At 42.5% G+C, this 57,671-nt stretch carries 56 protein-coding genes and 3 tRNA genes (2 of these 59 only partly in view); 38 read left to right on the top strand and 21 right to left on the bottom strand.

Annotated elements, in window-relative coordinates:
- The 18 genes from rplF to ACYZZR_RS01605 form a co-directional block, all read left to right on the top strand.
- Positions 1–414, top strand: the 3' portion of a protein-coding gene (gene rplF, locus ACYZZR_RS01690; protein WP_461532252.1) for a 50S ribosomal protein L6. Its footprint begins 129 nt before the window's first position; only the last 414 of its 543 coding nucleotides appear in the window; its start codon lies beyond the left edge, outside the window; the stop codon is at positions 412–414.
- Positions 415–425: 11 nt separating this feature from the next.
- Positions 426–782: a 50S ribosomal protein L18 gene (gene rplR, locus ACYZZR_RS01685; RefSeq protein ID WP_461532251.1), complete on the top strand. Its 357-nt coding sequence runs from the start codon at positions 426–428 to the stop codon at positions 780–782.
- Between the two features lie 6 nt (positions 783–788).
- Complete coding sequence (rpsE, locus tag ACYZZR_RS01680; RefSeq protein WP_461532250.1) at positions 789–1,313, top strand: 30S ribosomal protein S5; 525 nt, start codon at positions 789–791, stop codon at positions 1,311–1,313.
- Between the two features lie 14 nt (positions 1,314–1,327).
- A complete protein-coding gene (rpmD, locus tag ACYZZR_RS01675; RefSeq protein ID WP_461532249.1) occupies positions 1,328–1,507 on the top strand; it encodes a 50S ribosomal protein L30 in 180 nt (59 codons plus the stop codon).
- A 14-nt stretch (positions 1,508–1,521) separates the two neighbouring features.
- Complete coding sequence (gene rplO, locus ACYZZR_RS01670) at positions 1,522–1,974, top strand: 50S ribosomal protein L15 (RefSeq protein ID WP_461532248.1); 453 nt, start codon at positions 1,522–1,524, stop codon at positions 1,972–1,974.
- Between the two features lie 13 nt (positions 1,975–1,987).
- On the top strand, positions 1,988–3,331 hold the full coding sequence (gene secY / locus ACYZZR_RS01665; protein ID WP_461532247.1) for a preprotein translocase subunit SecY: 1,344 nt from the start codon (positions 1,988–1,990) through the stop codon (positions 3,329–3,331).
- 99 nt (positions 3,332–3,430) lie between these two features.
- Positions 3,431–3,646, top strand: coding sequence for a translation initiation factor IF-1 (gene infA, locus ACYZZR_RS01660; protein ID WP_461532246.1), 216 nt, complete (start codon positions 3,431–3,433; stop codon positions 3,644–3,646).
- 49 nt (positions 3,647–3,695) lie between these two features.
- Entirely contained in the window at positions 3,696–3,812 is a 117-nt protein-coding gene (ykgO, locus tag ACYZZR_RS01655) for a type B 50S ribosomal protein L36 (RefSeq protein ID WP_074978891.1), read from the top strand.
- Positions 3,813–3,814: 2 nt separating this feature from the next.
- Positions 3,815–4,189 carry a 30S ribosomal protein S13 gene (rpsM, locus tag ACYZZR_RS01650; RefSeq protein ID WP_461532245.1) on the top strand — a complete coding sequence of 125 codons (375 nt, stop codon included), beginning with the start codon at positions 3,815–3,817 and terminating at the stop codon, positions 4,187–4,189.
- A gap of 14 nt (positions 4,190–4,203) precedes the next feature.
- Complete coding sequence (gene rpsK / locus ACYZZR_RS01645) at positions 4,204–4,599, top strand: 30S ribosomal protein S11 (protein ID WP_461532244.1); 396 nt, start codon at positions 4,204–4,206, stop codon at positions 4,597–4,599.
- A 156-nt stretch (positions 4,600–4,755) separates the two neighbouring features.
- Positions 4,756–5,361, top strand: a complete 606-nt coding sequence (rpsD, locus tag ACYZZR_RS01640; protein ID WP_461532243.1) for a 30S ribosomal protein S4 — start codon at positions 4,756–4,758, stop codon at positions 5,359–5,361.
- 21 nt (positions 5,362–5,382) lie between these two features.
- Positions 5,383–6,375: a DNA-directed RNA polymerase subunit alpha gene (locus ACYZZR_RS01635; protein ID WP_461532242.1), complete on the top strand. Its 993-nt coding sequence runs from the start codon at positions 5,383–5,385 to the stop codon at positions 6,373–6,375.
- A 58-nt stretch (positions 6,376–6,433) separates the two neighbouring features.
- Positions 6,434–6,976, top strand: coding sequence for a 50S ribosomal protein L17 (gene rplQ, locus ACYZZR_RS01630; protein ID WP_461532241.1), 543 nt, complete (start codon positions 6,434–6,436; stop codon positions 6,974–6,976).
- A 181-nt stretch (positions 6,977–7,157) separates the two neighbouring features.
- Positions 7,158–8,276: a glutamine-hydrolyzing carbamoyl-phosphate synthase small subunit gene (gene carA, locus ACYZZR_RS01625; protein WP_461532240.1), complete on the top strand. Its 1,119-nt coding sequence runs from the start codon at positions 7,158–7,160 to the stop codon at positions 8,274–8,276.
- 47 nt (positions 8,277–8,323) lie between these two features.
- Entirely contained in the window at positions 8,324–9,616 is a 1,293-nt protein-coding gene (eno, locus tag ACYZZR_RS01620; RefSeq protein WP_461532239.1) for a phosphopyruvate hydratase, read from the top strand.
- 472 nt (positions 9,617–10,088) lie between these two features.
- Positions 10,089–11,144 carry an efflux RND transporter periplasmic adaptor subunit gene (locus ACYZZR_RS01615; RefSeq protein WP_461532238.1) on the top strand — a complete coding sequence of 352 codons (1,056 nt, stop codon included), beginning with the start codon at positions 10,089–10,091 and terminating at the stop codon, positions 11,142–11,144.
- A 25-nt stretch (positions 11,145–11,169) separates the two neighbouring features.
- Positions 11,170–14,241 (top strand): efflux RND transporter permease subunit, encoded by a 3,072-nt coding sequence (locus ACYZZR_RS01610; protein WP_461532237.1) that lies wholly within the window; start codon positions 11,170–11,172, stop codon positions 14,239–14,241.
- A gap of 11 nt (positions 14,242–14,252) precedes the next feature.
- A complete protein-coding gene (locus ACYZZR_RS01605; RefSeq protein ID WP_461532236.1) occupies positions 14,253–15,560 on the top strand; it encodes a TolC family protein in 1,308 nt (435 codons plus the stop codon).
- A 14-nt stretch (positions 15,561–15,574) separates the two neighbouring features.
- Here ACYZZR_RS01605 and ACYZZR_RS01600 read toward each other — a convergent pair whose 3' ends face one another.
- On the bottom strand, positions 15,575–16,399 hold the full coding sequence (locus tag ACYZZR_RS01600) for a thymidylate synthase (RefSeq protein ID WP_461532235.1): 825 nt from the start codon (positions 16,397–16,399) through the stop codon (positions 15,575–15,577).
- Between the two features lie 194 nt (positions 16,400–16,593).
- Between ACYZZR_RS01600 and rseP the strand changes: the two genes are divergently transcribed.
- From rseP to ACYZZR_RS01575, 5 genes are all read left to right on the top strand, one after another.
- Complete coding sequence (rseP, locus tag ACYZZR_RS01595; protein ID WP_461532234.1) at positions 16,594–17,949, top strand: RIP metalloprotease RseP; 1,356 nt, start codon at positions 16,594–16,596, stop codon at positions 17,947–17,949.
- Positions 17,950–18,068: 119 nt separating this feature from the next.
- Positions 18,069–18,142 (top strand) — tRNA-Asn (locus tag ACYZZR_RS01590).
- A gap of 47 nt (positions 18,143–18,189) precedes the next feature.
- A tRNA-Asn gene (locus tag ACYZZR_RS01585) sits at positions 18,190–18,263 on the top strand.
- Between the two features lie 652 nt (positions 18,264–18,915).
- Entirely contained in the window at positions 18,916–19,419 is a 504-nt protein-coding gene (locus ACYZZR_RS01580; RefSeq protein WP_461532233.1) for an outer membrane beta-barrel protein, read from the top strand.
- Between the two features lie 303 nt (positions 19,420–19,722).
- Positions 19,723–19,794, top strand: a tRNA-Arg gene (locus ACYZZR_RS01575).
- Between the two features lie 152 nt (positions 19,795–19,946).
- Here the strand turns inward: ACYZZR_RS01575 and ACYZZR_RS01570 are convergent.
- From ACYZZR_RS01570 to ACYZZR_RS01515, 12 genes are all read right to left on the bottom strand, one after another.
- On the bottom strand, positions 19,947–20,636 hold the full coding sequence (locus ACYZZR_RS01570; protein ID WP_461532232.1) for a nucleotidyl transferase AbiEii/AbiGii toxin family protein: 690 nt from the start codon (positions 20,634–20,636) through the stop codon (positions 19,947–19,949).
- Positions 20,629–21,150, bottom strand: coding sequence for a hypothetical protein (locus ACYZZR_RS01565; protein ID WP_461532231.1), 522 nt, complete (start codon positions 21,148–21,150; stop codon positions 20,629–20,631). Before ACYZZR_RS01565 ends, ACYZZR_RS01570 begins: the two co-directional genes overlap by 8 nt.
- 496 nt (positions 21,151–21,646) lie before the next feature.
- Complete coding sequence (locus ACYZZR_RS01560; RefSeq protein WP_461532230.1) at positions 21,647–22,180, bottom strand: outer membrane beta-barrel protein; 534 nt, start codon at positions 22,178–22,180, stop codon at positions 21,647–21,649.
- Between the two features lie 250 nt (positions 22,181–22,430).
- Positions 22,431–23,084, bottom strand: a complete 654-nt coding sequence (locus ACYZZR_RS01555; protein ID WP_461532229.1) for a hypothetical protein — start codon at positions 23,082–23,084, stop codon at positions 22,431–22,433.
- Positions 23,085–23,177: 93 nt separating this feature from the next.
- Positions 23,178–24,263: a hypothetical protein gene (locus ACYZZR_RS01550; RefSeq protein WP_461532228.1), complete on the bottom strand. Its 1,086-nt coding sequence runs from the start codon at positions 24,261–24,263 to the stop codon at positions 23,178–23,180.
- Between the two features lie 31 nt (positions 24,264–24,294).
- Positions 24,295–25,413 carry a hypothetical protein gene (locus ACYZZR_RS01545; protein ID WP_461532227.1) on the bottom strand — a complete coding sequence of 373 codons (1,119 nt, stop codon included), beginning with the start codon at positions 25,411–25,413 and terminating at the stop codon, positions 24,295–24,297.
- 42 nt (positions 25,414–25,455) lie between these two features.
- Positions 25,456–25,983 carry a hypothetical protein gene (locus tag ACYZZR_RS01540; RefSeq protein WP_461532226.1) on the bottom strand — a complete coding sequence of 176 codons (528 nt, stop codon included), beginning with the start codon at positions 25,981–25,983 and terminating at the stop codon, positions 25,456–25,458.
- A gap of 34 nt (positions 25,984–26,017) precedes the next feature.
- Entirely contained in the window at positions 26,018–26,440 is a 423-nt protein-coding gene (locus ACYZZR_RS01535; protein WP_461532225.1) for an OmpA family protein, read from the bottom strand.
- A gap of 74 nt (positions 26,441–26,514) precedes the next feature.
- On the bottom strand, positions 26,515–27,291 hold the full coding sequence (locus tag ACYZZR_RS01530) for a hypothetical protein (protein WP_461532224.1): 777 nt from the start codon (positions 27,289–27,291) through the stop codon (positions 26,515–26,517).
- An 82-nt stretch (positions 27,292–27,373) separates the two neighbouring features.
- Positions 27,374–28,354, bottom strand: coding sequence for a leucine-rich repeat domain-containing protein (locus ACYZZR_RS01525; RefSeq protein ID WP_461532223.1), 981 nt, complete (start codon positions 28,352–28,354; stop codon positions 27,374–27,376).
- 340 nt (positions 28,355–28,694) lie between these two features.
- A complete protein-coding gene (locus ACYZZR_RS01520) occupies positions 28,695–29,186 on the bottom strand; it encodes a hypothetical protein (protein ID WP_461532222.1) in 492 nt (163 codons plus the stop codon).
- A 117-nt stretch (positions 29,187–29,303) separates the two neighbouring features.
- Complete coding sequence (locus tag ACYZZR_RS01515) at positions 29,304–30,242, bottom strand: Kelch repeat-containing protein (protein WP_461532221.1); 939 nt, start codon at positions 30,240–30,242, stop codon at positions 29,304–29,306.
- A gap of 449 nt (positions 30,243–30,691) precedes the next feature.
- Here ACYZZR_RS01515 and ACYZZR_RS01510 point away from each other — a divergent pair, with 449 nt between their 5' ends.
- The 3 genes from ACYZZR_RS01510 to ACYZZR_RS01500 all read left to right on the top strand — a co-directional run bounded on the left by ACYZZR_RS01510 (position 30,692) and on the right by ACYZZR_RS01500 (position 36,706).
- Complete coding sequence (locus ACYZZR_RS01510; protein WP_461532220.1) at positions 30,692–31,840, top strand: efflux RND transporter periplasmic adaptor subunit; 1,149 nt, start codon at positions 30,692–30,694, stop codon at positions 31,838–31,840.
- Between the two features lie 117 nt (positions 31,841–31,957).
- Positions 31,958–35,134, top strand: a complete 3,177-nt coding sequence (locus ACYZZR_RS01505; protein ID WP_461532219.1) for an efflux RND transporter permease subunit — start codon at positions 31,958–31,960, stop codon at positions 35,132–35,134.
- Positions 35,135–35,239: 105 nt separating this feature from the next.
- Entirely contained in the window at positions 35,240–36,706 is a 1,467-nt protein-coding gene (locus tag ACYZZR_RS01500; RefSeq protein ID WP_461532218.1) for an efflux transporter outer membrane subunit, read from the top strand.
- A 396-nt stretch (positions 36,707–37,102) separates the two neighbouring features.
- Here ACYZZR_RS01500 and ACYZZR_RS01495 read toward each other — a convergent pair whose 3' ends face one another.
- The 6 genes from ACYZZR_RS01495 to gldJ form a co-directional block, all read right to left on the bottom strand.
- Positions 37,103–37,729 (bottom strand): carbonic anhydrase, encoded by a 627-nt coding sequence (locus ACYZZR_RS01495; protein ID WP_461532217.1) that lies wholly within the window; start codon positions 37,727–37,729, stop codon positions 37,103–37,105.
- A 202-nt stretch (positions 37,730–37,931) separates the two neighbouring features.
- A complete protein-coding gene (locus tag ACYZZR_RS01490) occupies positions 37,932–38,252 on the bottom strand; it encodes a hypothetical protein (protein ID WP_461532216.1) in 321 nt (106 codons plus the stop codon).
- 137 nt (positions 38,253–38,389) lie between these two features.
- Entirely contained in the window at positions 38,390–39,145 is a 756-nt protein-coding gene (locus ACYZZR_RS01485; RefSeq protein WP_461532215.1) for an SDR family oxidoreductase, read from the bottom strand.
- A 94-nt stretch (positions 39,146–39,239) separates the two neighbouring features.
- Positions 39,240–39,800 (bottom strand): TetR/AcrR family transcriptional regulator, encoded by a 561-nt coding sequence (locus tag ACYZZR_RS01480; protein ID WP_461532214.1) that lies wholly within the window; start codon positions 39,798–39,800, stop codon positions 39,240–39,242.
- A 120-nt stretch (positions 39,801–39,920) separates the two neighbouring features.
- A complete protein-coding gene (locus tag ACYZZR_RS01475; protein ID WP_461532213.1) occupies positions 39,921–41,195 on the bottom strand; it encodes a UDP-N-acetylmuramoyl-tripeptide--D-alanyl-D-alanine ligase in 1,275 nt (424 codons plus the stop codon).
- A 73-nt stretch (positions 41,196–41,268) separates the two neighbouring features.
- The gene (gene gldJ, locus ACYZZR_RS01470) at positions 41,269–42,936 is read right to left on the bottom strand and encodes a gliding motility lipoprotein GldJ (RefSeq protein WP_461532212.1); all 1,668 of its coding nucleotides are present in this window, start codon (positions 42,934–42,936) and stop codon (positions 41,269–41,271) included.
- 281 nt (positions 42,937–43,217) lie between these two features.
- On the opposite strand from gldJ, the gene porV reads away from it, so the two are divergent.
- The 9 genes from porV to ACYZZR_RS01425 all read left to right on the top strand — a co-directional run bounded on the left by porV (position 43,218) and on the right by ACYZZR_RS01425 (position 53,002).
- Entirely contained in the window at positions 43,218–44,378 is a 1,161-nt protein-coding gene (gene porV / locus ACYZZR_RS01465; RefSeq protein ID WP_461532211.1) for a type IX secretion system outer membrane channel protein PorV, read from the top strand.
- 109 nt (positions 44,379–44,487) lie between these two features.
- Positions 44,488–44,970, top strand: a complete 483-nt coding sequence (gene cdd, locus ACYZZR_RS01460) for a cytidine deaminase (protein ID WP_461532210.1) — start codon at positions 44,488–44,490, stop codon at positions 44,968–44,970.
- A gap of 301 nt (positions 44,971–45,271) precedes the next feature.
- Entirely contained in the window at positions 45,272–46,270 is a 999-nt protein-coding gene (gene pdhA, locus ACYZZR_RS01455; RefSeq protein WP_461532209.1) for a pyruvate dehydrogenase (acetyl-transferring) E1 component subunit alpha, read from the top strand.
- Positions 46,271–46,275: 5 nt separating this feature from the next.
- On the top strand, positions 46,276–47,940 hold the full coding sequence (locus ACYZZR_RS01450) for a pyruvate dehydrogenase complex dihydrolipoamide acetyltransferase (RefSeq protein ID WP_461532208.1): 1,665 nt from the start codon (positions 46,276–46,278) through the stop codon (positions 47,938–47,940).
- Between the two features lie 125 nt (positions 47,941–48,065).
- On the top strand, positions 48,066–49,022 hold the full coding sequence (locus tag ACYZZR_RS01445; RefSeq protein WP_461532207.1) for a M28 family metallopeptidase: 957 nt from the start codon (positions 48,066–48,068) through the stop codon (positions 49,020–49,022).
- Positions 49,023–49,054: 32 nt separating this feature from the next.
- Complete coding sequence (locus ACYZZR_RS01440; protein ID WP_461532206.1) at positions 49,055–49,738, top strand: SDR family NAD(P)-dependent oxidoreductase; 684 nt, start codon at positions 49,055–49,057, stop codon at positions 49,736–49,738.
- 58 nt (positions 49,739–49,796) lie between these two features.
- Positions 49,797–50,396, top strand: coding sequence for a SprT-like domain-containing protein (locus ACYZZR_RS01435; protein ID WP_461532205.1), 600 nt, complete (start codon positions 49,797–49,799; stop codon positions 50,394–50,396).
- 44 nt (positions 50,397–50,440) lie between these two features.
- Entirely contained in the window at positions 50,441–51,526 is a 1,086-nt protein-coding gene (locus ACYZZR_RS01430) for a mannose-1-phosphate guanylyltransferase (protein WP_461532204.1), read from the top strand.
- A gap of 6 nt (positions 51,527–51,532) precedes the next feature.
- Positions 51,533–53,002 (top strand): TIGR00341 family protein, encoded by a 1,470-nt coding sequence (locus ACYZZR_RS01425; protein WP_461532203.1) that lies wholly within the window; start codon positions 51,533–51,535, stop codon positions 53,000–53,002.
- Between the two features lie 15 nt (positions 53,003–53,017).
- Here ACYZZR_RS01425 and ACYZZR_RS01420 read toward each other — a convergent pair whose 3' ends face one another.
- Positions 53,018–53,785, bottom strand: coding sequence for an ABC transporter ATP-binding protein (locus tag ACYZZR_RS01420; protein WP_461532202.1), 768 nt, complete (start codon positions 53,783–53,785; stop codon positions 53,018–53,020).
- Complete coding sequence (locus ACYZZR_RS01415) at positions 53,782–54,522, bottom strand: MlaE family ABC transporter permease (protein ID WP_461532201.1); 741 nt, start codon at positions 54,520–54,522, stop codon at positions 53,782–53,784. The genes ACYZZR_RS01420 and ACYZZR_RS01415 overlap by 4 nt, the downstream gene beginning before the upstream one ends.
- A 250-nt stretch (positions 54,523–54,772) precedes the next feature.
- Here ACYZZR_RS01415 and pafA point away from each other — a divergent pair, with 250 nt between their 5' ends.
- The 3 genes from pafA to era form a co-directional block, all read left to right on the top strand.
- Complete coding sequence (gene pafA / locus ACYZZR_RS01410) at positions 54,773–56,422, top strand: alkaline phosphatase PafA (RefSeq protein ID WP_461532200.1); 1,650 nt, start codon at positions 54,773–54,775, stop codon at positions 56,420–56,422.
- A 21-nt stretch (positions 56,423–56,443) separates the two neighbouring features.
- The gene (locus tag ACYZZR_RS01405) at positions 56,444–57,235 is read left to right on the top strand and encodes a membrane metalloprotease (RefSeq protein ID WP_461532199.1); all 792 of its coding nucleotides are present in this window, start codon (positions 56,444–56,446) and stop codon (positions 57,233–57,235) included.
- Between the two features lie 87 nt (positions 57,236–57,322).
- Positions 57,323–57,671: the 5' end (the start) of a GTPase Era gene (era, locus tag ACYZZR_RS01400; RefSeq protein WP_461532198.1), read on the top strand. Its footprint extends 539 nt past the window's final position; the window shows 349 of its 888 coding nt (coding positions 1–349); its start codon is at positions 57,323–57,325; its stop codon lies beyond the right edge, outside the window.

Here is a 57,671-nt window from a genome sequence, read left to right as displayed (position 1 = left end):
CAGGAAGACGGACAGATTGTACTGGAGGTTACCGATGATAGCAAAGATCAGAAAGCAAAGCACGGGCTTTACCGTACTTTGGTCAACAATATGGTAATAGGAGTTTCTGAAGGATATACCAAAGAACTCGAGCTGGTAGGTGTAGGATACAGAGCGAGCAATCAAGGTCAAAAACTCGATTTGGCTTTAGGTTTTTCTCATAATATAGTAATTGAACTTGCCCCTGAGGTAAAAGTTGAAACTATATCAGAGAAAGGGAAGAACCCTATTATAAAGCTCACATCCTTCGATAAACAACTTGTAGGACAGGTAGCGGCTAAGATACGTTCTTTCCGTAAGCCTGAGCCATACAAAGGTAAAGGGATTAAGTTTGTCGGTGAGGTATTGAGAAGAAAAGCAGGTAAATCAGCTTAATAATTAGCATTATGGCATTATCAAAGACGGAAAGAAGACAACGTATAAAAAACAGGATCAGAAAGGTGGTCAGCGGTACGGCCGAAAGACCTAGACTGGCCGTTTATAGAAGTAATAAAGAGATATACGCTCAACTGGTAGACGATGTTAACGGTGTTACACTTGCTTCGGCTTCTTCGAGAGACAAGGATATCGCCGGAACTGAAGGTACTAAATCTGATGTTTCTGCTTTAGTGGGTAAAGCTATCGCCGAAAAAGCGATTAAGGTTGGTATAGATACCGTGTCTTTCGACAGAGGTGGATATCTGTATCACGGAAGAGTTAAATCATTGGCAGAAGGAGCTAGGGAAGGCGGACTAAAATTCTAAGAAATTATGTTTCAGAAATACAAAAATGCAGAATTGGTAAAACCCGGCGGACTCGAACTGAAGGATCGTTTGGTTGGCGTACAGAGAGTTACTAAGGTTACTAAAGGAGGTAGGGCTTTCGGCTTTTCTGCGATAGTAGTAGTAGGTGATGAAAACGGTGTTGTAGGACATGGTTTGGGTAAATCTAAAGAGGTTGCCGACGCCATTGCCAAAGCTGTTGAAGATGCGAAAAAGAACTTGGTTCGCATTCCTCTTAACAAAGGGACCCTTCCTCACGAACAACGCGGTAAATACGGTGGAGCACGAGTGTATATTCAGCCTGCATCGCACGGTACCGGAGTAATCGCCGGAGGAACAGTGCGATCTGTGTTGGAGTCGTTGGGAGTATCTGACGTATTGTCAAAATCTCAAGGATCTTCTAATCCTCACAACGTTGTTAAAGCTACTTTTGACGCACTGTTGCAGTTGAGAGATGCCCGCACCGTTGCTGCGCAACGCGGAATATCTCTGGAGAAAGTTTTTAAAGGGTAAACAAGGATAGAAGCATGGCAAAAATAAAAGTAACACAGGTAAAGAGCCAGATTAAGCGCCCTCAGGATCAAAAAAGAACCCTCGAAGCGCTTGGCCTTAGAAAAATAGGACAGGTTGTAGAACACGATGCTACACCAAATATCCTTGGTATGGTAAATAAAGTAAAACATTTGGTTTCCGTAGAGGAGGCTTAATTAACAATACAGTTATGAACTTAAGTAACTTAAAACCGGCAGAAGGTTCAGTGCATAAGGACGGAAAACGCGTAGGCCGTGGAGAAGGATCCGGAAAAGGAGGAACGGCTACTCGTGGGCACAAAGGAGCCAAGTCTCGTTCAGGATATTCTAAAAAGATCGGTTTTGAAGGTGGTCAGATGCCATTGCAGAGAAGGGTTCCAAAATTCGGTTTCAAAAATATCAACCGTAAGGAATACGTGGGTATTAACCTTGGAAAACTTCAGGAAATGGTAGATAAAGGTGTTATCACTGATACGGTAGATTTGGATGTTCTGATCGAAACAAGAGCGATTAAGCGATCTGACCTGGTCAAAATACTAGGAGGAGGAGAACTGAAAGCTAAACTTAAAGTATCCGCACACAAATTTACTGCAAGCGCCAAGGAGGCTATTGAAAAGGCTGGTGGCGAGGCGGTAACCGTATAAGAAAACACCGACCATGAAAAAATTTTTTGAGACAATTGCCAACGTTTGGAAAATCGAAGAGCTCAGAAACCGTATTGTGATGACCTTAGGGTTGTTGCTGGTATACCGTTTCGGAACTCAAATCGTTCTTCCCGGTATTGATTCTATTCAGCTTGCCGAACTGTCCAGTAGGACGGATACCGGTTTGCTTGGGATTCTCAATGCCTTTACAGGAGGGGCTTTTGCCAATGCTTCTGTATTTGCTCTCGGTATTATGCCTTATATCTCTGCATCTATCGTAGTGCAGCTGATGGGAATTGCCGTTCCTTACCTGCAGAAATTGCAGAAAGAAGGAGAGAGCGGTAGAAAGACGATCAACCAGATTACGCGTTGGCTTACCATAGCTATATGTGTGGTACAAGCTCCGGCTTATCTGTACGGTTTGGGAGCACTGGGAGTTCCTGAAAGTGCATTTTTACTGGGGAAAGGACTGGACTTTATAATTCCCGCGGTAATTATTTTGGTTACCGGAACCGTTTTTGCTATGTGGCTCGGTGAAAAGATTACCGATAAAGGTATTGGAAATGGTATTTCACTGCTTATTATGGTGGGTATTATCGCTCAACTCCCTCAGGCGTTTATTCAGGAGTTCGCTTCTCGTGTGTCTGAAAATAACGGTGGGTTAATGCTTATTCTAATCGAATTGGTTATCTGGTTTGTAGTTATTCTAGCTTCTATTATGCTGGTGATGGCTACAAGACAAATACCGGTGCAATACGCGAGGAGAACAACTTCTGGAGGCTATGAGAAAAATGTTTTCGGATCTAGACAGTATATTCCACTCAAGTTAAATGCCTCAGGAGTAATGCCAATTATCTTTGCTCAGGCAATTATGTTTGTTCCGGGTGCTTTGGCAGGATTGTCTAAATCTGAGGCTGCTCAGTCTGTACAGGCTGCTTTTATGGATATTTTTGGCTTGTGGTATAATCTAGTTTTTGCCCTGTTGATAATAGTGTTTACGTATTTCTATACCGCAATAACAGTGCCTACCAACAAGATGGCCGACGATCTGAAGAGGAGTGGTGGTTTTATACCTGGAATAAAGCCCGGTAAGGAAACTGGCGATTACCTCGACAAGATTATGTCGCTGATTACATTTCCAGGATCTATTTTCCTGGCAGTAATAGCTATATTGCCGGCTTTTGTAGTGAAAATTGTAGGAATGCAACAGGGATGGGCTTTGTTTTACGGAGGAACATCACTGCTCATTATGGTAGGTGTTGCGATAGATACTATGCAACAGGTGAACTCGTATTTGCTGAACAGGCATTACGACGGTCTTATGAAGACTGGTAAAAATCGTAAAGTAGTAGCTTAAACGTAATTGTTTAAATTGCTTCTCGATTGTAAGCAGAAAAATTATAAATTTGTGCCGCCTTTAAAAAGGGTAGTAAATTAAAATACAGAAGTGTAATACATGGCTAAACAAGCAGCAATAGAACAAGATGGTACGATAGTCGAAGCATTGTCGAATGCAATGTTTCGTGTGGAACTTGAAAACGGGCACGTTGTCACTGCCCATATTTCAGGCAAAATGCGTATGCACTATATAAAATTGTTGCCAGGAGATAAGGTGAAGCTCGAAATGAGCCCTTACGATTTGACAAAAGCCAGAATCACATATAGATATTAACGACCAAACAGGACGATAAGTGCCGTGTTCGGTTTGAATTTCAATCATCATGAAAGTAAGAGCATCGCTAAAAAAGAGAAGTCCCGAGTGCAAGATTGTGCGTCGTAAGGGGAGATTGTACGTAATTAATAAAAAGAATCCGAGATTTAAACAAAGACAAGGGTAATTATGGCAAGAATTGCAGGAGTAGACATACCTAAACATAAGCGTGGAGTTATCTCACTGACTTATATTTTTGGTATCGGAAAAAGCAGGGCCAAGGAAATACTGGCAAAAGCTGAAGTGAACGAAGATACTAAAGTGTCTGACTGGACGGATGAGGAGATAAACCGTATTCGCGAGGCTGTTGGTGCTTTTAAGATTGAAGGAGAATTGCGCTCTGAAGTACAGTTGAACATCAAGCGTCTTATGGATATAGGTTGTTATCGCGGTATCCGGCACCGTGCCGGCTTACCGTTGAGAGGTCAGCGAACCAAAAACAACTCGAGAACCCGAAAAGGTAGACGAAAAACTGTTGCTAATAAGAAGAAGGCAACCAAATAATAACGTAAGGTAATATGGCAAAGTCGAATACAAAAGCTTCTGCGAAGAAACGCAAGGTTATAGTGGAGTCTGTTGGTGAAGCACATGTAACAGCTTCATTTAACAATATCATCGTAGCATTGACCAACAAGAAGGGTGATGTTATCTCTTGGTCTTCTGCCGGTAAAATGGGCTTTAGAGGATCTAAGAAAAATACTCCCTATGCTGCACAGGTTGCTGCCGAGGATGCTGCTAAAATTGCGCAGGATGCTGGATTGAGAAAGGTTAAAGTCTACGTGAAAGGTCCAGGTAACGGAAGGGAATCCGCTATTAGAACCCTACACAATGCTGGTATAGAGGTTACCGAAATTATCGATGTAACTCCACTGCCACACAACGGATGTCGACCTCCTAAAAGAAGGAGAGTCTGATTTGTAGACTTAACAGACGGTGTGATACGGTACAGGATAATCCTTAGATCCTTATCACTAGTCACTTTTATAATTGTAATTAAATGAACGGGAATAGTTAACGATTATCGAAGGATAAGCCTTAATTCATAATCATTCCCAAAATATTAAATAGGTATGGCAAGATACACAGGACCACAAACTAAGATCGCCAGGAAGTTCGGAGAGCCCATTTTTGGTGATGACAAGTCTTTTGAAAAAAAGAATTATCCTCCCGGACAACACGGAAATAACAGGAGGAGAGGAAAGAAATCAGAATACGCTATTCAGCTTACCGAAAAGCAGAAAGCTAAATATACTTACGGTATTCTAGAGCGACAGTTTAGAAACCTTTTTGAAAAGGCAAACCGAAGTAAAGGAGTAACAGGGGAAGTATTGCTTCAACTTTGTGAGTCCCGACTAGATAACGTGGTATACCGAATGGGGATATCTCCGTCGAGAAGAGGTGCTAGACAATTGGTATCTCACCGTCATATTACTGTGAATGGAGAAATTGTAAATATTCCTTCATACACCCTTAAAGCCGGCGATGTTGTCGGTGTACGTGAAAAGTCAAAATCCCTCGAGGTAATCGGAAATTCGCTGGCCAATAACTCTGCGGTATACGAATGGATTACTTGGAATACAGAGAAAAGAGAGGGAACGTTCGTCAATGTACCGGAGAGACTTCAAATCCCGGAAAACATTAAAGAACAATTAATCGTCGAGTTATACTCTAAATAATAATCAGACAGCTGTCGAACTATGGCAATATTAAATTTTCAAAAGCCCGATAAAGTTATAATGATCGATTCTTCCGATTTCGAGGGGAAATTTGAATTCCGTCCTCTCGAACCCGGATATGGATTGACCGTTGGTAACGCATTGCGAAGAGTCTTATTGGCTTCTTTGGATGGTTTTGCGATTACATCTGTAAGGATAGAAGGTGTAGAGCACGAATTCTCTACCATATCTGGTGTAGTGGAAGACGTGACCGAAATAATACTCAACCTGAAACAGGTGCGCTTTAAAAGGCAGATAGAAGATGTGGAAAACGAAACCGTAACGGTTTCCGTTACGGGAAAAGAGCAACTGACAGCTGGAGATTTCCAGAAGTTTATATCAGGTTTTCAGGTGTTGAACCCGGATCACGTGATTTGCAATATGGAAAAAGAGGTGAATATAAACCTCGAACTCACTATTGAAAAAGGTAGAGGCTATGTTCCTGCAGAGGAAAATAAAAAAGCCAATGCGCCGATAGGAACTATCTTTACCGATTCCATTTTTACGCCGATCAAGAATGTAAAGTACAGCGTTGAAAACTATCGTGTAGAACAAAAAACGGATTACGAAAAATTGGTGTTTGAGATTGTTAGCGACGGTTCTATTCATCCAAAAGATGCGCTTACCGAAGCAGCCAAGATTCTTATTCATCACTTTATGTTGTTCTCCGATGAGAGAATTACGCTTGAAGCTGATGAAATTGCACAAACTGAAACTTACGATGAGGAGTCTCTGCACATGAGACAATTGCTCAAAACTAAGTTGGTCGATCTCGATTTGTCAGTGCGCGCATTGAACTGTCTGAAAGCGGCCGAAGTGGATACACTGGGAGATTTGGTGTCCTTTAACAAAAACGACTTGATGAAGTTCAGAAACTTCGGTAAAAAGTCACTTACCGAATTGGAAGAGCTCGTAGGCGTTAAAGGATTGAGTTTTGGAATGGATCTCTCCAAATATAAATTAGATAAAGATTAATCCTGCCTGATTTTTAGTGTTATAAAAACAGTACAGGACACAATACAGGGAATTAAAGATGAGACACGGAAAGAAAATAAATCACCTCGGGAGGAAGTCGGCTCACAGAAAATCGATGCTGGCCAATATGGCTTGCTCATTGATTGAGCACAAACGAATCAATACTACCGTAGCAAAAGCTAAGGCCTTAAAAGTGTTTGTGGAACCTCTTATTACAAAATCTAAAGAAGATACTACGCATAACAGAAGGATAGTTTTTGCGAGATTGAGAAGTAAATATGCCGTAACAGAATTGTTTAGGGATATAGCTGTAAAGGTCGCAGATCGACCAGGAGGGTATACTCGTATTATAAAACTGGGTAACCGTCTCGGTGATAATGCAGATATGGCTCTTATTGAGTTGGTGGATTACAACGAAACTTACAACACTGAAAAAGCCGCTAAAAAGAAATCTACAAGACGTGGTGGTAGAGGCAAAAAAGCTGATACTCCCATAGAAGTAGAAGAGGCGCCTAAGGCAGAGGAAGTTAAAGAAGATAAAGTGGAAGAGGCAGAGAATAAGCCTGAAAACAACGATAAAAAAGCTTCTGCCGACGAATAACGAATGGTGATAAAATCGTTACATACCAAAAGGATAAACATTTTAGTTTATCCTTTTTTTTGTGTTATTTTGTAAAACTTTAAATGTTTTTGCACGGCCAAAGAAATGAGGTTTAAACCTTGATTTTTAAAGTTTTGAAGCTCAGGTGTCGGTGACATTTAGTATAATTATATATCCATAGATGAAGTATCAATCAAAAAAGAAAGCGGTCGTTATCCTTGCGGATGGGGCCATTTTTTATGGAAAGGCGGTAGGTAAAGACGGTACCGCCTTTGGAGAGCTGTGTTTTAATACCGGAATGACAGGTTACCAAGAGATTTTTACCGATCCTTCTTATTTCGGGCAGATAATGGTTACTACCAATGCGCATATAGGAAATTACGGAATTAAGAAAGAAGAAGTAGAATCGAGCTCTGTAAAGATTGCTGGTTTGGTCTGTAAAAATTTTAACTATGACTTTTCAAGAGAAGGCGCGGATGGCTCTCTCCTTGAATTCCTCGAAGAAAATGGACTGTTTGCCATCTCAGATGTAGATACTCGCGCTCTGGTGAGATATATTCGAGATCACGGTGCCATGAATGCTGTAATCTCTACAGAAGTAGATAAAATTGATGAGCTAAAAGCACAATTGACCGAAGTTCCGGATATGGAAGGCCTGGAGTTGGCTTCTGCGGTTTCTATTAAAGAACCTTACTTTGTGGGTAAGCCCGACGCTACCTATAAAATAGCAGCTCTCGATTTGGGAATTAAAATGAATATCCTCAGAAATCTCGCAAGTAGAGATGCCTATGTAAAGGTGTTTCCTTACAATACTTCACTCGAAGAGCTCAAGGCGTGGAATCCGGACGGGTATTTTCTTTCCAATGGTCCTGGAGATCCAGAACCTCTTACAGGGGTGATCGAGGTAGCTAAAGCGATTATAGAAGAAAATCTCCCCTTGTTTGGTATTTGTCTCGGACATCAGATTATCGCCCTTTCACAGGGAATATCGAGCTATAAGATGCACAATGGTCACCGCGGAATAAACCACCCTGTCAAAAATATGTTGACTGGAAGAGGGGAAATCACTTCTCAAAATCACGGTTTTGCTATTAATAGAGAAGAGGTAGAGAAGCATCCCGATGTGGAAATCACACATGTTCATCTCAACGACAATACAGTTGCAGGAATACGAATAAAGGGAAAGAACTGCTTTTCTGTACAGTATCACCCTGAAGCCAGTTCAGGACCGCACGACGCTTCGTATCTCTTCGACGATTTTATTCGCATGATATCCGAAGCTGTTGCAGTAAAGAAATAGTTTTGAGGGAGTAATAGTTTAATACAACAGTATAACAAGTAAATATTATGAGTATCATCATTAGTGTACACGCAAGGCAGATATTGGATTCAAGGGGTAATCCTACCGTAGAAGTTGATGTGGTTACCGAAAATGGCATTCTCGGAAGAGCCGCAGTGCCTTCGGGAGCGTCTACCGGAGAGCATGAAGCAGTGGAGTTGAGAGATGGAGGTTCTTCCTATATGGGAAAAGGAGTTTCCAAGGCTGTAAACAACGTCAATAATATTCTAGCCGAAGAACTGGTAGGAATGTCGGTATTTGAACAGAATGCTATCGATAAGAAAATGATAGCGCTCGACGGTACAGTCAATAAGTCAAAACTCGGAGCCAATGCTATATTGGGGGTTTCATTAGCAGTGGCCAAGGCAGCTGCCAATGAATTGGGAATGCCGCTGTATCGCTACGTAGGGGGAGTGAGTGCCAATACTCTTCCTGTGCCGATGATGAATATTATAAATGGAGGGTCGCATTCCGATGCCCCTATAGCATTTCAAGAGTTTATGATTATGCCTGTCAAGGCAAGTAACTTTACACATGCTATGCAGATGGGGACTGAAATATTCCACCATTTGAAAAAGGTGTTGCACGATCGCAATCTCAGTACTGCCGTGGGAGATGAGGGAGGTTTTGCACCTACACTCGACGGTACTGAAGACGCTCTTGAGACTATTATCAAGGCTATTGATAATGCCGGATATAAGGCTGGAGATGAAGTGATGATAGCTTTGGATTGTGCTTCTGCAGAATTTTATGTAGACGGGAAATACGACTATACGAAATTTGAAGGGAGTAAAGGACAGGTGAGAAGCTCACAGGAACAAGCCGACTACCTCGCTGAACTGACCGCAAAATACCCGATTATTTCTATAGAGGACGGTATGGACGAAAACGACTGGGAAGGCTGGAAATACCTTACCGATAAAATAGGGGATAAGGTGCAGCTCGTGGGAGACGATCTGTTCGTTACCAATGTAGAGCGCTTGTCTCGAGGTATAGAAAGCAAGGTGGCCAACTCTATACTTATCAAGGTAAATCAGATAGGAACGCTTACCGAAACCATCGCAGCCGTGAATATGGCTCATAATGCGGGCTATACTTCGGTGATGTCGCACCGATCCGGAGAGACGGAAGATAATACTATTGCCGATCTCGCTGTAGCACTAAACACAGGACAGATCAAAACAGGATCGGCCTCCAGAAGTGATCGTATGGCAAAATACAACCAATTGCTCCGCATTGAAGAAGAGCTTGCCGACGTGGCCTATTATCCAGGTAGAAAGGCGTTTAAAGTGCAGGGGTAATATCCAAGATATAGAATAATACTTCAGAGACCGTCTAGAATGTAAAGTTTTAGGCGGTTTTTTTGTTGGGAGGTGGGTTAATGGTTATTAAGTTATTGGGTTAACGGGTTATTGTGGTTTAGGAGATGAGTTATTGAGGACTGAAGTTTTGGGTCTAACACGAGACCGTATTTTGTTATGCCATTCAATTTCTTTAGTTTTCGATTTTAAAATTATGATATTGCTGGAGGACAATAGTAGTCTAAATGAATTTTGTGTCATAGAGTCTTATAATTCTTGTTAAAGAGCAATAAAGAAGAGTTCTATTAACACTTTTTTCTTAAAAAAATGTAAATATGGGTAAATTTAAAACGGTATTAAAGGGCTATATTTTTATAAAACCTTATACTTGCATTACCTTTAAGGATTAATATTCCAATTTGGGTTACACCGTAAAATATAATCAACATAGAATACTAACCTAATCTGCAGTATGAAAATACGTACGATAGTCTTTGGCCTTCTGGCTTTGGGGCTGGTGGCTCTCATTGTCTATAGGGTCAGTAAAAACAACGAAGCTACGGCATCTAAAGGAAATAAGGCGAGGGGACCCTTGCAAATTTCGGGTATGGTGGTACAACCAGAACTATTTGCAGACGGCTTGTCGCTTTCCGGTTCTCTAGAAGCCAATGAAATGGTAGATATACGAAGCGAAGTAGCTGGGGTAATTAAGGAGATTTACTTCAAGGAGGGTTCTCGAGTTTCGGCGGGACAGATTCTTTTTAAGGTAGATGATATTGAGTTAAAGGCGCAGCTTTCAAAGGCCGAAACCGCTAAAAATCTTGCTGCCGAAAATGAGCGAAGAGCAAAACTACTACTCGAAAAGCAAGGTATAAGTCAGGAAGAATACGATATGGCCAGTGCTGATTACGAATCGGCCAGCGCTGAGGCCGAACTCATTGCAGCTCAGCTTTACAAAACTTCTGTAAGAGCCCCGTTTTCCGGTACTATCGGTTTGCGCAATATTTCAAAAGGAACCTATATAACTCCATCTACAACGGTCGCTAGATTGGTCAATACCGATCAGCTTAAACTCACCTTTGCCATTCCTGGTAAATATGTGTCCCAGATAAAAGTTGACAGTGAATTTACCTTTACCACTTCCGACGGAGGAAAAGAGTTTAAGGCTAAGGTATACGCTGTAGAACCCGAGGTAGATGTAGATACCCGTACACTCAAAATGAGGGCTGTGGCCGACAATAGCGAGGGATTGCTGTATCCGGGGTTGTTTGTCAATGTGAAATTCCCCCTTGAAGTAGTGCCCGATGCTCTTTTAGTGCCTTCGGAAGCGCTAATACCCATACAGAACGGCAAAAAGATTTTTGTAGTGAAAAACGGTAAAGCTCATGCCGTAGAGGTAGAAACAGGTGCCCGTACCAAAAGTGATGTGCGAGTGCTTACCGGAATACAGAAAGGAGATACTATTCTTACATACGGCATCATGGCCCTAGAAGATGGGGCGGCAGTAAATGTGGTTCTCGATCATTAACAAAATACTTCTTTAGCTCATCCAGATGAATTTATCTACCTTAAGTATAAAACGACCTGTACTGGCTTTGGTGATGAATATCCTGATTATCCTTTTCGGAGTGTTGGGGTATTTGTTCCTAGGGGTTCGGGAATTCCCGTCTATAGATCCGGCGCGAGTTTCCGTGCAAACCTCCTATGCGGGAGCTAATGCAGAGATTATTGAGTCGCAAATTACCGAACCTCTCGAAAAATCGATAAACGCTATTGACGGTATTCGCAATATTACTTCTAGCAGTTCTCAAGGTCGAAGCCGTATAAATATAGAGTTTAACCTAGACAAAAACCTAGAAGAGGCTGCTAATGATGTTAGAGATAAAGTGTCGCAAGCTATGCGAAACCTCCCTGAAGATATCGATGCTCCTCCGGTAGTGAGAAAGGAAGATGGCGATGCAGAACGCATTATTGCGATGACTATTCAGAGCGATGTAAAAAATACTTTAGAACTCTCCGACTACGCAGATAACGTTATAGCACAGCGAATACAAACCATACCAGGAGTGAGTAGTGTACAGATCTGGGGTGAGCGAAGGTATGCTATGCGTCTGTGGATGGATCCGCTCAAACTCTCTGCTTACGGCGTTACCGTAGGTGATGTGAGAGATGCACTTTTAGCTCAAAATGTAGAGCTCCCCTCAGGAAAACTTACCGGAGCCAATACCGAACTTACGGTGCGTACTATTGGTAATCTCGCTACCGAAGAAGAATTTGACAATATCATTATTCGAGCCGACGGCAATGAGATAGTACGCTTTAAAGATGTGGGAAAGGCTGCTCTAGAGGCCGAAAATATGGAGACCAAGATGAGCGACTCCGGGCAACCCATGGTAGCTGTGGCTATTATTCCACAGCCGGGAACCAACTATCTTGATATTGCCGATGCCTTTTATGAGGAGTACGAAAACTTATTGAGAGATCTCCCCGAAGGATTTAAACTCAATATAGCTTCCGATGATACGATTTTTGTAAAACGCGCTGTAGAAGAAGTGGGGGAGACTTTGATCATCTCTATTGTACTGGTTGTACTGGTAATCTTCCTGTTTTTTAGAAACTGGTCTATTGCACTGAGACCGTTGCTGGATATACCCGTGTCGCTTATTGGAACCTTTTTTATTATGTGGCTACTTGGCTATTCGGTCAATGTATTGACGCTACTGGCTATAGTGTTGGCTACCGGATTGGTGGTGGATGACGGTATAGTAGTAACCGAAAACATCTATAAAAAGGTAGAAGAAGGATTACATCCGATAAAAGCAGCCATAGAAGGAGCCAAGGAGATTTTCTTCGCGGTGATCTCTATTTCTATAACCTTGGCAGCAGTATTTCTTCCGGTTATTTTCCTCGAGGGTTTTGTGGGAAGGTTATTTAGAGAATTTGGAGTGGTTTTGGGAGCGGCGGTACTTATTTCGGCCTTTGTATCTCTTACGCTTACTCCTATGCTCAACGCCTATCTCATGAAACCGGGAAAGCAGACACAATCGCGATTTTATCGACGTACAGAACCTTATTTTGTAATGATAAATAAGGGGTATGCCGGCAGTTTGGAGCGTTTTATGAAAAGGAAGTGGTTGAGCTTCCCACTTTTGGCAGGCTGTGTTGGGCTCGCCGCATTGTTTTATGTGTTGCTCCCCAAAGAAACGGCGCCTTATGAAGATCGCAGTTATGTCAATTTAAGAGTCACCGCTCCCGAAGGGGTGTCGTATGAGTATATGGATCGCTATATGACCGAGATCACTAAGTTGATCAACGATTCCATACCAGAGAAAAAGGTGAGTTTGATACTCACTTCTCCGGGCTTTGGTTCGGCTTCTGTAAACAGTGGAAGAGCCAATATAACATTGGTCCCTCCCGGAGAAAGAGAGAGAAGTCAGGGAGAGATTGCCAACGACCTCAATCGTTGGGCCAAAAAATATGTGGGCGCAAAAACCAGTGTCACCCAAAGGCCTACCATTGCAGTAAGTCGTCGCGGAGGTTTGCCCATACAGTATATTATTCAGGCTCCTAATTTTGAAAAATTGGAACAAAAAGTGCCGGAGTTTATGGCAGAGGTAGAAAAAGACCCGGTGTTTTCTTTTACCGATGTAGATCTCAAATTCAACAAACCCGAGGTTTTTGTAGATATAGACCGCCAAAAGGCAGAGAGTATGGGAGTTTCCGTTCGCGATGTGGCGCAAACCTTGCAGTTATCACTCAGTGGACAACGCTTCGGTTATTTTCTGATGAATGGAAGACAATACCAAGTAATCGGGCAATTTGACAAGGAAGACCGGGAAGCTCCGGTAGATTTGGCTACCATTTTTGTGCGCAACAGAAATGGCAAACTGATACAATTAGATAACCTAGTCAATATTACAGAACACAGTAGTCCGCCTCAACTCTACCACCATAACCGATATCTCTCTGCAACGGTTTCGGCAGGATTAGCACCCGGCAAAACCATTGGAGACGGTATAGCGGCAATGGATAGAATCAAGGAAAAAGTGCTGGACGATTCATTTACCACAGATCTCGGGGGTGAATCTAGGGATTTTATGGAAAGTGGTTCCAATACAACTTATGCCTTCGCATTGGCCTTGTTGTTGATATTTCTCATACTCGCCGCTCAGTTTGAGAGTTTTGTAGATCCTTTTATCATCATACTTACCGTTCCAATGGCTGTGGCCGGTGCTTTGTTTTCTCTTTGGTTGTTTGGGCAGAGTTGGAATATTTTTAGCCAGATTGGTACTATTATGTTAATTGGGCTAGTAACTAAGAATGGGATATTAATTGTAGAATTTGCCAATCAGCTCCGAGAAGGGGGAATGCCTAAATCAGAAGCTATTCTCATCGCTGCCGAATCTCGATTGAGACCTATATTGATGACGAGTCTCACTATTGCTTTGGGAGCCTTGCCTATTGCGCTTTCGCTCGGAGCCGCTTCAACCAGCCGTATTGGGATGGGAGTGGTAATTATCGGAGGAACTATGTTTTCCCTTGTGCTTACTCTATATGTGATTCCGGCTATTTACGCTATGTGGTCGAGAGAGAAAAAACACCGTCCAGAACTCGATGCCGTATAAAAAATAATACTATGCAGAAAATTGTTTTATCCATATGCGCGATATGCGGAATGCTGTTGTTGCCCATCAGTGCTCAAGAAGTACTGACTCCTAAAGAGGCGATGACCATAGCGCTGGAGAACAACTACGACATTCGCCTTGCCGACAATGCCTTTAAGGCCGATCAATTGGGAGTAAGTGTCGGAATGGCGGGAATGTTGCCCAGTGTAGACCTGGTACTCAATAAGAGCAACAGCATACAAGAGTTGGAGCAGGTTCGCGCCGACGGAGCTGAACAGTCGTCTTCCAATGCCAAAAATAACAATCTCACCTATGGAGTGGCTCTCGATTGGACCATCTTCGACGGCTTGGCTATGTTTGCTCGACACGATAAATTAAAGGAAATTGAAAAACTGGGCGATGCCGAATTGAAAGTGGCAGTGTTAAACAATGTGAGAGAGGTGCTTATTACTTATTACGATATCGTAAAACAACAGCAACAGCTCACTGCACTCGACAGTACTTTGGTGATCTCTGAACAAAGAGTAGAGCTTGCCAACAACCGCTTTACTATAGGGAAGGCTTCAAAGTTGGAATTGCTCAATGCCAGGGTCGATTTTAATGCAGACCAAACCCAAAAGTTGAAACAGAAAGCCTTGTACAACACTACCAAGATAAGACTTAACGAGTTGTTAGGGCGAGATACTTCTACAGAATTTGAGGTGGTAGATGAGATAGATGTAGATAAAGAACTCTTTCTACCCGAATTGGAAACGCTGGCTCGCGAACGCAACCCAGAGTTGTTGGCCGAAGTAATCGGTAAGCAGATTGCAGAACTGGAACTCAAAGAGGTGAAAGCGAGGCGATATCCCTCTATAGTCGCCACAGCAGGTTATAATTTTAGCGAGTCTGAATCCAGTCTCGGGTTTTCCCGTACTTCTACCGCTAAGGGTTTGAACTACGGTTTTGGAGTTAGGATGAATGTATTCAACGGTTTTAGTCAGAACCGCAATGAGAAGATTGCTAAAATAGCCATAGATCAAAGTAAATTGATTATAGCACAGAAGGAGAGAGCTTTACTCGCTCAACTCGAAACAGCATATCAAACCTATCAGACCAACCTGGGACTCATACAATTGGAATATCGGAATGAGACCATAGCCAGAGAGAACCTAGAAATCACCATGGAGAAATACAGAATAGGTACCATACCTACCATAGAATTCCGGACGGCACAGCTCAATTATATCAATGCCCAACTGCGCCATAGTGAAGCTCGATTGCAAGCCAAACTTTCGGAAATTGCACTGAAAGCGATTTCAGGACGGCTCACGCTATAAGTCCAAGCAAATATTTATACCGCAACCACTCCCTTAATGTGAGGATGAGGGTCGTATCCGATAAGCGTAAAATCTTCGAAATCGAAATCGAAAATATTTTTTACTTCCGGGTTGAGCATCATTTTGGGTAGTGGTTTGGGAGTTCTACTCAGTTGCAGCGCTACCTGTTCCATGTGATTTTTGTAAATGTGTACGTCGCCGAAAGTGTGTATAAAGTCGCCTGCCTCATATCCGCAAGCCTGTGCCATCATCATAGTAAAGAGTGCGTAGGAAGCAATGTTGAAGGGTACACCCAAAAAGACGTCTGCGCTGCGCTGATACAATTGACACGACAGTTTTCCATTGGCTACATAAAATTGGAAAAAAGCATGGCAAGGCGGAAGAGCCGCTTTTCCATTGGCTACGTTTTCAGAAAACGACACAGAGGTGTCGGGCATTACACTCGGATTCCAAGCTGATACCAACATCCTTCGGCTATCTGGGTTCTTTTTTAAGGTCTCTATAACATCAGATATTTGGTCTATCTCTTCCCCGTTCCAATTGCGCCATTGTTGTCCGTATACCGGACCGAGTTCGCCGTGCTCATCGGCCCATTCGTTCCATATCCTGACACCGTTATCCTGCAAGTATTTTATATTGGTGTCTCCTTTCAAAAACCACAACAGCTCGTATATAATAGATTTTAAGTGCAGTTTTTTGGTCGTTACCAGAGGGAAGCCCTCACTGAGGTCAAAACGCATCTGATAGCCAAAAACGCTTCTAGTCCCTGTTCCGGTACGATCTTGCTTGTCCGTACCGTTTTCTGTGATGTGCCGGAGGAGTTGATGATATTGTTCCATTAAAAACGGATATGAAATTTTAAGTGGTAAAGTTATAAAATTAATTAGGGAAATAATAACGGTATGCTGCAAATGGATAAATCCTCATCAGGCCTCCTAAAACATTCTTAAAAGCGATGTAGCTGGAGAGATAAGTTTTATTAAGTAAAACGAAAAGATTACTTTTGTGCGTTTCAGACCATTAAAAAGATAAGATGGATATAGTTATCAAGTTGAGCCAGTTTTTGTTAAGCCTTTCACTGCTGATAGTTTTGCACGAATTCGGGCATTTTATTCCCGCGAGATTATTTGGGACCAGAGTGGAAAAATTCTTCCTGTTTTTCGACGTGAAGTTTGCCCTGTTTAAAAAGAAAATAGGTGAAACTGTGTATGGAATAGGCTGGCTTCCCTTGGGAGGTTATGTGAAGATATCAGGGATGATAGATGAAAGTATGGACAAGGAGCAGATGGAACAACCGGCACAGCCCTGGGAATTCCGTTCAAAACCGGCTTGGCAACGACTCATCATTATGTTGGGAGGAGTTACTGTCAATTTTATACTAGCGTTCCTGATATATATCGGTATTGCTTATGCTTTTGGGGATCGCTATATCAGTAATAGCGATATAAAAGACGGGATATGGGTGACAAATAGTGCATCGCTCGATGCCGGGTTTCGCACGGGAGATAAGCTGGTTTCTATAGATGGAAAACCGGTAGAGGATTTCTACGGTTCTATGGAGGCTTTCTTGCTGAGTAAGGAAGTTGTAATAGAACGAGATGGGGCGTTGAAAACTATAGATATGCCAGTAGACTTTATCGATCGACTGATGAAGAGCAGAGAGAATGGAGAAGGAACTTCTGTGATAGGACTGCGCATTCCTTTTGTAGTTATGGGTGCGGAAGAAGGTTCGCCCAATGCCGCTGCATTACAGCCTAGAGATATACTGTTGAGTCTAGGTGGGCAGGAAACAAAATATGCCGATCAGGTAATTGCGCGTATCAGCGAGCTAAAAGGACAAACGGTACCTGCAGTAGTGAAGAGGGAGGATAAAGAAGTAGCAGTAGAGATTGCTGTTTCTGATGAAGGGAAAATGGGAATTTCATACGCTCCTGTGCTCGGGCTTTCAAATATCGAACAGCTTGGAGTGTATAAGGTAAACAGAGTGCAGTACAGCTTTTTCGAATCTATATCTGAAGGCCTCAAACGCGGCAAAGACAGGGTAGTGGGGTACGGCAAACAACTAAAAATGATCTTTAACCCCGAAACCGGAGCCTATAAAGGAGTAGGTGGTTTTAAAGCTATTTTCGACCTCTTTCCACAAACTTGGAGTTGGCAGCATTTCTGGGAAATTACAGCCATACTTTCAGTTATGTTGGGGGTGCTCAATCTACTTCCTATTCCCGCATTAGACGGAGGGCACGTAATGTTCCTTCTGTATGAAATGGTGTCGGGCAGAAAGCCCGGTGATAAATTTATGGAATACGCTCAGATGGCCGGATTCTTTATCCTCTTAGCTCTGGTATTATTTGCCAATGGCAACGATATTTACCGAGCATTGTTTAAGTGAGAATTGTGTGCAAAAATCTATTTTTATTTGATGTGAAAAATAAAAATAATATATATATTTGCACCCGCCTGAATGAGAGTGTTCTTCAGTGATACAGAACCCTCAGGTAAAAAATATTTTCCTCCTTAGCTCAGTTGGTTAGAGCATCTGACTGTTAATCAGAGGGTCCTTGGTTCGAGCCCAAGAGGGGGAGCAGATTTTAAAGCATTAAGTTCTTTTTATAATATTGTAAAAATATTTTCCTCCTTAGCTCAGTTGGTTAGAGCATCTGACTGTTAATCAGAGGGTCCTTGGTTCGAGCCCAAGAGGGGGAGCGATTAAAAAAAGCAGTTTTTCGGTAAGAGAAGCTGCTTTTGTCGTTTAAAGCACTTTCCTCCTTTGGTTGGAGCCGCATTCTGGATGACATTTTCGGTGTCATTCCGACGATTTTTAATGGTTAGTTCGTAGTTCTTAGTTGGTAGTGGTTTTCTGTGTTTTTGTTCTGTTGAAAATTCTTTAATCTTGGGGGGGAGATTCTTCACTTCGCTTTGCTCCGTTCTGAATGACATTGAGCTCTCTCACAGAAAGTTGACGGTGTTCCGAGCATAGTCGAGGGATCTCCGGTTTAGACGATTTGTAGTAAATAGTTCGTAAATTTGCCTTAATAACCCAATAACCCAATAACCCAATAACCCAATAACCCAATAACCCAATAACCCAATAACCCAATAACCCAATAACCCAATAACCCAATAACCGCTGATTATTTCGCAGTATTTTAATTAGCTGACACCTCTTCTCGTCCCCTAGTCCTCTCGTCAATATTTTTTTGAAAAATCCCTGTTTTCAAGGATTGCTCGTCTTGCCGTCATCGTTTAGTTTTGGGTGTTTTTAATAGAACAGCTGAAGTGTGAAAATCGTTTGTGGATGGATTTCATATGTATTGACTTGTGTAATTTTGAACGAAACCTTTAATTTAATTCTAATATGAGAAATTTTTTATTTAGTGCAGCATTGTTGATACTTACATGCCAATTTGCAGTGGCCCAAAACGATACTCGTATCGGTGGAAAACTGATGTACGGAAGTGAGATCGAAAACATTGGAATTGGAGTTACCGCAGAATTTCCGGTTCTCGAAAAATTGGTTATTGCCCCTGATCTTGGATTTTATTTCCCTAAGAAAGAAGGTGGTTATAAATTGAATGCATTTGAGATCAACGGAAACGTAAACTACTATTTTGTACAAGAAGAAAATATCGGGTTTTACGGTATAGCGGGATTAAACTATGCTCACCTGAAAGCAAAATACGATGGGCCAAGTGGTTTTGGAGGTGATGGTGATGGCAACGGAGAACTAGGTTTTAACCTCGGTGCTGGAGCTAATTTTAATGTAGGAAAGAACTTTTTGCCCTTTGCAGAGATCAAGTATGTCCTCGGAGATTTTGATCAGTTGGTTATCGCTGCCGGTGTAAAGTTCAATCTCAACTAAACCCGATCCAAATCGCATAAATAAATATTGCATTTTATGGTATTGTGAGTTGCTAACACCGGAAGTATACAAATGTTAGATTCACATTATTCGTAATTTTGAGTTAGACGGAGTAAAGCTGACAAGGAGGTGGAAATCCTGTTTGTTTGGCTTATTCCGTTTTTCTTTTTAAACAAGGTTTTTTATCGACAGAATGTATAAATTTGTGTGAGATTTGTATATTTGCCGGGCATAACAGCGATGAGCAACTTAGGTTGCTCTTTTAGTTTAGCTTTTGTTTGGGTTGAGCCAAACAACATCTACGGCCTCGTAGTTCAACGGATAGAATAGAAGTTTCCTAAACTTTAGATCCAAGTTCGATTCTTGGCGAGGCTACTATAAAAGAGAAGGGTTTCAAGAAATTGAGACCCTTTTCTTATTCCCTAGAATCTAATAAGTATGAGATTGTAAACTTGAAATAGAGAAAGATATGAGGACGTAATTTCATCTTTTAGGGACCCTAAGTATTGATTAACCGATTAAGTCAATTAATTTATTATCTGTTCTATTTTCTCTATTAACATTTTAAAACGTTCTTCACGAATATAAGGATGTATGTGCATGGCTAATATTTCATCAGCTTGTGGATGGTTTTTAATGGTTTTTAATTCCTCTTTAATGTATAATTGTACGCTTTCTTCGCTTGTTAGTATTTCCTTTACGATTGTAGTTCTGTTATCCAATAAATATATTATGTCCTCGAAATCATGGCTGCCATAAAAATCATTTTTACCTCGGTCTTTAAAGGCTTCTAATTTGGTAGCTAGGAAATAAGGAGAAGGTAATATGCTTATGGTTACACCATCAGGTAATGCTACTCGTTGTATAAATTTGAAGCCTGGTTTGTACCATAAATTTGAAATACCAATACTACTGTCTTCTGCTGGCATGATGTCAATGGCAATGTTTTGGAATTTATAGGAGCAAATGGAATGTCCTTCGGGGTCAGGATAAAAGCCAAGTTCCGCAAGTCTTTCTTGCATTTGAGCCCATTCAGAATAATTTGCCAAATTGATGGCCATGTCAATGTCTGAAGTTGGACGAATTTCCTCCGCTGCGGGGTCATCGGTATATAAACTGATTACGGCTCCACCAACAAAGACCATTTTTTCGTTCAGTTCTTTTAACCCTTCTGCTACTTGAGCAACTAATGCAAGATTGATGACATTGTTATGCATTTTGCATTCTTTTTTCCAGTTCTTTTTTGGCTATTTCTTTTTCTCTAACTCTTCCCACTCTTATAGCATCAACCAAAGTCAGTAATTCATAAAGCTCTTTATCCCTCAAAGAAGCTTCAACAACTGTATGGTATAGTGGTTCTATTGCTTGACCTCTTTCCTGACCTTTAGCATGAGGCCAAACATATTTGTCATTGGCGTGGATTATGTTATTCAAAGGCTCTGCTGAATGTGCTGTTAACAGGCCTCTTACAACGGGACCTGGTTGTTGTGGAAATGCATAGGCTACACCGTGCATTAAGAATTCTTTAAGTGCCAATTTATTTACTTTTTTTCTTGTAGCATCAATCAATCCTGCATATTTGGAACGATTTAATGATTGGCTTACTTCCGATTGGCTTATTTTTAATTCTTTGGCGACTGTATGATGAAACCATGATTGCTTACCCAAAGCTATTATTTTCAGGAGTATTACAATGTCTTGAGGCTTTAAACTGTTTTTAGTCTGTTGCATAATATTTCATATTGCGATATGCAATATTAAGTATTAAAATATTAAAAAACAATATTTTAATGAGATGTATTTCATATTGCGATATGCAATACATTTACTCTAAAGATCGTTTATTTCTTCCTTTTTATGTGTTCTAGTGTTATAGCTACTGTGCTAAAAACAGGTGGGGGAATGGTGTGATTGGGTAAATTCTAAATCAGGGTAGGGCAGTTTGTATTACATTTTCCTTTAAAGCGGGAATTAATTCGTATTGCTACAGTATGCCAACGGTTCCAAATCTTTTATAAAATGTTTCGAGATTTGCTCGGTTGAGGCTACAAAAAAACAGGAGAAGTGATAAAAACTATCGCTCCTCCTGTTTTTATTTTGGGGTAATGAATCGACCAATTTCTAGGTTTATCGGTAAAATAACCCTTTACCCACTACAGCTGGCTGATGTCATCACAAATAGCACTTGTAGCATTGTGAGGGTACACCACAGCCATAACGGTTTCTATTATCCGCCGATATTGAAATTATAGCCAACTCGCAGTCCGATAAATCCGGAGCCCTCGCCGGCTTGAGACAAGCCTTGATAGCGGAGCGATAGATCGATGGAGTTGATCATATAACCGACCCCTACGGCATAGCCAAAGCTATTGTCTGAGGCTGACATACTCCCAATTCCGCTAGCTTTGACCTTGGCCTTATTGAGCGAAAAACCGAGTTGTGGCTCCAGGTATAGCTTGCCTATATGGTGGCGATACAATGCAAAGATGGGGATAATACCGAGTGAAGCGTCGACTCCACTTCCGTTATCTTTTGCGCCAAAGCCCATATAGCCTAGGGTAATACCTAGTTGTCCGCTTTCGTTGAGGTTGTACAATCCTTTTACGGTCGCACCAAAGCCGATGTCGAATGCATCGCCAAAATCGCCCATTGGCATACCGACATCTACACCACCGTTGATAGAGATGTCACCTTTTTGTTGCGCATGCCCATATAGCACGGCCGACAGAGCAAATACTGCTGATAAGATTACTATTTTCATGTTTTTTGTTTAAGGTTTAAATTGATTAAAAATGTAAAGAGTGGACTATCCCTTCGTTCTCTAGATCACAGCTTAGTAATCTGCGGGTAGTGATAGTCTTTGTTGTTTATGTTTTTTGCTATTGATTGTTATTCTGCAGGTGCCACAAATACGAACCAAGCTGTGCTGTCGTTAAAGAGGTCTTCTGCGATGCCGTTTTTCCAGAGCTTGGCGACATTTTGGTTAGAACTGTTTTGTTTTTATCTAACCATCACTCGAATGTTTCGGTGACAAATACCGAAAGGGCTACGGAAAAACCTGTGTCTCCACTTAGTGGCAGTGCCTCGCCATTTTTCCACAGGGTGGCAACACGCGTTGTACTGCTGGATGTTGTATAGCCCGCTACATATACATCACTGCCCGAGACATAGACCGATTCAGCCCGTGCATCATTCGTGCCGTCGCTTAGCTCCTGTGCTTCACCATTTTTCCATAGTGTAGCGACATCGTTTGTACCATTGTCTTCATGGCCCGCTACATAAACATCACTACCTGAGACATAGACCGATTCAGCCCGCGCATCACTCGTACCGTCGGTCAGCTCCTGTACTTCCCCATTCTTCCACAGGGTGGCGACCTCGGTTGTACCGTTGTATTCAGATCCCGCCACATATACATCACTGTCTGAAACATAGACGGACCCTGCATATGAACGTTTAGTTCCGTCAGTTAACTCCTGTGCTACACCATTTTTCCACAATATAGCGACATCGTTTGTACCGTTGTGTTCATAGCCTGCCACATACACATCATAAACCGGTTCAGGTTCTGGCTCGGGATTATCGGGACCTCCATCGTCATTAGAGCAACTAAATGCGACGACGACAAGCATTGCCAAAGCAAGTGCTTTTATAGTGTTTCGCATAAGGTTGCTGTTGGTTGTACAATAAATACTGTTTTTTTTCATCACAATGGTTTTAGTGGTTTATATTCGGTTTGGCTTGTTTTTTCCTAATTATCACTCGAATGTTTCGGCGACAAATACCGATTCGACTGTGATACTATTCGTACCGTCACTTAGCCGAAGTGCTTCCCCATTTTTCCACACGGTAGCTAAAGCATTTTCAGTACCTGCCACATATACATCATTATTCGCTACATAAACTGAAGAAGTAAACACATTGGTTGTGCCGTCGTTTAGCCTTTGTTCTACGCCATTTTTCCACAGGGTGCCGATACTTGATGAGCCATCTTTTTGTACACGTCCCGCAACAAACACGTCGCCACCCGAAACGTATACCGAAGCGGCAAATGCAGCATCGTTAGAATGACTATCGTTACTCAGCACCTGTATCTCACCATTTTTCCACAGCGTGGCTTCCGTAATATTTTCTTCATAAAGATAATCCCACCCAGACACATACACATCGTTATCTGAGACATAGACCGAACTGGCTTGAGTGGAGTAATTGTCTGTTAGCTGCTGAGCTACTCCATTCTTCCACAGAGTAGCGTATTGCGATGATCGGTTGGTTCCCGCCACGTATACATCACTGCCCGCCACATAGACCGAAAAGGCTCTTGCATATTCAATGTCACCATTGAACTCTTGAGCTATGCCATTTTTCCAAAGGTTGGTTACTGTTGTCGTACCGTTGTGTTCATATCCCGCCACATATACATCGCTGCCCGAAACATAGACCGATTCGGCTGACGCATTATTCGTGTCGTCGCTTAGCTCTTGAGCTATGCCATTTTTCCATAGGGTGGCTACTGTTGTTGTACCGTTGTTTACATTTCCCGCCACATATACATCACTGCCCGAAACATAGACGGATTTGGCATTTGAATTTTTAGTGCCATCAGTTAACTGCTGTGCTTCACCGTTTTTCCACAGTGTTGCAACATTATTTGTACCGTTGGATACGCTGCCCGCCACATACACATCATAAACCGGTTCAGGTTCTGGCTCGGGATTGTCGGGACCTCCGTCGTCATTAGAGCAACTAAATGCCACGATAACAAGCATTGCCAATACAAATGCTTTTAAAGTATTTCGCATAAGGTTGCTGTTGGTTGTACAATAAATACTGTTTTTTTTCATCACAATTGTTTTAGTGGTTTTTATCTAACCATCACTCGAATGTTTTGGTGACAAATACCGATTTGGCTTGCGCATCATTCGCACCGTCACTCAGCTCCTGTGCCTCGCCGTTTTTCCACAGGGTAGCCACCATCTTTGTATCTTTCAGTATATAGCCCACTACGTATACATCACTGTCCAAGACATATACTGAATGGGCAAATGTAGAATTCGCGCCCGTGCTAAGTTCTTGTGCCTCGCCATTCTTCCATAGGGTAGCGGTAAACCCTTCACCTTTGCGTGCATAACCCGCTATATATACATCACTACCCGAGACATAGACTGAAGAAGCCCATGCATTATTTATTCCATCGTTAAGCCCCTGTGTCTCACCATTTTTCCACAGGGAGGCAAACCAATTCGAGCCGTTGTGTTCACTAAAAGTGACATATACATTACTCTCTGAGACATATACGGAATTGGCAGATGTATCACTCGTACTGGTGCTAAGCTCCTGTGCTTCTCCATTTTTCCACAGGGTAGCGACATAGTTTGTGCCGTTGTATGCTCTTCCTACGACATACACATCACTGCCCGAGACATAGACCGAATGGGCGAATGCATCATTCAAATCAACATTTAGCTCCTGTACCTCGCCGTTTTTCCACAGCACGGCGAAATCCTTACTTCCAATGGCTTTATATCCTGCCACATACACATCACTGCCCGAAGCATAGACCGAAAAGGCACTACTCCAACTGTCGTTGAGCTCCTGTGCCTCTCCATTTTTCCACAGAGTGGCAATATTTTCAACCTCAGTGCCGTCATTGGCAGATCCTGCCACATATACATCACTGCCCGAGACATAGACCGAATTGGCTTCTGAATAATTCGTGCCATCGCTTAACTCCTGTGCTACTCCATTCTTCCACAGTGTGGCAACATCATTTGTGCCTTTACGTACAAAGCCTACCACATACACATCGTAAACCGGCTCAGGTTCGGGTTTGGGCTCAGGCTTTGGCTCAGGTTCAGGTATATAGGTGTCATCATCATTTGAACAACCAAATGCCACGATAACAAGCATTGCCAAAGCAAGTGCTTTTACAGTGTTGTGCAGAGGGGAATGGTTGTTTATACGGAGCCTATTGTTTTTGTAAGTGTATTTCATCGCTGATTGCTTTGTGTTTTGTGCGGCTATATTATTTGATAATCAGCCCTTTCGTGTAAATGTAAGTTCTATTGTAGACACCTTATCTGTGCCTGGATGTTGAATACTTATGCCCAGTTGTAACTTAGTAGTAGTTAGCGCTGTGATATTCACACTGTTGCTGTCGTCGATTAATTCTTCAAAAAGACCTTCGCCAAACTGAAGTGTATTTCCATCTCTCTGCCATGTGCCGCTTCCAGAAAATCTGTTTCCAGGAAATTCCAGCCGTTGAGTTTCATCGGCTTTTTCGGCGTAGACTATCGTAAATGTACCTCCGCTTCCAGTAACCGTACCGTCGCTGTTGAATGTGATCAATGGACTGTCGAGATCTTTGACCGAGCCTATGGTTGGGATGAGTTCGTCCAAGCCTTCAAAATATCCATCAAAGGTCAAATCGGTCAACTCCCAAGTGCCGACGATGTCGTCGGATACAGGGTCGTCGTCTTCATCTTTTTCACAGCTAGTTGTAAAGAGGGTAAAAGCGAATAGTGCTAAAAAAATAAGTCTTGTTTTTGCTTGTGTATTTTTCATAGTGTTATTGTTTAAGTTGCTTTCTCGCTTACATTTAATTCAGCAAAAATTCTACACGTCTGTTTTTGGCTTTATCAGCTGCCGAATTACCACTTGCAACGGGTTGTGATTCGCCTTTGCCCAGCGTGGTCATCTGTTTGCTGTCTATATTGTGTTTGTACATAAGGTAGGTCTTCACGCTTTCGGCACGCTGTTCAGAGAGCTTCTGATTCGCCGCATCGGAACCATCGCTGTCAGTATGACCGATAATGGTTAACTGTTTAGACGGATTGGTTTTCATCACTTCGCCAATCTCATCCAGAATAGGAAAACTGGAAGCTTGCAAGCTCGCTTTGCCGGTATCAAAGAGAATATCGCTGGTGGTAAAGCTACCTGTTTCCAGTAGTTTATGGCGGGTATCGGCTCCGGCTTCAGATGCCAGAACAATATTGCTTACGTAATAGTTTATATGACTCATATTTACGTTTAGCACTAAAGTGTTGTAATTTTTTCCGGCGAAAGCTCTGGGAAGATCAAGGACTTTTTCATCATCTAGATAAATACGCAGTCTGCTGTCCTGCCTCCAAAGAGACAAGTGCACGGTGTTTTTATCCCTGAAAATTTATCGGTCGATTTCGTTGGACTTTCCATGGATGTTTTACCATCTACTTTTGCTCGACTCTTTAAATAACCGGAAGTTTTATAAGCTGATGTAAGCATGATACTAACAACGTTTTTGACCTTATTGTAATCATATAATTTGCTCCTGTCATCAGCGGCAATGAATAGTAGACTCAAGTTCGTGCTATTGTTGATGTTGTCTGCCCTTATGTCCATTTCCAATGTACTGTTATTAGGGATGGAAGTAATCCCCTCGGGCTTATATAAACCGGTCGAAAGTTTCAACCAACGGGTATTGTCGTTTCCAAAGGTGACGACTTCTCCCCCGACATTGGTATTCCAAGTGCCTGGAAAATCACCTATAGCTACCTTGTTGAACTCCTCCTGGAAAATAATTTTTTTGCCGCGCTCAAAGTCCTTGGCCGTACGAACCACATGATTGTCTTCCCTATCGCTGTTGTTTGTATTGCTATCGACGGTGTTTGCATTTCCCTTTTTAGCCTTTTTGCCTTTTTTCTTCTTAGATTTTTTGTTCTCAAACACCTCGTCCAGTGTTTCATCGGTTTTCTTAGACGACTCCTTTTCTACGCGCCTTTCCACTGTTCGCTCCACCGCCTTTTGAGCTTTTTCTCCCAATTTCTTCAGGAATTGGGCCTGGGAAGACTGGGTTCCCAAGGTTATCATCAGTATAAAAATTAGATATTTCATGATGTTTTGTTTTTGTTTGATGTTTGCTTTGTCTCAGGTTTAGTCCTTAAACTATTAACCCCTTTAAACGATTGATCTTTAGTTATCTCATCTCTGATATTTGCCAGTTCACATTGTCTTTTATGATATCTACAATTTCTGATGAGATGATGTAGTTACCCTCTTCGTCATCTGATGAGTTAATTCTGGCCAGGCCAACGTCCATTCCAGTCCGATCAGGCAAGCCGACGAGTAGCGCATTCATCTCGGGCAGTTTAATCTGGTTGTTATAGCAGTCCAAAAACGACAAGGCGGGATTATTTGACACTTCCAAGCTGGTGAGTGCGTTGTGGTGGCAGTTCAACTCCTTTAAATTGATATTCTCCGATAAGTCTAAGTCTGTGAGTTCGTTGACATAACAATACAAATACATCAATTCGATATTCTTAGATACATCCAAGCTGGTAAGCTGGTTGTAATAACATCCCAGCCTCTTTAGATTGACGTTCTTCGAAACATCCAAGTCTACAAGTTGATTGACGGAACAATTCAGCTCTTCTAAGTTGACATTTTTTGATATATCTATGATAGTGAGAGCGTTATTATCGCAGTCCAACTCTTTCAGGTTGACATTCTTCGACACATCCAAACTGCTAAGTGTGTTTTCTCCGCAGTCTAACCAAGACAATTCGGTACTTTTAGATACATCTAGTGAGGTGACCTCACCCCGTACTAGAAAACCTGTTATTTCCCCGTAGACTGTCACCGTCTGACTCGATAGGGTAAAATCGTAAACTTCTCCATCCCGTTCAGCATCAGAAAAACTTTCGCCATCGTCCTGCTTCTTGTTGTTGTTAATGTCTATCCACACATCGGATAGATTGCCTTCATCTGCTTCTATGAAGTAGAATATCTTCTCGCCGGTTTCTAAGGCCGTTGTAAATTTGATAAAAGGCGTATTGTCTACCGGATCGGGGGACGGGTTGTTATCCTCCTTATTTTCGTCATTTCCATTATTCCCGTCATCCCCGTCATCTTTGGAGCAACTGAATGCGATGACAGCAAAGATTGCTAAAGCAAGCACTTTTACAGTGTTTTGCAAGGGATTGTGGTTGTTTATAAGCTTATTGCTATTTTTTTTTCATAATCATCAGTTTTATCAGTTCTGTAATTCCATACTCGACAGGCACAAGATTAAAACTTGTAGGTGCAGAAGGCAATAGCGAATGAGTGTAGGGGGCATGTCATTTAGTTGTTGAAAAAAGCACGAATAATCACAAAACCCCCTAATACACTCCTTCAACTCCTTTAAAAACTAATTGGAGTTGGTTTAAAATAATTATTTTAAGTTACCTTTGGAGTTTGTAGACTGCTCTACGACAGCGACAATACCCATAGAATTCTTTTGCCTTCTCTTGTTGTAATCAGTTCTTTCGAGCAAATTTTAAATCAATACTGTTAAACAAGTCGAATGCCATTTCATCGCCATAGTCTCCCGTAAGGTGCAAGCTGGTCGCGCTGAGCTGGCGGATGGTGAAATCTCGGCTATCGCCTTGACCGGTCCAGGTAAAGGTGTTTCCATCTCTATGCCACTCTCCCTCATTGAGTATCAATTCCGACTCGGTGGAATTTGTTCCGGTACCTCCTGCAATGGAGGTCTCGACGGTAAAAGTTTTTCCATTACCACTTGTGCTGCCATCGCTGTTGATATTTAGTAACACATTGTCTATGTCTTTCCCTATGGAAGATGCTACAGTGGGGCCAACTTGGGTTTTATACGACAGTGCCGTCAGCTCCCATGTGCCTTCTATACTTCCTGAGGTATTGATTGTGTCGTCATCGCTCCCACAACTCATACTAATGGTAGTTATGAGTAGAATGATCAATACTTTTTTTAATAGCATAATATGTTTCATAATTTTTGATTTTAGTTTAGTGATCTGTTCGCGCTATCTACAATATTGTATTCCTTCACCTAATTGGAATATTTTTCCACTCAACCCATTGGGAGTTCCTCGATCACCGCCAAAGATTCACAACTCATCGTGAAACGACAGACTGCTGGCACCTACCATAGCATCGATAGTGTCACCACTGCTATAATGATGCAGTGTCCAGTCTTGTAGGTTGCTGGAATAATAAATGTCGTTGGTATAGCTTTCAGTGTCTGTGCTGCCACCTATTACCCAAGCTTTGTCGTTGTAGACCGCTACGCTATGTCCGTCAATAGCCGGGAGCCCGGAGACATCTATAGACTGCCATTGTGTGCCATTGCTACTTTTCCACACCGCATTAGTGCGACCGGCTCCCTCGCTTATGCCACCGATGACGTACAATTCATCTCCCAAGCTCAAGGCGTGGTATTTTTTCAGTGCGCCAAAGGCATTGTCGGTCAGTTGTGTCCAAGTTGTACCGTCGTTACTATGCCAAACCACAGTACCGGTACCCGATGCATTCTGGGCGATAAGGTATATATCTGTATCACCTACTGATACTACGGCATGGTTTGCTACCGCACCAAATGGTGGATCTTCGGTTTGTAGTAGCCAATCGGTACCGTTGGTAGTTGCCCAAACCTCGCTACTTGGATTTCCACTGTTGTCTTTTCCACCGATGAGCAACATCTTGTCATTGAAGGTGGTAAGGGTATGTCCTAGTCCAGCTATGGCATCAAGTCCTGTTGTGGGTACAGTTCTCCAATTTTGTCCGTCCGTACTGTTCCACAGCCTTGTATCCGCAGCTTCTCCACTATAGTTGTTTTGTCCGCCAAAGGACCACACAATCCCGTCAAAGACGGTCATGGCATTGTAGGCGAAGTCACTCATCTGATCTTGTTCGGTTCGTAGAAAAAGGGATATACATTCCTGCTGTTGTGGATTGTCATCCTCAGTATCCGAATCGTCGCAGGCTACAAAAAGTACAATACTGCATAACAGTGCTGCGTATTTAGAAGATAAAAAGTGTGTTTTCATATTGTCTAAATGTTTTAAGAGTTTCCTTTTTATGTGTGAAAGGGGAGAAGGTTAACATACAGTGAGCAAAATTTAATATTAGCTGTTGTATCGGTGACTTCCACCTCGTCAATGAGATACTCCAAACCAACTGAATTAATGACACTACACTAGCCAACTATTTATCGTTCTTTTTAACTTGCACTCCCTTCCGATGGTCTTGATTTGCTTTGAATCGATTGTGGGAAACTCTAAAATCAGATATTCTTTCTTTGGATTAAAAGCAATGGGTAAATTTTACACACTTTTTGATACTGATGTCTACACATTCTACACAGAGGAGTGTGTAGTGTGAGATTGTTTTTTGTTTGTAATGATTTGAATATTAGTCATTTGTGTTTGTGTTTTTAAAACGAGTGAGTATGGCAATTATATTGCTATACAGTGGTTTTACAAATTGCTTTATAAAGATGAAAAAGAGTAAAACCAATTTATTTCACACCGGACTTTTGTCGATGTTTGCCTTGTCTTTTACTGCACTGTTGAGCAGCTGCGAGGAGAAGGAAGTAGAGGACGAAGGTATTCCGCTTCCTGTAATCACTTTAGAAGAACAATCCGCTGCCAAAGGATTTCAATATCTCGGCTCTATAGAAGGTGTTGAAGATGTAGAAATTAGACCGCAGGTTGACGGTATACTTGAAAAAATCTACGTAGATGAAGGGGACTATGTCGAAAAGGGACAACCTTTGTTTAAGATAAACCAACAGCCTTATATGGAAGACCTCAAGAATGCACAGGCTAATGTAGAGTTGGAAAAGGCCAAGTTGAGAAAAGCTAAGACTGAACTCGACAGGCTTCAACCGCTGATCGATAATGAGGTGATCTCTGAAGTACAGCAAAAAACAGCGCAAGCCGATTACGAGGTGGCTCAATCTTCTCTTGACAGAGCTCAGGCTCAGGCAGCTAACATGAGGATTAAACTCGATTTTACTATTATAGAGGCTCCCGTAAATGGTTTTATAGGTCGTATTCCAAAATCGGTGGGGAACGTGGTAAAACAGACCGATTCAGAGCCTATCACAGTATTGTCTAATGTAGACGACGTTTACGTTTACTTTTCGATGAGTGAATCAGATTATCTGTATTACGAGCGCATGAAAAAAGATACCACAGCCAAGCGGATGAGCAACGATGTTAAATTGGTGCTTGCCGATGGGTCTATATACGAGCACCCCGGAGTGGTCGATGCTGCCTCTGGGCAAATCAACCGTTCTATGGGATCTATCAGTCTTCGGGCTAGGTTCGAAAATCCCGACACCCTTTTGAGGTCGGGGAATACCGGAAAAATACTTATGGAGCAGATTTTTCCCAAGGCTATTCTTATTCCGCAAAGTGCTACCATGTCGGTACAAGACAAACGATTTGTCTATACACTTACCGAAGACAATCTGGCTAAGCGTCACGAAGTCGAGATCGAAGGGCGATCAGGACAAAATTATATCGTCAAAGGAGTCAATCTGAAAGCTGGAGATCGCATTGTGGTTTCAGGGATTAACAAGGTGACCGACGATACTAAAGTTAAGCCCGTACAGCAGGGTAAATTGTTGTCCGTTAATTAATCAATGCTATTTTTAAGTATAATCCAAACCGCAAACCTGTATTCGTTATAGTTGGGTGTAAACCCGCTGTAATGACTAGGGTTGGCTTGGTTTTAAAATAAAGTCAAAGATTTTCAGATGATCAAAAAAATAATTGAACGCCCGGTATTTACTCTTGTTATTTCTATTCTATTGCTGATTGCCGGGGTATATAGTATTTCAAAACTTCCCGTAGAACGTTTCCCGGAAATTGCACCACCTAGTGTATCCGTTTCGGTGTATTATCCCGGAGCAAACTCAGAAACCCTAGCCAAATCAGTATTACTTCCCTTAGAAGAAGCTATCAACGGTGCGGAGAATATGGAGTATATCAACTCTACAGCGACCAACTCGGGCTCGGGTAGGGTCACCGTATATTTTAAACCGGGTTCTGATCCGGATCTTGCCGCTGTTGAGGTCCAGAACAGGGTTTCTGAGGTGACGGCCGACCTTCCTCTAGAAGTTATAGAAAACGGGATTCAGGTGATGAAGCGAATGAAGGGAACCCTGATGACCGTGAATATTTTTAGTGATGGTACCTACGACGAAACCTTTTTGAACGCCTATACCCGTAGTAATATCAGGAGGGCGATTAAACGTGTTGAAGGTATCGCGAGAGCACAGATTTTGCGTAGGCGTGACTACGCGATGCGAATATGGCTCAATCCGGAAAAAATGGCGATGTACAACCTGACGCCTAGGGATATATACAATCAGGTACGCGACCAGAGTTTTGAGGCTGGTCCGGGGAAATTTGGGGAAAATTCTAAAGAAGTCTTTGAAATTATTATTAAACACGATGGACGTTTCAACGAACCCGAGCAATATGAAAATATCGTTATAAAAACCGAAGAGGGGGGCTTACAACTCAAACTAAAAGATATTGCCCGCATCGAGTTTGGAGCCTCTAATTACACCAGTAGAAACCGATTAGACGGTAAGCCTTCTGTTACTATGGATATCACCCAGCAAAACGGGGCAAATGCTATGGAGATAGACAAGGCCATTCGGAAAGTGATGGAAGAACAAGCCAAGATTTTCCCGGATGGAATGGACTATCAGATTACCTATAGTGTGCGCGATGCTATAGACGAATCCATGCACCACGTCCAGCAAACATTGATAGAAGCTTTTATACTGGTGTTCTTAGTGGTGTTTATCTTCCTTCAAGATGTTAGAATAACGCTGATTACCGCTTTGACCATTCCTATTTCATTGGTAGGTACCTTCTTCTTCTTGCAGATGATAGGAGTGACTATGAATGTGCTCAGTATGTTTTCTATGGTGCTGGCCATTGGTATAGTGGTAGATGATGCCATAGTGGTGGTCGAGGCTATTTACGAAAAAATGCAGCATCACCAGATGACGGCGCGACAGGCGGTCAATTCAGCCCTTAGCGAGATTACCGGGGCGGTAATTTCTATTACGATAGTGATTGCTGCAGTATTCCTACCTGTAGGTCTTATTCAAGGGCCAGTGGGAGTATTCTATCAGGAATTTGCCTATACTATTGTGATTTCAGTATTGTTGTCCGCAGTAGTAGCGCTTACCATGGGGCCTATGTTGTTTATGCTATTCTATAGAAAACGTGATAAAAAGGAAAAGAAAAAAAAGCTGTCTGCTTTTTACAGCCATTCTAAGAGATTAGGAAAAATCAATTCGTTAAAAGACAAAGGACTCAAAAAATTTGATACTCTTTTTGAGAAATTTACTAAAAAATATATATCAGTACTCCGCACGGCTATTAAGTTTAAATGGGCAAGTCTTGCAGGGTTGGGAGTTATTATAGGACTGTTGGTCTTTTTGATGAGTATAACGCCCAAAGGGTTTATTCCTACTGAAGACGATAACTTTTTGCTGTATACTATCTCTATGCCGGAAGGGGCATCCCTAGACCGTACCAATAAAGCTTTGGAGCAGGCGGCGGAAATTCTCAGTAAAGAAGAAGCTGTGGAAAGTGTAAATACGGTATCCGGATTTAATATTGTAGACAACTCTGAGACACCTTCTTCGGGCTTGACCTATATCAAACTAAAGGAGAAAAGTGAAAGAGGGGAGATCCAAGAGGTACAGGAATTGGTGAGATACTTAACAGAAAAACTACAGGTGATAACCGATATACGCAGTATGAATATGTATCCTCGTCCTACTGTACAAGGGTTTGGTAACTTCGACGGAGTGCAGATTATGCTCCAAGACCTTTCAGATGGTGATCTCGGTGAGTTTGGGCAATTGGTAAATGAGTTTATTATCGAATTGACAAATCAGAAGGAGATAGAAAGTGCATTTACCTCTTACAACCCTAATTTCCCGCAATTAAAACTCAATATCGACTACGAAAAGGCCAATGCCTTGGGAGTGAGTGTCAAGGATATGATGTTTACGCTACAATCCAATTTTAGTCGTCAGCGCGTTACCGATCTCAACCGCTTTACACGGCAGTATATGGTGTATATGCAGGCGGATACCGAGTTTAGCGAGAGTCCGGAAACCATCAATTCTATTTTTGTGAGGAACGATAAGGGCGAAATGGTACCGATAAATACCTTTGTAAGCCTTGAACCCGCATTTGGTCCGGAGACCATTAACCGATATAACCTGTACAATGCTGCCAAGATTAATATTACTCCCGCTGCGGGCTATAGTACCGGTGATGTGATGTCAAAAATTGAAGAGCTGGGTGAGGAAAAGCTGCCGGCCAGTTTGAGTTATGAGTGGACTAGTATGAGTTTGGAGGAGAAAAAATCGGGATCGGATGCTATGATTGTATTTATTATCAGTTTTGTGCTGGTGTATTTTATTCTAGCGGCACAATACGAGAGTTTCTGGTTGCCCATGGCAGTATTGCTTTCACTGCCTACTGGTATACTCGGAGTATTCGTATTTATCAACTTAGCTGGAATAGACAATAATATCTATGTGCAGGTGGGTATATTGATGCTCCTTGGTCTGTTGGCGAAAAACGCAATTCTTATTGTGGAGTTTGCCGCGCAAAAGCGAAGGGCGGGAATCAAATTACTCGATGCTGTATTGGAGGCAAGTGCTCTGCGTATCAGAGCTATTGTGATGACCTCGCTGGCGTTTACAGTAGGATTGATTCCGCTGATGTTCTCTACGGGCTCTTCGGCCATAGGGAATAAGTCGGTGAGTATAGGTACCGCCGGAGGAATGTTGTTCAATATTACACTTGGTATTGTAGTTATTCCGGTGTTGACCTATATTTTCCTCAGCTTACAAGACCGCTATTTTATAACGACAGGAGATGATGACGAATAGGTGATTGCCGGAATATACTGTGATATCGTTTGTGGAATAAAATTATTTCCTTTGATATTCGAAATCTAAAAATTAATTTGAAGATTGAAAAAAACAAATAAACCGATGTTGGTAAAAAGTATAAATAAACTGTCTCTAATAGTACTTCTCGCAATAGCTGTAGTGGGGTGTAAGGTAGGAGATCCCTATAAACGTCCCGATCTTGACCTTTCAGAAGACTACTACGGGAAGGCAGATGATACGGTTCCCGCCGATAGCGTTCCACTTGCAAAGATGAAATGGGTAGAGTTTTTTGGAGATTACGATCTCGCCGCCCTAATCGATACAGCACTGGCCAATAATATCGATATGCAAAAGACCATTCAAGTGCTCGAAATGAGCAGACAGGATGTGTTGCAGGCAAGGGCGAGTTTTTATCCAACGGTCGGAGTGACTCCATTGAGCTATTTAAGGGATTACCGTTCTGAAAACTCTGATAAATACGGAAATAGATCCTCCAGAACTCACTCAAGTGACGGTGAAACACCGGCTACTAGTTTGTACACGCAGCAAATGTCACTCAATCCGAGAATAAGCACCAGCTGGGAGTTAGGACTCTGGGGAAAGCTGAGGAGGAAAAAGGATGCTGCACAGGCAGCTTATATGCAGAGTGAAGAATTTAAGAAAGCTGTGCAAACTGCTCTGGTGGCCGAAGTAGCATCGTCTTACTACAATTTGTTGAAGCTAAGAGCTGAACTAGAAGTGGCAGAGCGAAACCTCGACCTCAATAAAAACACCCTGAGAATAGTAGAATTGCAATACGAGGCCGGAGAGGCTACAAAACTCGCTATACGACAAACTAAATCACAGAAGTTGAAATTTGAGGCACTGATACCTCAAATTGAGCGCGAATACGCCATGGAGGAAAACCGATTGAACGGCCTATTGGGTAGAGCGCCGCAAAAGATTGATATTCCCGGACATCTGGATAATGCCGGATTTAAAGGACATTACAATACTGGTGTTCCCCTCGAACTAGTACAAAACCGCCCCGATGTGGCTGCTTCAGAATACGAACTCATTGCGAGTAATGCAGCAGTGGGTATCGCACAGGGTTTGAAATACCCTTCCATTACCATCGATGCAAGCCTAGGGTTAGAGACCTATAAATTATATAAATTATTATCTCCCGTAGAGTCTGCCTTTGCTTTAGTAAACGGCGCAATCTTCCAGCCTATATTCAACCAGAGAAAGTTGAAAACCAATTACAAAAAGGCTCTAGCCAGAAGGGAGATAGCTCAATTGGATTTTAAAAAGACCATGATCAACGCGGTTAGAGAGGTGTCGGATGCAATGATTGCGCTCGATAAGTTGAAAGAGGAGTATGCCTTGACCAAAGAACGCTTGGAAACTACCCAAAAAGGCGTAACCGATGCCGCTCTTTTGTTCCGAAGTGGTTTTGCCAATTATCTCGAGGTGATTACTGCGCAAAGTGACGCACTGGATAGTGAATTAGGACTTATAGATATCAAAATGCAGATATTACATGCCAATATTGAACTCTATCGCAGTCTAGGTGGAGGGTGGCAGTAGTAAACTGTCGATTTTCTAATAATTTTTTTGTCCACCCCCTGTTTTTTGGAGGGTAGGGGTAAATTTCACCCGTGAAATACGATATTCACAAAATCAAAGGGGTTTCTTTGTTAAATTACATTTTACACAACACTTTTTTGATAAAAGAGAATTAGTTTGATTTAAATGCTATTAGCACTTATATTATTCTTGTATTTGTGTTAATTTAGGCGATATTTTCAATGTAGTAATCTTTTGTGAAGTACAGATGTAGAGGTATTCGAAAGTTAATTGTCGCGTCTGTACCTAAAATTTATAGGAGAAGTTATTCCTCTATTTTTTGTGTTAGTGTAAGTGAAAAGAGTCGGGCTGTACCATACATCCGACTCTTTTTTTATTCGATATGCAGAAGTTCGGCTATTCCAAATTGTATATCTCCATAATGTCTTTGAGAAGATTGTCTATATCAATTTTTAAATCGATGAGCTCACCGCTGTGAATGTCAAATACCCAGCCGTGAACTTTTAGTCCACGTTCTTTATAAGCCTTTTGTACTGCAGCTGTCTTGATAAGGTTGATGCACTGTTCTTGTACATTGAGTTCGACAAGTCGGTTATATCGCTCGGTTTCATCTGATATGTCGCTCAATTCCTTTTTGTGTATGCGGTATACATCTCTGATATTGCGAAGCCAAGGATTGAGAATACCGAGGTCTTTAGCTTGTAAAGCCGCCTTTACTCCACCGCAGAAATAATGACCACATACCACTACCTGCTTTACCTTGAGGTGGTTTACGGCATAGTTGACCACAGACATGACATTGAGGTCTATGCTGATCACCATATTGGCGATATTGCGGTGAACAAATACCTCACCCGGCTGGGCACCCATCAACTCTTCGGCACTTACTCTGCTGTCTGAACATCCTATATATAAGATTTCGGGGTTTTGTCCTTTGGAGAGATTTTCAAAATAATCCGGATCGGTTTCCAGTTTTTTTGCAATCCAGTTTCTGTTGTTTTCAAAGACTTTGGATAATTCCATAAGTGAGAAGTGTTATGTTAGCTGCCAAATAGCAAGTGCTATCAACTGGTTATAATAACAAAAGTAGGGGAAAATACCCGATAAACACCAAGTTTTTTGTGATAAAGGGGAAGGGAGCTGTCTCGCAGCCTCGGTTGCTTGTACTTGGGATAAAGTGCTAAAAAAGCAATTTTTAATCGTTTAAAGCTTAACTTTTACTGTATTACTCGGCCTGTCCGATGTCGAGACGGTATATTTTTCCGGTGTCGTCGATGTGAAATTTAAAATAAGTCTTAAAGTCGCCCCATTGATCTGAATGTAATTGTCCGTAGATGTCTTTTCCGTCGTTTTCAACCTTGTCGATAGAGGTAAAGCGCTCGTGACCTATGGCGTGGCTGTTAAAGGCCTTTAAGTCTCTCAAATTGCCGTCGTCGTACAATTCGGCATCGGCCGTGAACAGAGAAGACCAGGCCTCTCTATCTCCTTTTTGCAATGCCTCAAATGCGTTTTTTACAGTGGCATTGATCAATTTACTGGTGTCCATAATTATGAGTTATTTGTCTGTATTCGATGTTTCAATGGTATCGATGCTAAAATTTTATATAAAGGTAAGGATTCAAAAAACAACAAGAACGAGGCCGTATTCATATTGAAAACTCGGCCTCGTTTATTAAAAAACGATTATCTCGTAGTATACCCTCCATTGGCAAAGATGGTTTGCCCGGTAATCCACCAACCGTCAGTGGCCAAGAACTTGACGATGGGAACAATGTCTTCTATAACCGTCAGAAAACCGTTCATGGCTTGAGATTTGTGAAATTCAACTCGTTCAGGGGTTTCCTGTCCGTAAAAGAAAGGAGTGTCCATGGGTCCAGGGCCTATGGCAGTAACAGAGATGCCTTTTGTGCCAAATTCTTTGGCCGCTGCTCTGGTAAAGTGCTCTACAGGAGCCTTGGCTCCGGCATAAGTGGAATACCCGTCGGTAAACGCAGCGAGTAAGGAGGTGACTATAGTGATGATCTTTCCGTCTTTTTCCAGGTTTTTACCTGCTTCTTTGATGAAAAAGTAAGCTGCTTTGGAATTGATTCCAAACATGGTGTCATAGTCTTCTTCAGAAGTGTCGGCAATGGGCTTTCTGAGGACCATGCCTACGGTATTGATGGCAATATCCACTCTTCCGAATTCCGCTTTAGCTGTCTGAAAGAGTTTGACGACATTGTCGGGTTTGGTGAGGTCGGCTTGAAAAAGTACTGCCTTACGCCCCAGTGCTTCTACCTCTTTCTTGGTCTCTTCTGCAGCTTGTCGAGTTGCATCGCTGTTGTAATGAATAAGTATGTCCGATCCTTCCTTGGCAAATGATGTGCTTATAAGTCCACCGAGGTTTTTCGCACCCCCGGCAACGATAGTTACTTTGTCTTTTAATGCAATTTTAGCCATAATAAATAGTGTTTAAATTAGAATTAGGACTAAAATTATCAGATACAGACTGAATATTCGTTCAGTATTTATTAAAAAAATGTTAAAGGAATTTTTAGCTTTTTTTAATGGAATCCCAGGCCATTTGCAGGAATTGCTCTTTGAGTTTGTAGTCTATGTGTATTTGCAGTTCGGATGCACATTTCAGCCAGTAACACACCGAGCCGAAAACAAAATAAGTGAGATGAGATGCTTTCAGGTTTTTGAAGAGTTTTTGTTTTAACCCCTTGGTATACATTTCATCGAAGGGGTAAAAGCGAGACATGGCTTCCTGCTGTGTTTTTTTTTCAATAATAGGCGAGAAGGCATACTGACTTATAAAGTTGAACTTGAGCGGATTTTGTAAGAAAAAATCGATCATACGGCTGTAGAAATCCCAAAAGGTATCTTTTACGTCTTTATGAGAGCCGTAGTTCACAAACACAACTTCGGCTTCTTCTGTCTTTATCATTACATAAATACCGTTTACGATATCTTCTTTACTCCTGAAGCGTTTGTATATGCTCCCCATGCCCACTTCTGCATGCTCTGCAATCTGCGACATAGGGGTGTGTTGGAGTCCTTGCTCGATAATCAGGTTGAGGGCGCTTCGAAGTATTCTTTCTCGTTTTTCCATCAAGGGAATTTTTGCTAATCGTTTTGAGCGATAGACAAAGGTATTTCTTTTTTTGTTTTGGGCGCTAAGTGTAGGAGGGTAGTCAAAACTGCTCCTATCTGTTTCTGGAGTTTTAAGAGATTAAAGCAAGTCTAATACTCTCTCTAAAGCCATTCCTCGAGATCCTTTTATCAGTAAAGTTTTTCCAGGTATTCCTCTTTGGAGGATATGTGATTTCAGGCTCTCAAAATCTCGAAATTTTTGGTGTTCCGATTTTGTTTTCGAAAAATGCTCTCCTACCAAAAAGACCTCATATCCCGAAAGTCCGACAAGCCGATCGGCTATGTACTGGTGTTCGACCGCAGATTCTTCACCCAGTTCAAACATATCACCCAATATCATCGTTTTATCGGGATAGGGTAAAGTAGTGAAGTTCTCTATAGCCAATTGCATACTGCTGGGATTGGCATTGTAGGCGTCGAGAATTATTTTTTTTTCGTTTTTTTCCACAATCTGAGAGCGATTGTCAGAAGGGATATAAGAGGCTATGGCTTTTTCTATGTCATTGTCAGACACGCCAAAATAGGTGCCAATAGTAATAGCTGCCGCAATGTTGTTGAAATTGTAACGCCCAATAAGAGCAGATGAGATCTCTTTGTTTTTGTACTGAAGAGAGACAAAAGGGGAGGCCTTGTTGAAAGTAATAGTGACTTCTGTATTTTCAGTAGCGCTGTATCCAAAGGTGTGTGAGTAGTTTTTTAATTTTTCTAGCTGTATGTCGTCGTCGGCATTGTAGAAAACGAGTTTCTCTTGTTTTATCAGGTATTGATACAATTCGCTTTTGCCTCTAATCACGCCTTCAGCACTTCCAAAACCTTCCAGATGGGCCTTGCCAAAGTTGGTGATATATCCGTAGTCGGGTTCTGCTATGGCACATAAGGCGTCGATTTCGCCTAGGTGATTGGCCCCCATTTCTACTACCCCAATCTCAGTGTCCTTGTTCATCGACAGCAGTGTAAGGGGTACCCCTATGTGATTGTTGAGATTGCCTTTGGTGGCTACGGTTCGAAATTTTTGAGAGAGCACCGTGTATATGAGCTCTTTGGTGGTGGTCTTTCCGTTACTACCGGTAAGGGCTATTACGGGGAGAGCGAGTTGTTTTCTGTGGTAATGAGCCAGTTGCTGTAAACTTGTTAAGACATTGTCTGTCAGTATCGTTTTTTCATCGATATAATAGTCGTCCTCGTCTATGACTGCATAGGCGGCTCCCTTTTTCAGGGCTTGTGCCGCATAGGTATTACCGTTAAAACGATCGCCTTTTAGAGCGAAAAAGAGATCTCCTTTTTCGAGCTTTCGAGTGTCGGTACACACCTTGTTGCACGACAGGTAAATTTGGTAGAGTGTCTCGATATTCATATTGTAAAAATAACAAAAAGCCCCGACCTTTTTACAGTGTCAGGGCTGTGGTTGAATATTTTTCTGGCAATGACTATTGTGTCGGTCTCTTGCGCTTGAATTTTGATTTTGAACCTACTCTCGACATGGCGCATCGGAACCCGATGTAATCGGTAGCCATGTATTGAGGGAAGTATCTTCTCTGAGCTGGATCTAGCCAATATGCTCGGTCTCTCCACGAACCGCCTTTGTACACTCGAACATCATCGCCTATAAGTGTGGTTCTGCGATTAGACCTGTCGTATTCCAGTATCATATTTCCTTCCCCGTCTGTCTCTATACTGTGCTGGGGCGAATTGTACATAGAGTGGGTGTCGCTGGCATCGGCAATAGAATCGCCCTGGTAAAACTGGTTGAAATAACGCGAAGAGCTAAGGTCTCCATCACGGTAATTGCGGTTGTCACTACGCGAAAAATTTGGACGTAAATACGTGTCTTCTTCACTTATGGGAACTTCGACAACCTGTCCGGGAAGTTTTTTGGCTATGATTTTACCATTAGGAAGGGTGTCGTATAGTACCTGATTTGGGTCTAATATACTCACCGTACCGTCGTCGTTTATAGCTGTTTTGGTGTAAACATTACCTCTGTAATAATTGAAGTCATTAGCCTCGTCATCCACTACTGGTCGGTATACATCGGCAACCCATTCTGCTACATTTCCCGCCATATCGTAAAGACCAAAATCGTTGGGAGGGTACGATTTTACCTGGGCAGTGATATCAGCCCCGTCGTCAGACCATCCTGCTATACCACCGTAATCTCCTCGTCCCTGTTTGAAATTGGCGAGCTGGTCGCCACGAGCCGATTTTTTGGTAGATCGGGTGTACTCTCCGTCCCATGGATATTTCTTTCTTCCTCTGATATTGTTGTATTCCCGTTTTCCTACTATGGCAATGGCAGCGTATTCCCATTCTGCTTCGGTAGGCAGTCGGTAACCCGGAAGTATAACTCCGCTAGTGAGATTGGCGAAGACGTCAGTGCTGTCTTCCTCTTTTTTTCTGTCTCCCTGAACACTGTCTATTTGTCCGCCATAAACTTTGTTGGGATCCATCAGGTAAGTTTTTGTGCTGAAAGCACCACTCATTTCGCCCGAAGCTACCTTGTTTTTGGTGCCGTCGGCAATGTATCCTTCCTGTTCTAAGTACATTTCGTTTACGCGGTCAGTACGCCATTCGCTAAACTGAACTGCTTGTATCCAGTTGACGCCTACTACCGGATAGTTGGCATAGGCCGGATGACGAAGGTAATTGTTTGTCATCACCTCGTTAAAACCCAGTCTGTTTCTCCACACCATGGTGTCGGGAAGGGCTCCTGCGTATACGTTTTCATACATAGGTGTGCCTGGAGGAAATACTCTCTTGAGCCAATCCAGATACTCTAAGTACATAAGGTTGGTAACCTCAGTTTCGTCCATATAAAATGATTGCACATGCTGTTGGGTAGGGGTGTTGTTCCAATCGTGCATCACATCGTCTTGCACCTTGCCCATGGTAAAAGTACCTCCTTCTATAAATACTAGCCCGGGTGCTGTTTCTTGTTCCTTAAAATTGGTGTTGTACTGAAAGCTCCCTTCGCCATTATTTATCCTCCATCCGGTGGCTCTCGAAGTGTTCTTATAGTCGGATTTTGAGTTTTTACAGCCCGTAAATCCGCTTGTAAGAAGCAGTAACAATACCAATGATCTAAAATTAATCTTCATAGAAAAAAAGATTTGTGTTGTCTCCAGAAATATGCGTGCAATATAGTAATTAACGATATAATTTTACTTTTAAGTAGGCTACTTTTTATAAACCAACCACAATAAGACATTTGTAATAACGTTTTACACCTCTTATTATTATACTTTATGCCGAAATACTTCTGCTTCGGATGTCTGGTGTAAAACACCTGATATTCCCGCTCAAAGATCATTTTGCAGTCTGTAGAGATGTAGTTTGCCCGAGTTCATTATATTTGTTGCTCAACTACCTAAATTTTAGCATGAAAAAAATAACTGCTTTAATACTTCTAGCTCTTTTTGTTAAACAACCATCTTTAAATGCGCAATCACGTGATTATCGGCCGATTGTTCCTGCTATGCCATTTCTTTTAGTGGCCTCTGATGCACGATCGTCGGGTATGGCCGATATAGGGGTGGCTACCGCTCCGGATACCTATTCACAACAGTGGAACCCTGCCAAATACGTGTTTTCAGAACAGGAGTATGGGGTGGGAGTGAGTTACACTCCTTATCTCACCCAGCTTGTCGATGATATGGGTTTACTCAATCTCAATTTTTACAAGCGTACCAGTAATCGCAGTGCTTTTGCTTTTAGTTTGAGATATTACGGATTGGGAGGGTTTGAATTCAGGCAAACCGCATTAGATCCTGCTCGCCAGGTGAAACCAAACGAACTCGCTTTAGACGGTTCGTATTCCCTGAAGTTGAGCGAACAGTTCTCTATGGCAGTAGCGGGGCGTTATCTTCGTTCAGATCTCCGACTTACCGAAGTAGCCGGAAGTGCAGATGCCAGAGCAGCCAATTCTTTTGCAGTCGATATAGCTGGATATTACCAGTCGCCCGAACTGGTGTACGACAAGTTTAACGGAAGATGGCGCGGAGGTTTTAATATCTCTAATATTGGTCCTAAAATCAGCTATAGCAGCGACCGTACTCAAGAGGAGTTTTTGCCTACAAATCTGAAAGTAGGTGGCAGCTTCGATTTTATTTTCGATCCCGACAACAGAATCACCGCTGCGATAGAATTTAATAAACTATTGGTTCCAACCCCCTCCGATTCTAATGGTGACGGATGGGTTAATATGGAAGATGACTATTACAATAAGGGATTTGTAAACGGTATGTTCGGTTCGTTTGGCGATGCGCCGGGTGGATTTGGAGAGGAATTGAAAGAAGTTAGCTGGGCTCTGGGTGGTGAGTATGTGTATCAGGATGCTTTTGCTTTGCGCACGGGCTACTTTAATGAAAGTAACGACAAAGGTGGACGAAAGTTTTTTTCGCTCGGTGTCGGCTTTACTTATAATTGGGCTACCATAGATATCTCCTATTTGTTTTCTACTTCAAGGATAGAGAATCCGCTCGAAAATACACTTCGCTTTTCACTCCGATTCAATTTCGGTGATGATTTTGTCGAGTTTTAGCGATAATTCGCAATTTCTCTGAGAAGAGGGGGCTTGATAAATACAGTTTCCGTATATTGTTGTGATAATGAGCTTCGCTCGATTGTAGATGGTTTTGAAATATTGATTCATGAAAGAAATAGAGATCACTTCGCACCTTGTAGTGTACGACGGAATAGAAGAACTTCCGGAAGCAGCCAGAGAACTCATGCAAAAAGCCGTAGAGGCGCGTAAAAAAGCATATGCTCCTTACTCCAAATTTAAGGTCGGGGCAGCTTTGTTGTTAAACAATGGAGAAGTGGTCATCGGTAGCAATCAGGAAAATGCATCATACCCTTCCGGACTTTGTGCCGAGAGAGTCGCTGTATTTCAGGCCGGTGCTCGGTTTCCGGATGCTGAGATAGAACTCTTGGCGATATCGGCAGCTTCAGACCGGCGTACAGTGCTCACTCCTGTGCCTCCTTGCGGAGCCTGTAGGCAAAGTCTTTCCGAATACGAAGTGAAGCAGAAAAGCCCTTTACAACTCTATTTTATGGGAGAGACAGGAAAGGTGGTTAAGGCGCCTTCTGTGGGCGATTTGCTGCCCCTTGTGTTCGACAAGGAAAGTCTGTGACTTTCGGAAGGGTAGGGCAGGGGGAATATCGCTGGCTTTTTTTTGGAAATCGATTTAACAAAAAAGGAAAATAAAACTCCGCATTTCATTTTTTCCCTTTTGCCGAAAATATTACTTTTGTAGCTTGCAATTGAAAAATACCACAAATAGCATAACTTTGGGTGCTGTATCGATTTTTGAAGTAAGTTGAAGTATTCGGAGAAAACTGCCTAGTAGCTGATGGTCTGAAGGCGTTTTTTACAATCGCGTAATACTGAATACGATGAAGCACACAGGCTGTGATCGTTAAAAAATTAAACACATGAAAAAGATTACTAAAGAGGTGTACCTCAAGTGGTACGAGGATATGTTGTTCTGGAGAAAGTTTGAAGATAAACTGGCTGCAGTGTATATTCAACAGAAAGTGAGAGGTTTTCTTCACCTGTACAACGGGCAGGAAGCGGTATTGGCCGGATCGTTGCACGCTATGGATCTTTCTAAAGACAAAATGATTACCGCTTATCGAAATCACGTACAACCCATCGGTATGGGAGTAGATCCGCGAAAGGTGATGGCAGAGCTCTACGGGAAAGGTACAGGTACTTCTCAGGGATTGGGAGGATCGATGCATATTTTCTCGAAGGAAAAAGGTTTTTACGGCGGTCACGGTATAGTGGGAGGACAAATACCTCTTGGTGCCGGATTGGCATTTGCAGATAAATATTTTAAAAGAGACGCAGTAACCCTGTGCTATATGGGAGATGGAGCTGTGAGGCAAGGATCGTTACACGAAACCTTCAACCTGGCTATGTTGTGGCAGTTACCGGTGGTGTTTGTCTGCGAAAATAACGGATATGCTATGGGTACCTCAGTAGCCCGTACAGCACATACTACCGATATATACAAACTCGGATTGGGTTATGAAATGCCTTGTGGTGCGGTAGACGGCATGAACCCTGTAAAAGTAGCCGAAGCCATGGACGAGGCTATACAAAGAGCGAGAAGTGGTGGCGGACCTACATTCTTGGAGATGAAAACCTACCGTTATCGAGGGCATTCTATGAGTGATGCACAGCACTACAGAACCAAAGAAGAAGTAGAAGAATACAAGAAGATAGATCCTATAACTCAGGTGTTGGATGTAATCAAAGAAAAGAAATATGCCAGCGACAAAGAGATTGCAGCTATCGATAAGAGAGTAAAAGACAAGGTAGCAGAATGTGAGAAGTTTGCTGAAGAATCACCGTATCCAGATAAAAATGTGATGTATGATGTGGTGTATGCACAAGAAGATTATCCGTTTTTATCTCATAAATTATAATTCTTATGGCTGAAGTAATTAATATGCCGAGATTGAGCGATACCATGGAAGAAGGTGTCGTGGCAAAATGGTTGAAAAAAGTAGGAGATAAAGTAGAAGAAGGCGATATCCTGGCCGAGATAGAGACCGACAAAGCTACGATGGAATTTGAGTCGTTCTATTCCGGTACGCTTTTGCATATAGGAATAGAAGAAGGAGATGGAGCCCCAGTAGATACCCTTTTGGCCATAATCGGAGAAGAAGGAGAAGATATTTCAGGATTGTTACAACAATCCCCCCAATCCCCGGTAGGGACGCAGCATGCTGCGTCCCCACAACCTGTTCCTGCATCCCCACAGGCTGTTCCTGCATCCCCACAGGCTGGTTCTGCATCTCCACAGGCAGAAATCCCCGAGGGTGTAGAGATTGTAACCATGCCTCGTCTCAGCGATACCATGGAAGAAGGTACTGTGGCGAGCTGGATAAAGAAGCAGGGTGACAAGGTGGAAGAAGGCGATATTCTGGCCGAGATCGAGACGGATAAAGCTACGATGGAATTTGAGTCGTTCTATTCCGGAACCCTATTGCATATAGGAATACAGGAAGGAGAATCTGCCCCTGTAGATGCTGTATTGGCAATTATAGGCCCTGAAGGAACCGATGTGAACGCCGTATTGGCCGCCGCAGGAACCGGCGGAAATCAATCTACCCCCGCCCCCGTAGAGACGCAGCATGCTGTTGTGGAGACGCAGCATGCTGCGTCTCTACAAGGAGAATCAGCAGCTGAAGCAACCCAATCCAATGGAAGGATTTTTGCATCGCCTCTAGCTAAGAAAATGGCCCAGGAGAAGGGAATTGACCTTTCGCGAGTAAAGGGAAGCGGAGAGAACGGAAGGATAGTCAAAAAAGATATTGAAGAGTATAAAGAGGTAGCAGCACCAGTTGCTGCTCAAGCATCTAAAGAACAGGCCTCAACTGTCCAGGCTATGCCTTTTGTGCCTGCTGGAGAAGAGAGCATCGAAGAGTTGAAAAACTCACAGATGAGGAAAACCATCGCCAAACGCTTGGCAGAATCCAAGTTTACCGCACCGCATTACTATCTTACTATAGAGGTAGATATGGACAATGCCATAGCTTCTAGAGGACAGATTAATGCCTTGCCTGATACCAAGGTCTCTTTCAACGATATGGTTGTAAAGGCATGTGCTATGGCACTGAAAAAACACCCGCAGGTAAACACTTCTTGGAAAGGGGATGTCACAGTTTACAATCACCATGTACATGTGGGGGTAGCAGTAGCGGTAGAAGACGGACTGGTAGTTCCTGTGCTGCGCTTTACCGATCAGATGAGTTTATCACAAATCGGAGCACAAGTAAAAGAACTCGCCGGAAAGGCAAGAAATAAAAAACTGACCCCTCAAGAGATGGAGGGAAGTACCTTTACAGTGTCCAATCTCGGGATGTTTGGTATACAGGAGTTTACTTCTATAATCAATCAACCCAATTCTGCCATTCTCTCGGTGGGAGCTATCGTTCAGAAGCCAGTGGTAAAAGACGGGCAGGTAGTTGTTGGGAATACGATGAAAGTAACACTTGCCTGCGATCACCGTACTGTTGATGGCGCTACAGGGGCACAATTCTTGCAAACCCTACAGCACTATCTGGAAAATCCGGTAACCATGCTCGCTTAACAAGCGGAAATTAACATAAATTAAAGGATCCCGTTTCCCGTTTTACATACGGAAACGGGTTTTTTTGTATATTTTAGCGAGTGAATTCTTTGTAACTATCTACAAGGGGCAAAATGATTTAGCATATGAAAAAATATTTTTATTCCGCTGCCTTATGCTGCAGTGTGATTGCCGGATTAAACGCACAGGCCACACAAACCGTTGAAGGCTATAAAGTAAAAGCCGATGATGTCAGGGCAACTTTGGAGTATTTGGCGTCCGACGAATTACAAGGGCGAGATACGGGAAGTCCGGGAATTGAAAAGGCGGCGCAGTTTATAGAAGGAGTGTTTTCTGAGCACGGAATAAAGCCTTATTATGACAGTTATCGGGATACGCTCGACAATTTTGAGAAACCAGCCTACAATATAGTGGGCTATCTCGAAGGTAACGATCCCGAATTAAAAGATGAATATATCATCATAGGCGCTCATTACGATCACGTTGGGATGCTGGCCGAAGGTGAAGGAGGCGATTTTATCGCCAACGGAGCCAACGACAATGCTTCAGGCACCACCGGAGTGTTGGAACTGGCCAAATATTTCGGAGAACACAAAACTAATAAGAGAAGCCTGATGTTTGTGCTGTTCTCCGCCGAAGAGAAGGGGCTACTCGGCTCACGTCACCTCGCTAGAGAATTGCGAAAAGAAAAGCTAAAGCTGTATACTATGGTTAATCTCGAAATGATAGGAGTGCCCATGACAGCCGATTACACGGCTTATATCACAGGTTATAAGGAGAGCAATATGGCTGCAAAGATCAATGAGTACGCGGGAAAAGAACTGGTAGGTTTCTTAGAGCGAGCAAAGGAATTTCAATTGTTTAAGCGGTCGGACAATTATCCGTTTTTTCTGGAATTCAATGTGCCTTCACAAACCCTGTGTACTTTCGATTTTACTAATTTTGAACACTATCACAAGGTTGGAGATGAGTTCGCTTTAATGGATGTAGACCATATGACAGCTTTTATCAGTGATGTGATTCCGGTTTTAGAAAAAATGGCTAATGCCTCCTCACAAGAGATTGTGCTCACAGGAGAATAGGGCAATAAATAGTTTTAATCAAATTTACTCAGGTGAAAAACGTCATTATTACCGGAACGAGTAGAGGAATAGGTCTTGAACTTGCCAAAAACTTTGCCGAAGCAGGGCATAAGGTACTTGCGCTCTCCAGGAATAGCGAGCCGATTAGGGCTTTAAAACATTCGAATATTACTGCCTTTAGCTTCGACCTTTCGTCAGCAGTCGATTTTGGAAAGCTTGAATCGCATATCGCCGAATCGTGGAACGGTCGGGTAGATATTCTAATCAACAATGCCGGAAAACTGGTAAACAAGCCTTTTGCGACTATCTCTCGCGAAGAGTTTGAAGCGGTGTACAGCGTCAATGTCTTTGGGGTAGCCACTATGATACAAAAGGTGTTGCCCTTTATGGCTTCAGAAGGACACATAGTAAACATCAGTAGTATGGGAGGCGTGCAGGGCAGTGTTAAATTTCCCGGACTTGCAGCATACAGCTCGGCCAAAGCAGCTGTGATAACTCTTACCGAGTTGTTGGCTGAAGAGTACAAAGAAACGGGACCATCTTTCAACGTGCTGGCCTTGGGGGCAGTACAGACTGAAATGCTGGAAGAGGCCTTTCCGGGATACAAAGCACCCCTGTCGCCCACAGAGATGGCAGCGTATATATTTGATTTTGCATTAAAAGGCAATGCGTACTACAACGGCAAGCTCTTACAGGTTTCCAGTACTACGCCCTAGCGAACAAAGTATTGAAATAGCGATATTGAAAGCATTTCATATCATAAAACGGTGAGCATTGAAAGACATACTCGGTAAATATATTCCCGATCGTGCCGTAACACCTTGTTTTGAGCTTATAAAGTATCACGGAGTGTACTTAAAGATCGTCAATGAAAGGGTTAGTAGACACGGCGATTACAGACGGCTATCCGGAGGAGGGCATCAGATCACTGTAAATGCCAGTCTCAACAAATATCGTTTTCTTATCACCCTCATTCACGAAATAGCGCATTTGGTGGCGTTTAAAGAATTTGGCAGTACTATAAAACCACATGGGAACGAATGGAAGCGGGTGTTTCAGAAGTTGATGCTGCCTTTTATCAACCCGGCGGTTTTTCCGGATGAGTTATTGCCGCTTCTGGCTCGTCATTTTCGCAACCCAAAAGCAAGTAGCGATACCGATGCCGTCCTTTCGTTGGCGCTAAAACAGTACGACCCTGATAACGATAAAAACTTTATATTTGAACTTCCTCACGGAAGCCTGTTTCGCATATACAATGGGCGAATTTTTAGAAAAGGAAACCGAAAGATAAAGCGGTACGAATGTGTAGAAGTGGCCTCGGGAAGAGTGTACCTCTTTAACCCGAATGCTGAAGTAGAACTGATCCCGGGCTGAGTTTGAGTGAGAACCACAGAAGACGGGATTTAAAACTGACGATATTGAGTAAGAATTATTACGCCATATTGATGGCCGGAGGTGTCGGCTCGCGTTTCTGGCCAGTGAGTACAACGGAATTCCCCAAGCAATTCCACGATATGTTGGGAACGGGAGAGACCTTGATACAGACTACTTTCAGGAGACTTAGCCGCATTATTCCTGAGGAGAATATACTGATACTTACAAATGAGCGGTATAAGGATTTGGTCTTAGATCAATTACCCAAGGCCAACCCCGGACAATTGTTGTTGGAGCCAGCGATGAGAAATACCGCTCCCTGCATTCTCTACGCTTCTATGAAAGTACAGAAAGAAAACCCTAATGCAGTAGTTTTGGTTGCGCCCAGCGACCATTGGATTGAACAGGAAGATCGCTTTGCCGACGATGTAAAGCGATGCTTCGAGGCTTGTAAGGAAAGAGATATTCTGATGACATTGGGTATCAAACCCTCTTTTCCAAATACGGGCTATGGCTATATAAAGTACGATATACACGAGGGGGGAGACGAAGAGATAAAAAAGGTTTCTGATTTTACGGAAAAACCCTCGTACGAAGTGGCGAGAAGGTTTGTGAAAGAAGGAAATTACCTATGGAATGCGGGGATATTTGTGTGGAGCGTAAATAGTATATTGCAGGCATTTAAAGAATTTCAGCCAGACATGTACGCCTTGTTTTCCAAGGGTATACCCCGATACAATACGCTGGCAGAGCGAAGATTTATCAATAAAAACTACGCTAAGGCAGAAAACATATCAATAGATTACGCCATTCTGGAGCGGTCAAACCATATACATGTATTGCCAGCAAGCTTCGATTGGAACGATCTCGGGACATGGGGGTCGCTTTACGACAAACTTCCTAAAGACGAAGACGGTAACGCCGTAATCAATGCGCGTACATTGACACTGAATGCAGAAAATAATATGATACGCACAACCGGAAAAAAACTGGTTGTAGTAGATGGATTGGACGATTTTATTATAGTAGAAAAAAAGAAAGTGTTGCTTATCTATCCCAAGCAAAAAGAACAGGATATCAAAGAAGTTCTCTTGAGTGTAAAAGAGAAGTTTGGAGAAGAATTAATCTAGAAAGGGATGGAAGAACAGCCAAAGCAGTCCGGACAAACTGAAGCCGATGACGGCGCAGCTAAGAATAGTAAAGAGAAAGTAAAAAGGGATTTTTCGGGACTTTTAGACAGTCTGAAAGTGTTTTTTGGCGAACTCCTCGATATCAGGTCGAATACCGATCAGGAAACGACCATTCAGCACATCAAAGAGGATATTCCAATAAAAGGGCACAATTCTTGGATTCTGATATGTTCCATATTTATCGCATCCGTCGGTCTTAATGCCAACTCATCCGCAGTCGTTATCGGAGCGATGTTGATATCTCCACTTATGGGACCTATCTTAGGTATGGGAATGTCTATCGCTATCAATGATGTAGATACCTTGCGCAGGTCGATAAAGAACTTTCTGGTAATGGTGGGGCTCAGCATTCTTACGGCCTTTTTGTTTTTTCGATTTTTCCCCCTTAGGGACGAATCTTCCGAATTGTTGGCTCGTACAGCACCAGACATACGCGATGTGCTTATCGCATTTTTTGGCGGACTTGCATTGGTGATTGCAAGGGCGAAAAGGGGAACTATAGCCAGTGTGATATTCGGAGTGGCTATTGCTACGGCTCTGATGCCTCCGCTTTGTACCGTAGGCTTTGGTCTGGCTATAGGCAATTGGGATTATGCCAGTGGAGCTCTATATCTCTTTCTTATCAATACCATTTTTATAGGATTGGCTACGTTTCTGGTACTTAAAATACTTAGGTTTCCGATGGTGAGATATGTCAATTCGGCTCGGAGGAGAATGATCTCTAGAATAGCTTCTCTTATTGCTATCATCGTCATGATTCCTGCGGGATATACCTTTTTTAAGGTGTGGAAGGAGTCCAGGTTTAGGAATGATGCACGCAAATTCATACACACGGTCGTGGCTCCGTATCAGTTTTCAAAAGGGGGGATGTTTATAGAAAACCTTTCGGAGGTAAATTACAACGAAGACGGAAATTCCAGTATAGAATTGGTCTTTATGGGTGATGAAGTCATTCCGAAAAATGTGATCGACACTTGGAAGAACCAGAAAGAATCGGAATATCCCGTGCTTAGGGATGCAAAACTGCATATTGTACAAGGAGGGCAAAGTGATTCAGAACGGAAATACAACTACGTACAAGAACTGTACGAATCCAGCAAAAGAGAACTCGTCAATAATGAAACCAAGATACGCCTGCTCGAAACTGAAGTAGAACGCTTGCAAAAATTGACTTATAATATCAATTTTATCACCCTTAGTGAGGAGGTAAAAGTATTGTATGAGGGAGTAGAATTTTTTGGTTTTTCAAACGAAATACGAACGGATTTTTCCAAAACAGACACTATTCCCGCCTTTAGCGTCAGTTGGAAGAAAGATATATCCCCGGCACAGCGAGAAAAAGAATTGGACAAACTGAAAAAATGGCTGGTACTGAAAACAGCTAACGACAAACTGGAAATAAAAGAACTCAATTAGATTTTTTTCTACAGGCTAATTCTTCTCCTCCTGATACATTTGCCTTACCTTTTTAAAGAGCTCAGACGAATAGACAAAATTGGTTACCGCTTCGTTGTCGGTGCGGAAAATTTCTTTATTGCTGCCTTCCCAGGCCTTGTAACCATCTTTGAGGAATACGATTTTCTGACCTATCTCCATCACCGAATTCATATCGTGGGTGTTTATCACGGTGGTAATGTCGTATTCCTGAGTGATTTCCTGTACGAGATTGTCAATTACAATAGAGGTCCTGGGGTCCAGTCCTGAGTTTGGCTCGTCGCAGAAAAGATATTTCGGGTTGTTGACAATGGCGCGGGCAATAGCTACCCTTTTCTGCATACCTCCCGAAATTTCAGAGGGAAATTTTTTATGCGCATCAACTAGGTTTACCCTTTTCAAAACAACATCTACACGATCTCTCATTTCTCTTTTCGAGTTATTGGTAAACATTTTTAGTGGAAACATAACATTTTCCTCTACAGTCATCGAATCGAACAGTGCACTGCCTTGAAAAACCATGCCCATTTCCTGACGTAATTTTCTCTGCTGTTCGTCGTCCATCTCCCCATATGAAACACCGTCGTAACTGATAGCACCTTGCTCTGGAGTAAATAGCCCCAGTAGTGATTTCAGAAAAACCGTCTTACCCGAGCCACTCTGCCCGATGATGAGGTTGGTCTTTCCCTTTTCAAATACTGTGGATATTCCTTTGAGAATAGGGGTGCCATCAAAAGATTTATGTAAGTCTTCTACAACGATCATTTGCCGAGTAACATTTGTGTGATGATATAATTGAGGATGATGATAACCACGCTGGTCCATACAAACGAGGTAGTGCTAGCTTTGCCCACTTCCAATGCGCCACCCCTCATGTAAAATCCGTGATAAGAAGGAATGGTGGCGAGGACAAAGGCAAAGATAAAGGTCTTGGTAAACGAATAGAAGACGTGAAAGGGCAGAAATCCTATCTGCAAACCTTCGGTAAACTCGGCGCTGGTGGTAAAACCGCCCAATACACTGCCGGCCCAGCCGCCCAGTATTCCGAGGAACATGGAGATGGAAATCGCAAAAGGATAAAACAGCATGGCAATGATTTTTGGAAACACCAGATAGTTAAGGGCGTTGACCCCCATAACTTCTAGAGCGTCTATCTGTTCGGTGACTCTCATTGTGCCGATACTCGATGTGATATAAGACCCCACCTTACCGGCCATGATGATAGAGGTAAAAGTAGGAGCAAATTCGAGGATCACCGACTGACGGGTAGCAAATCCAATCAGGTTTTTTGGAAGCAAGGGAGAATCCATATTCAAGGCGGTTTGTATTGCTACTACACCTCCTACAAAAAACGATATAAATATCAGTATCCCGAGCGAGCCAAAAACTAGGTCGTCTATCTCTTTTAGGATGAGATTTTTCATGATCGACCATTTGGTAGGCCTGCTAAATACCTCCTTAATCATTAAAAAATACTTGCCAATGGCTTCTATATATTTCATGAGGGTAAAGATAGTAACTATGCCAAAAATAATAACAATTCAAGATTTTAATTCAATATTTTACCGAATAAAACGAGAACGAACCACAACTGGGTAGCTTTTCGATCATAGGCGTGTCCTTAAATACAGTCCTTCACTTGATCACATCGTCATTTTGCCTTTCCTTACTGTATTATATCGTTAAATATCGAGTAATAAATGGCATTTTGGTCAGAACTTTTTACTTTTACTTCACTAAAGTTTATACGATATGAAAAAAATCACTACTGCAGTGCTGTGTATGCTGACAGTAATCAGCTTGAAAGCCCAGTCAGATGACGTGCCGTTTTCCAGACCTAAACTCGTAGTGGGAATAGTGGTCGACCAAATGAGATACGACTATATAACCCGATTTTGGGATCGGTATGGCGATGGCGGATTTAAGAGACTCGTAAACGACGGATTTAACTGTAGGAACAATCACTATCCCTATGCACCTACAAAAACGGGACCTGGTCATGCTTCAGTATATACGGGAAGTACTCCCGGAGTACACGGCATTATTAGCAATGATTGGTACGACAAGGAGCTAGACAAAATGGTGTACTGCGCCGGTGATGAGAGTCAGCAACCTATAGGGATAGATTCAGATGCAGGGAGAATGTCGCCTCACCGACTCAAGACTACTACAATAACCGACGAATTGAGACTGGCCACTGCAATGCGCGGAAAGGTGATTGGAATATCTCTAAAAGATCGCGGGGCTGTACTTCCTGCTGGTCATATTGCTAATGCTGCCTATTGGTTTGTAGGAGATCAAAAAGAAGGACGCTGGGTGAGTAGCTCTTATTATATGGACAAATTGCCGAAATGGGTTGATAAATTCAACCGTTCGGGAAAAACCAAGAGTTATATCAAACCGTGGACTCCCCTTTACGACATCAACTCTTATGTAGAAAGCGGTCTAGACGACACGCCCTATGAAGCCCCTTTCAAAGGAGAGAAATCTCCGGTTTTTCCCCATGACCTGAAAAAGCTGATGAAAAACAACAAAGGATATGAAATCCTCAAAAGTGTTCCTTTTGGCAACAGTCTAACACTCGATTTTGCCCTCGAAGCCATAGACGGGGAAAACCTAGGGCAAGACGAGATTACCGACTTTTTAGCGGTTAGTTTCTCGGCTACCGATTATGTAGGACATCGTTTTGGAGTCGATTCCAAGGAGGTACAAGATACTTACCTTCGGTTGGATCAAGATCTGGAAAGAATGCTCAATGCTTTAGACGAAAAGATTGGAAAAGGAGAGTATACAGTATTCCTGACAGCCGATCACGCTGGAGTACAGGTGCCTGCATATCTGCAGTCTCTCAATGTTCCTGGGGGATATTTCAGTGAGTTGGATTTTACCGTGCACATTAAAAAATTTACCAAAGAAAAATACGGTGTAGACGGGCTTATCGCCAATATATCAAACGACCAAATATTTATCGATCACAAGGTAGCCAAAGAGCACAATTTGGATCTCAGAAAGATGCAGCAAGATTTGGTTGAAGAAGCGATACAGTACAAGGACATAGAACGGGCTTATCCTGCCTATGCCTTTGTAGAAGGAGAATTTACCGAGCGATTTGCTTCCCTCCTGCAAAGAGGTTACGACCAGAAGCGCTCAGGAGATGTGCTGTTGGTACTGTCTCCCGCAGTAGTGTCTTATCCCAAAACAGGATCTACTCACGGTTCGCCCTACAATTACGACACACATACTCCTTTGCTCTTTTACGGCAAGGGTATACAGAAAGGGAGTACTGTAAAGGAAACCCATATCAACGATGCAGCACCGACCATATCGGCATTACTCGGTATAGCCTTCCCTAGTGGAGCTACTGGAACACCGGTGTACCAAGCATTGGGGGTAGATGAGTAACAATTGGAATACAAGACGCTTGTGAAGAGATTTTTATACGCTTTTCTTTTATCGGGATTTGTTTTTGGGAGTATAGCGAGCTGTGCTCCCGACGACAATCCTGAACGATTTGAACCAGGAAATAGAGATGGTGCACTAAACAAACTGGAAACCGGCGAGTCGGCGACCGACCTACTCTCTTCTGAAAACTACAAACGCCTCGTATTGGAAATGGTTTATGTGCAAGGCTACGAACCCACTGCTACAGCTGTGAATAAGTTGAAAGATTTTTTGGAAGAAAGGCTGGACAAACCGGAGGGAGTGGTGGTAGAGGAGTATCCGATTAGTCTTCCTGAAGGCGAAAATTACAGCTTGGAGCAAGTGTACGAACTGGAAAAAAAATACCGCAGCCGATATACCAATACCAAGACGGGTGAAATTAGCATATTTGTCTTTTTTTCAGATAGGGATTCGGATAAGAGCAAAGATGATAGAGTGGTGCTGGGTACGGCCTATTTGAATACTTCCTGTGTAATCTATTCAGAAACCATAAGAAAGCTGGTTACAAAGCGAAGCGCATTGGATCGGGCAACTGTTGAAGGTACAGTGATACAACACGAGTTTGGCCACTTGATGGGCTTGGTCAACTTGGGGTCGGATATGCAAGGTGATCACTTGGATGAAAACAATGGGCATCACTGTACCGATCGAGATTGCCTGATGTACTATCAGGTAGAGTCGGGGTGGAACCTTTCAGGAGGACTACCGGGGGGAGGCATACCTTCACTATGTTCTGATTGTCTTGCCGATCTCCGGTACAACGGAGGAAAATAAAGGATTATTTTCCGATTTTTTTGCGCATTCTCCGGTTTTTGCGCTGTGAATGAGTACTTTTGCAAATTGATTAGATAAAGCATAAGTATGTCTGTACACAAAGCCGGTTTTGTAAATATTATAGGAAATCCCAATGTGGGGAAGTCTACACTGATGAATGCCCTTATCGGGGAGAAACTCTCGATTATAACCTCTAAGGCGCAAACTACCAGGCACCGAATATTCGGCATTGTGAGCGGTGATGATTTTCAGGTGGTGTTTTCCGACACCCCCGGAATTATCAAACCCGCTTATAGACTGCAGGAATCTATGATGGACTTTGTGCGCTCTGCTTTCGACGATGCCGATGTGTTGATTTATATGGTGGAGATTGGAGAAAAGCAACTGAAAGACGAGGCGTTTTTCAATAAATTGAGAGATACCGATATCCCGGTTT

The organism is Sinomicrobium sp., from assembly GCA_029266035.1.
Classification (GTDB): domain Bacteria; phylum Bacteroidota; class Bacteroidia; order Flavobacteriales; family Flavobacteriaceae; genus Sinomicrobium.
This window is presented reverse-complemented; position numbering and strand designations above follow the sequence as displayed.

Bases quoted from the DNA above. Each gene is read 5' to 3' on its own strand.
- rpsK (WP_461532244.1), top strand. From the start codon at position 4,204: ATGGCAAAGTCGAATACAAAAGCTTCTGCGAAGAAACGCAAGGTTATA.
- rpsD (WP_461532243.1), top strand. From the start codon at position 4,756: ATGGCAAGATACACAGGACCACAAACTAAGATCGCCAGGAAGTTCGGA.
- eno (WP_461532239.1), top strand. From the start codon at position 8,324: ATGAGTATCATCATTAGTGTACACGCAAGGCAGATATTGGATTCAAGG.
- ACYZZR_RS01535 (WP_461532225.1), bottom strand. From the start codon at position 26,440: ATGAGTCATATAAACTATTACGTAAGCAATATTGTTCTGGCATCTGAA.
- ACYZZR_RS01520 (WP_461532222.1), bottom strand. From the start codon at position 29,186: ATGAAACATATTATGCTATTAAAAAAAGTATTGATCATTCTACTCATA.
- ACYZZR_RS01515 (WP_461532221.1), bottom strand. From the start codon at position 30,242: ATGAAAACACACTTTTTATCTTCTAAATACGCAGCACTGTTATGCAGT.
- ACYZZR_RS01450 (WP_461532208.1), top strand. From the start codon at position 46,276: ATGGCTGAAGTAATTAATATGCCGAGATTGAGCGATACCATGGAAGAA.
- rplO (WP_461532248.1), top strand. From the start codon at position 1,522: ATGAACTTAAGTAACTTAAAACCGGCAGAAGGTTCAGTGCATAAGGAC.
- rplR (WP_461532251.1), top strand. From the start codon at position 426: ATGGCATTATCAAAGACGGAAAGAAGACAACGTATAAAAAACAGGATC.
- ACYZZR_RS01505 (WP_461532219.1), top strand. From the start codon at position 31,958: ATGATCAAAAAAATAATTGAACGCCCGGTATTTACTCTTGTTATTTCT.
- cdd (WP_461532210.1), top strand. From the start codon at position 44,488: ATGAAAGAAATAGAGATCACTTCGCACCTTGTAGTGTACGACGGAATA.
- ACYZZR_RS01600 (WP_461532235.1), bottom strand. From the start codon at position 16,399: ATGGAACAATATCATCAACTCCTCCGGCACATCACAGAAAACGGTACG.
- infA (WP_461532246.1), top strand. From the start codon at position 3,431: ATGGCTAAACAAGCAGCAATAGAACAAGATGGTACGATAGTCGAAGCA.
- ACYZZR_RS01635 (WP_461532242.1), top strand. From the start codon at position 5,383: ATGGCAATATTAAATTTTCAAAAGCCCGATAAAGTTATAATGATCGAT.
- rseP (WP_461532234.1), top strand. From the start codon at position 16,594: ATGGATATAGTTATCAAGTTGAGCCAGTTTTTGTTAAGCCTTTCACTG.
- rplQ (WP_461532241.1), top strand. From the start codon at position 6,434: ATGAGACACGGAAAGAAAATAAATCACCTCGGGAGGAAGTCGGCTCAC.
- ACYZZR_RS01425 (WP_461532203.1), top strand. From the start codon at position 51,533: ATGGAAGAACAGCCAAAGCAGTCCGGACAAACTGAAGCCGATGACGGC.
- ACYZZR_RS01510 (WP_461532220.1), top strand. From the start codon at position 30,692: ATGAAAAAGAGTAAAACCAATTTATTTCACACCGGACTTTTGTCGATG.
- ACYZZR_RS01445 (WP_461532207.1), top strand. From the start codon at position 48,066: ATGAAAAAATATTTTTATTCCGCTGCCTTATGCTGCAGTGTGATTGCC.
- pafA (WP_461532200.1), top strand. From the start codon at position 54,773: ATGAAAAAAATCACTACTGCAGTGCTGTGTATGCTGACAGTAATCAGC.
- ACYZZR_RS01605 (WP_461532236.1), top strand. From the start codon at position 14,253: ATGCAGAAAATTGTTTTATCCATATGCGCGATATGCGGAATGCTGTTG.
- ykgO (WP_074978891.1), top strand. From the start codon at position 3,696: ATGAAAGTAAGAGCATCGCTAAAAAAGAGAAGTCCCGAGTGCAAGATT.
- ACYZZR_RS01615 (WP_461532238.1), top strand. From the start codon at position 10,089: ATGAAAATACGTACGATAGTCTTTGGCCTTCTGGCTTTGGGGCTGGTG.
- ACYZZR_RS01570 (WP_461532232.1), bottom strand. From the start codon at position 20,636: ATGCATAACAATGTCATCAATCTTGCATTAGTTGCTCAAGTAGCAGAA.
- ACYZZR_RS01495 (WP_461532217.1), bottom strand. From the start codon at position 37,729: ATGGAATTATCCAAAGTCTTTGAAAACAACAGAAACTGGATTGCAAAA.
- rpsE (WP_461532250.1), top strand. From the start codon at position 789: ATGTTTCAGAAATACAAAAATGCAGAATTGGTAAAACCCGGCGGACTC.
- ACYZZR_RS01560 (WP_461532230.1), bottom strand. From the start codon at position 22,180: ATGAAAATAGTAATCTTATCAGCAGTATTTGCTCTGTCGGCCGTGCTA.
- secY (WP_461532247.1), top strand. From the start codon at position 1,988: ATGAAAAAATTTTTTGAGACAATTGCCAACGTTTGGAAAATCGAAGAG.
- porV (WP_461532211.1), top strand. From the start codon at position 43,218: ATGAAAAAAATAACTGCTTTAATACTTCTAGCTCTTTTTGTTAAACAA.
- ACYZZR_RS01475 (WP_461532213.1), bottom strand. From the start codon at position 41,195: ATGAATATCGAGACACTCTACCAAATTTACCTGTCGTGCAACAAGGTG.
- ACYZZR_RS01500 (WP_461532218.1), top strand. From the start codon at position 35,240: ATGTTGGTAAAAAGTATAAATAAACTGTCTCTAATAGTACTTCTCGCA.
- ACYZZR_RS01550 (WP_461532228.1), bottom strand. From the start codon at position 24,263: ATGAAAAAAAACAGTATTTATTGTACAACCAACAGCAACCTTATGCGA.
- ACYZZR_RS01540 (WP_461532226.1), bottom strand. From the start codon at position 25,983: ATGAAAAATACACAAGCAAAAACAAGACTTATTTTTTTAGCACTATTC.
- ACYZZR_RS01420 (WP_461532202.1), bottom strand. From the start codon at position 53,785: ATGATCGTTGTAGAAGACTTACATAAATCTTTTGATGGCACCCCTATT.
- rpmD (WP_461532249.1), top strand. From the start codon at position 1,328: ATGGCAAAAATAAAAGTAACACAGGTAAAGAGCCAGATTAAGCGCCCT.
- ACYZZR_RS01485 (WP_461532215.1), bottom strand. From the start codon at position 39,145: ATGGCTAAAATTGCATTAAAAGACAAAGTAACTATCGTTGCCGGGGGT.
- ACYZZR_RS01415 (WP_461532201.1), bottom strand. From the start codon at position 54,522: ATGAAATATATAGAAGCCATTGGCAAGTATTTTTTAATGATTAAGGAG.
- ACYZZR_RS01545 (WP_461532227.1), bottom strand. From the start codon at position 25,413: ATGAAATACACTTACAAAAACAATAGGCTCCGTATAAACAACCATTCC.
- rpsM (WP_461532245.1), top strand. From the start codon at position 3,815: ATGGCAAGAATTGCAGGAGTAGACATACCTAAACATAAGCGTGGAGTT.
- ACYZZR_RS01530 (WP_461532224.1), bottom strand. From the start codon at position 27,291: ATGAAATATCTAATTTTTATACTGATGATAACCTTGGGAACCCAGTCT.
- pdhA (WP_461532209.1), top strand. From the start codon at position 45,272: ATGAAAAAGATTACTAAAGAGGTGTACCTCAAGTGGTACGAGGATATG.
- ACYZZR_RS01490 (WP_461532216.1), bottom strand. From the start codon at position 38,252: ATGGACACCAGTAAATTGATCAATGCCACTGTAAAAAACGCATTTGAG.
- ACYZZR_RS01580 (WP_461532233.1), top strand. From the start codon at position 18,916: ATGAGAAATTTTTTATTTAGTGCAGCATTGTTGATACTTACATGCCAA.
- gldJ (WP_461532212.1), bottom strand. From the start codon at position 42,936: ATGAAGATTAATTTTAGATCATTGGTATTGTTACTGCTTCTTACAAGC.
- ACYZZR_RS01610 (WP_461532237.1), top strand. From the start codon at position 11,170: ATGAATTTATCTACCTTAAGTATAAAACGACCTGTACTGGCTTTGGTG.
- ACYZZR_RS01555 (WP_461532229.1), bottom strand. From the start codon at position 23,084: ATGCGAAACACTATAAAAGCACTTGCTTTGGCAATGCTTGTCGTCGTC.
- ACYZZR_RS01480 (WP_461532214.1), bottom strand. From the start codon at position 39,800: ATGGAAAAACGAGAAAGAATACTTCGAAGCGCCCTCAACCTGATTATC.
- carA (WP_461532240.1), top strand. From the start codon at position 7,158: ATGAAGTATCAATCAAAAAAGAAAGCGGTCGTTATCCTTGCGGATGGG.
- ACYZZR_RS01565 (WP_461532231.1), bottom strand. From the start codon at position 21,150: ATGCAACAGACTAAAAACAGTTTAAAGCCTCAAGACATTGTAATACTC.